54 protein-coding genes and 1 other RNA gene are annotated in these 57,051 nt (G+C 25.9%); 29 read left to right on the plus strand and 26 right to left on the minus strand.

Annotated features, from left to right (window positions below; translation table 4 throughout):
- Nucleotides 1–1,281: 1,281 nt before the first annotated feature.
- From QMA87_RS00015 to QMA87_RS00025, 3 genes are all read right to left on the minus strand, one after another.
- Entirely contained in the window at nucleotides 1,282–1,704 is a 423-nt protein-coding gene (locus QMA87_RS00015) for a hypothetical protein (RefSeq protein WP_283833609.1), read from the minus strand.
- A 21-nt stretch (nucleotides 1,705–1,725) separates the two neighbouring features.
- Nucleotides 1,726–2,193, minus strand: a complete 468-nt coding sequence (locus tag QMA87_RS00020) for a hypothetical protein (RefSeq protein ID WP_283833610.1) — start codon at nucleotides 2,191–2,193, stop codon at nucleotides 1,726–1,728.
- A 1,236-nt stretch (nucleotides 2,194–3,429) separates the two neighbouring features.
- Nucleotides 3,430–3,696: an HPr family phosphocarrier protein gene (locus tag QMA87_RS00025; RefSeq protein ID WP_283823374.1), complete on the minus strand. Its 267-nt coding sequence runs from the start codon at nucleotides 3,694–3,696 to the stop codon at nucleotides 3,430–3,432.
- 131 nt (nucleotides 3,697–3,827) lie between these two features.
- Between QMA87_RS00025 and QMA87_RS00030 the strand changes: the two genes are divergently transcribed.
- From QMA87_RS00030 to QMA87_RS00040, 3 genes are all read left to right on the plus strand, one after another.
- Nucleotides 3,828–4,112 (plus strand): putative quinol monooxygenase, encoded by a 285-nt coding sequence (locus QMA87_RS00030; RefSeq protein WP_283823375.1) that lies wholly within the window; start codon nucleotides 3,828–3,830, stop codon nucleotides 4,110–4,112.
- Between the two features lie 89 nt (nucleotides 4,113–4,201).
- The gene (gene deoD, locus QMA87_RS00035) at nucleotides 4,202–4,900 is read left to right on the plus strand and encodes a purine-nucleoside phosphorylase (protein WP_283823376.1); all 699 of its coding nucleotides are present in this window, start codon (nucleotides 4,202–4,204) and stop codon (nucleotides 4,898–4,900) included.
- On the plus strand, nucleotides 4,900–6,195 hold the full coding sequence (locus tag QMA87_RS00040) for a thymidine phosphorylase (protein WP_283827110.1): 1,296 nt from the start codon (nucleotides 4,900–4,902) through the stop codon (nucleotides 6,193–6,195). The genes deoD and QMA87_RS00040 overlap by 1 nt, the downstream gene beginning before the upstream one ends.
- Before the next feature lie 73 nt (nucleotides 6,196–6,268).
- Here the strand turns inward: QMA87_RS00040 and fusA are convergent, their stop codons facing one another.
- From fusA to rpsL, 3 genes are read right to left on the minus strand one after another with little or no spacing between them, the layout of a single operon-like run.
- The gene (gene fusA, locus QMA87_RS00045) at nucleotides 6,269–8,356 is read right to left on the minus strand and encodes an elongation factor G (protein WP_283833611.1); all 2,088 of its coding nucleotides are present in this window, start codon (nucleotides 8,354–8,356) and stop codon (nucleotides 6,269–6,271) included.
- Between the two features lie 6 nt (nucleotides 8,357–8,362).
- Nucleotides 8,363–8,833, minus strand: coding sequence for a 30S ribosomal protein S7 (gene rpsG / locus QMA87_RS00050; protein WP_283823379.1), 471 nt, complete (start codon nucleotides 8,831–8,833; stop codon nucleotides 8,363–8,365).
- A gap of 33 nt (nucleotides 8,834–8,866) precedes the next feature.
- Nucleotides 8,867–9,283, minus strand: coding sequence for a 30S ribosomal protein S12 (rpsL, locus tag QMA87_RS00055; protein WP_283823380.1), 417 nt, complete (start codon nucleotides 9,281–9,283; stop codon nucleotides 8,867–8,869).
- A 271-nt stretch (nucleotides 9,284–9,554) separates the two neighbouring features.
- Between rpsL and QMA87_RS00060 the strand changes: the two genes are divergently transcribed.
- Nucleotides 9,555–11,519 (plus strand): methyltransferase domain-containing protein, encoded by a 1,965-nt coding sequence (locus tag QMA87_RS00060; protein WP_283833462.1) that lies wholly within the window; start codon nucleotides 9,555–9,557, stop codon nucleotides 11,517–11,519.
- 43 nt (nucleotides 11,520–11,562) lie between these two features.
- On the opposite strand, the gene rpsO is transcribed toward QMA87_RS00060, so the two are convergent.
- The 4 genes from rpsO to QMA87_RS00080 all read right to left on the minus strand — a co-directional run bounded on the left by rpsO (nucleotide 11,563) and on the right by QMA87_RS00080 (nucleotide 14,804).
- Nucleotides 11,563–11,829 (minus strand): 30S ribosomal protein S15, encoded by a 267-nt coding sequence (gene rpsO, locus QMA87_RS00065; RefSeq protein ID WP_283823382.1) that lies wholly within the window; start codon nucleotides 11,827–11,829, stop codon nucleotides 11,563–11,565.
- A 111-nt stretch (nucleotides 11,830–11,940) separates the two neighbouring features.
- On the minus strand, nucleotides 11,941–13,536 hold the full coding sequence (locus QMA87_RS00070; protein ID WP_347276978.1) for an alpha-amylase family glycosyl hydrolase: 1,596 nt from the start codon (nucleotides 13,534–13,536) through the stop codon (nucleotides 11,941–11,943).
- Entirely contained in the window at nucleotides 13,524–13,712 is a 189-nt protein-coding gene (locus QMA87_RS00075) for a hypothetical protein (protein ID WP_283833460.1), read from the minus strand. The genes QMA87_RS00070 and QMA87_RS00075 overlap by 13 nt, the downstream gene beginning before the upstream one ends.
- 39 nt (nucleotides 13,713–13,751) lie before the next feature.
- Nucleotides 13,752–14,804, minus strand: a complete 1,053-nt coding sequence (locus tag QMA87_RS00080; RefSeq protein ID WP_283833612.1) for a DnaD domain-containing protein — start codon at nucleotides 14,802–14,804, stop codon at nucleotides 13,752–13,754.
- 1,721 nt (nucleotides 14,805–16,525) lie between these two features.
- Between QMA87_RS00080 and QMA87_RS00085 the strand changes: the two genes are divergently transcribed.
- The gene (locus tag QMA87_RS00085; protein WP_283833458.1) at nucleotides 16,526–17,440 is read left to right on the plus strand and encodes a hypothetical protein; all 915 of its coding nucleotides are present in this window, start codon (nucleotides 16,526–16,528) and stop codon (nucleotides 17,438–17,440) included.
- 132 nt (nucleotides 17,441–17,572) lie between these two features.
- Here QMA87_RS00085 and QMA87_RS00090 read toward each other — a convergent pair whose 3' ends face one another.
- From QMA87_RS00090 to QMA87_RS00100, 3 genes are read right to left on the minus strand one after another with little or no spacing between them, the layout of a single operon-like run.
- Entirely contained in the window at nucleotides 17,573–18,370 is a 798-nt protein-coding gene (locus QMA87_RS00090; protein WP_283823853.1) for an MAG0110 family membrane protein, read from the minus strand.
- A gap of 18 nt (nucleotides 18,371–18,388) precedes the next feature.
- Nucleotides 18,389–19,291, minus strand: a complete 903-nt coding sequence (gene whiA, locus QMA87_RS00095; RefSeq protein ID WP_283823852.1) for a DNA-binding protein WhiA — start codon at nucleotides 19,289–19,291, stop codon at nucleotides 18,389–18,391.
- Complete coding sequence (locus QMA87_RS00100) at nucleotides 19,242–23,684, minus strand: PolC-type DNA polymerase III (RefSeq protein WP_283830302.1); 4,443 nt, start codon at nucleotides 23,682–23,684, stop codon at nucleotides 19,242–19,244. The genes whiA and QMA87_RS00100 overlap by 50 nt, the downstream gene beginning before the upstream one ends.
- Nucleotides 23,685–23,816: 132 nt before the next feature.
- Between QMA87_RS00100 and tmk the strand changes: the two genes are divergently transcribed.
- The 13 genes from tmk to QMA87_RS00165 all read left to right on the plus strand — a co-directional run bounded on the left by tmk (nucleotide 23,817) and on the right by QMA87_RS00165 (nucleotide 35,758).
- On the plus strand, nucleotides 23,817–24,476 hold the full coding sequence (gene tmk, locus QMA87_RS00105; protein WP_283830303.1) for a dTMP kinase: 660 nt from the start codon (nucleotides 23,817–23,819) through the stop codon (nucleotides 24,474–24,476).
- A complete protein-coding gene (locus QMA87_RS00110) occupies nucleotides 24,463–25,383 on the plus strand; it encodes a hypothetical protein (RefSeq protein WP_283823849.1) in 921 nt (306 codons plus the stop codon). The genes tmk and QMA87_RS00110 overlap by 14 nt, the downstream gene beginning before the upstream one ends.
- Nucleotides 25,376–26,071, plus strand: coding sequence for a 16S rRNA (cytidine(1402)-2'-O)-methyltransferase (gene rsmI, locus QMA87_RS00115; RefSeq protein WP_283823848.1), 696 nt, complete (start codon nucleotides 25,376–25,378; stop codon nucleotides 26,069–26,071). The genes QMA87_RS00110 and rsmI overlap by 8 nt, the downstream gene beginning before the upstream one ends.
- Nucleotides 26,072–26,114: 43 nt before the next feature.
- Nucleotides 26,115–27,545 (plus strand): proline--tRNA ligase, encoded by a 1,431-nt coding sequence (gene proS, locus QMA87_RS00120; RefSeq protein ID WP_283823847.1) that lies wholly within the window; start codon nucleotides 26,115–26,117, stop codon nucleotides 27,543–27,545.
- Nucleotides 27,546–27,645: 100 nt separating this feature from the next.
- Nucleotides 27,646–27,993, plus strand: a complete 348-nt coding sequence (locus QMA87_RS00125) for an MG284/MPN403 family protein (protein ID WP_283823846.1) — start codon at nucleotides 27,646–27,648, stop codon at nucleotides 27,991–27,993.
- On the plus strand, nucleotides 27,994–29,193 hold the full coding sequence (locus QMA87_RS00130) for an MHO_1580 family protein (RefSeq protein ID WP_283827134.1): 1,200 nt from the start codon (nucleotides 27,994–27,996) through the stop codon (nucleotides 29,191–29,193). It begins immediately after the preceding gene.
- Nucleotides 29,180–29,569: an MHO_1590 family protein gene (locus tag QMA87_RS00135; protein ID WP_283823844.1), complete on the plus strand. Its 390-nt coding sequence runs from the start codon at nucleotides 29,180–29,182 to the stop codon at nucleotides 29,567–29,569. The genes QMA87_RS00130 and QMA87_RS00135 overlap by 14 nt, the downstream gene beginning before the upstream one ends.
- A 69-nt stretch (nucleotides 29,570–29,638) precedes the next feature.
- Nucleotides 29,639–30,094 (plus strand): MscL family protein, encoded by a 456-nt coding sequence (locus tag QMA87_RS00140; RefSeq protein WP_283823843.1) that lies wholly within the window; start codon nucleotides 29,639–29,641, stop codon nucleotides 30,092–30,094.
- Between the two features lie 207 nt (nucleotides 30,095–30,301).
- Nucleotides 30,302–31,486, plus strand: coding sequence for an elongation factor Tu (gene tuf, locus QMA87_RS00145; protein WP_283823842.1), 1,185 nt, complete (start codon nucleotides 30,302–30,304; stop codon nucleotides 31,484–31,486).
- 176 nt (nucleotides 31,487–31,662) lie between these two features.
- Nucleotides 31,663–32,757 carry a redox-regulated ATPase YchF gene (gene ychF, locus QMA87_RS00150; RefSeq protein ID WP_283833613.1) on the plus strand — a complete coding sequence of 365 codons (1,095 nt, stop codon included), beginning with the start codon at nucleotides 31,663–31,665 and terminating at the stop codon, nucleotides 32,755–32,757.
- Nucleotides 32,757–33,158 (plus strand): tRNA (adenosine(37)-N6)-threonylcarbamoyltransferase complex ATPase subunit type 1 TsaE, encoded by a 402-nt coding sequence (tsaE, locus tag QMA87_RS00155; protein ID WP_283823840.1) that lies wholly within the window; start codon nucleotides 32,757–32,759, stop codon nucleotides 33,156–33,158. Before ychF ends, tsaE begins: the two co-directional genes overlap by 1 nt.
- 457 nt (nucleotides 33,159–33,615) lie before the next feature.
- Entirely contained in the window at nucleotides 33,616–35,034 is a 1,419-nt protein-coding gene (locus tag QMA87_RS00160) for an MFS transporter (protein WP_283833614.1), read from the plus strand.
- The gene (locus tag QMA87_RS00165) at nucleotides 35,027–35,758 is read left to right on the plus strand and encodes a glycerophosphodiester phosphodiesterase family protein (RefSeq protein WP_283823838.1); all 732 of its coding nucleotides are present in this window, start codon (nucleotides 35,027–35,029) and stop codon (nucleotides 35,756–35,758) included. The genes QMA87_RS00160 and QMA87_RS00165 overlap by 8 nt, the downstream gene beginning before the upstream one ends.
- Before the next feature lie 333 nt (nucleotides 35,759–36,091).
- On the opposite strand, the gene QMA87_RS00170 is transcribed toward QMA87_RS00165, so the two are convergent.
- Nucleotides 36,092–37,006: a hypothetical protein gene (locus QMA87_RS00170; RefSeq protein ID WP_283833616.1), complete on the minus strand. Its 915-nt coding sequence runs from the start codon at nucleotides 37,004–37,006 to the stop codon at nucleotides 36,092–36,094.
- Nucleotides 37,007–37,602: 596 nt separating this feature from the next.
- On the opposite strand from QMA87_RS00170, the gene QMA87_RS00175 reads away from it, so the two are divergent.
- The 4 genes from QMA87_RS00175 to QMA87_RS00190 all read left to right on the plus strand — a co-directional run bounded on the left by QMA87_RS00175 (nucleotide 37,603) and on the right by QMA87_RS00190 (nucleotide 41,010).
- Nucleotides 37,603–37,782 carry a hypothetical protein gene (locus QMA87_RS00175; protein ID WP_283833618.1) on the plus strand — a complete coding sequence of 60 codons (180 nt, stop codon included), beginning with the start codon at nucleotides 37,603–37,605 and terminating at the stop codon, nucleotides 37,780–37,782.
- 55 nt (nucleotides 37,783–37,837) lie between these two features.
- Nucleotides 37,838–38,329, plus strand: coding sequence for a transposase (locus QMA87_RS00180; RefSeq protein WP_283833619.1), 492 nt, complete (start codon nucleotides 37,838–37,840; stop codon nucleotides 38,327–38,329).
- Nucleotides 38,330–38,341: 12 nt separating this feature from the next.
- Nucleotides 38,342–38,566 (plus strand): hypothetical protein, encoded by a 225-nt coding sequence (locus QMA87_RS00185; RefSeq protein WP_283833620.1) that lies wholly within the window; start codon nucleotides 38,342–38,344, stop codon nucleotides 38,564–38,566.
- A 305-nt stretch (nucleotides 38,567–38,871) separates the two neighbouring features.
- Nucleotides 38,872–41,010 carry an ATP-dependent Clp protease ATP-binding subunit gene (locus QMA87_RS00190; RefSeq protein ID WP_283833621.1) on the plus strand — a complete coding sequence of 713 codons (2,139 nt, stop codon included), beginning with the start codon at nucleotides 38,872–38,874 and terminating at the stop codon, nucleotides 41,008–41,010.
- Here QMA87_RS00190 and ffs read toward each other — a convergent pair.
- The 3 genes from ffs to thiI form a co-directional block, all read right to left on the minus strand.
- Nucleotides 41,002–41,100: signal recognition particle sRNA small type (gene ffs, locus QMA87_RS00195), an RNA gene on the minus strand. The two genes, QMA87_RS00190 and ffs, sit on opposite strands and share 9 nt — an antisense overlap.
- Nucleotides 41,101–41,159: 59 nt before the next feature.
- The gene (locus QMA87_RS00200; RefSeq protein WP_283833622.1) at nucleotides 41,160–42,512 is read right to left on the minus strand and encodes a M17 family metallopeptidase; all 1,353 of its coding nucleotides are present in this window, start codon (nucleotides 42,510–42,512) and stop codon (nucleotides 41,160–41,162) included.
- Between the two features lie 26 nt (nucleotides 42,513–42,538).
- Nucleotides 42,539–43,684: a tRNA uracil 4-sulfurtransferase ThiI gene (gene thiI / locus QMA87_RS00205; protein ID WP_283833623.1), complete on the minus strand. Its 1,146-nt coding sequence runs from the start codon at nucleotides 43,682–43,684 to the stop codon at nucleotides 42,539–42,541.
- Between the two features lie 196 nt (nucleotides 43,685–43,880).
- On the opposite strand from thiI, the gene rpsD reads away from it, so the two are divergent.
- The 4 genes from rpsD (at nucleotide 43,881) to eno (ending at nucleotide 47,439) form a co-directional block, all read left to right on the plus strand.
- On the plus strand, nucleotides 43,881–44,480 hold the full coding sequence (gene rpsD, locus QMA87_RS00210) for a 30S ribosomal protein S4 (protein ID WP_283823910.1): 600 nt from the start codon (nucleotides 43,881–43,883) through the stop codon (nucleotides 44,478–44,480).
- Between the two features lie 10 nt (nucleotides 44,481–44,490).
- Nucleotides 44,491–44,697, plus strand: a complete 207-nt coding sequence (gene rpmE / locus QMA87_RS00215; protein ID WP_283823909.1) for a 50S ribosomal protein L31 — start codon at nucleotides 44,491–44,493, stop codon at nucleotides 44,695–44,697.
- A 176-nt stretch (nucleotides 44,698–44,873) separates the two neighbouring features.
- Nucleotides 44,874–45,968 (plus strand): hypothetical protein, encoded by a 1,095-nt coding sequence (locus QMA87_RS00220; protein WP_283823908.1) that lies wholly within the window; start codon nucleotides 44,874–44,876, stop codon nucleotides 45,966–45,968.
- Nucleotides 45,969–46,062: 94 nt separating this feature from the next.
- The gene (gene eno, locus QMA87_RS00225; RefSeq protein ID WP_283823907.1) at nucleotides 46,063–47,439 is read left to right on the plus strand and encodes a phosphopyruvate hydratase; all 1,377 of its coding nucleotides are present in this window, start codon (nucleotides 46,063–46,065) and stop codon (nucleotides 47,437–47,439) included.
- Between the two features lie 85 nt (nucleotides 47,440–47,524).
- Here eno and pgsA read toward each other — a convergent pair whose 3' ends face one another.
- From pgsA to QMA87_RS00245, 4 genes are read right to left on the minus strand one after another with little or no spacing between them, the layout of a single operon-like run.
- Nucleotides 47,525–48,154: a CDP-diacylglycerol--glycerol-3-phosphate 3-phosphatidyltransferase gene (gene pgsA / locus QMA87_RS00230; protein ID WP_283830317.1), complete on the minus strand. Its 630-nt coding sequence runs from the start codon at nucleotides 48,152–48,154 to the stop codon at nucleotides 47,525–47,527.
- On the minus strand, nucleotides 48,154–48,696 hold the full coding sequence (locus tag QMA87_RS00235; RefSeq protein ID WP_283833624.1) for an MHJ_0274 family protein: 543 nt from the start codon (nucleotides 48,694–48,696) through the stop codon (nucleotides 48,154–48,156). The genes pgsA and QMA87_RS00235 overlap by 1 nt, the downstream gene beginning before the upstream one ends.
- Nucleotides 48,697–48,708: 12 nt before the next feature.
- Complete coding sequence (locus QMA87_RS00240) at nucleotides 48,709–49,530, minus strand: YcsE-related riboflavin metabolism phosphatase (RefSeq protein WP_283833441.1); 822 nt, start codon at nucleotides 49,528–49,530, stop codon at nucleotides 48,709–48,711.
- Nucleotides 49,523–50,431, minus strand: coding sequence for an MSC_0882 family membrane protein (locus QMA87_RS00245; protein WP_283827149.1), 909 nt, complete (start codon nucleotides 50,429–50,431; stop codon nucleotides 49,523–49,525). The genes QMA87_RS00240 and QMA87_RS00245 overlap by 8 nt, the downstream gene beginning before the upstream one ends.
- A 49-nt stretch (nucleotides 50,432–50,480) precedes the next feature.
- Between QMA87_RS00245 and pth the strand changes: the two genes are divergently transcribed.
- The 3 genes from pth to ftsH are packed head-to-tail and all read left to right on the plus strand — an operon-like array spanning nucleotide 50,481 to nucleotide 54,031.
- On the plus strand, nucleotides 50,481–51,044 hold the full coding sequence (gene pth, locus QMA87_RS00250) for an aminoacyl-tRNA hydrolase (RefSeq protein ID WP_283833625.1): 564 nt from the start codon (nucleotides 50,481–50,483) through the stop codon (nucleotides 51,042–51,044).
- Nucleotides 51,037–51,894, plus strand: a complete 858-nt coding sequence (gene tilS / locus QMA87_RS00255; RefSeq protein WP_283833438.1) for a tRNA lysidine(34) synthetase TilS — start codon at nucleotides 51,037–51,039, stop codon at nucleotides 51,892–51,894. The genes pth and tilS overlap by 8 nt, the downstream gene beginning before the upstream one ends.
- 22 nt (nucleotides 51,895–51,916) lie before the next feature.
- Complete coding sequence (gene ftsH, locus QMA87_RS00260; RefSeq protein WP_283833626.1) at nucleotides 51,917–54,031, plus strand: ATP-dependent zinc metalloprotease FtsH; 2,115 nt, start codon at nucleotides 51,917–51,919, stop codon at nucleotides 54,029–54,031.
- Between the two features lie 185 nt (nucleotides 54,032–54,216).
- Here the strand turns inward: ftsH and QMA87_RS00265 are convergent, their stop codons facing one another.
- From QMA87_RS00265 to QMA87_RS00285, 5 genes are all read right to left on the minus strand, one after another.
- Nucleotides 54,217–54,411 carry a hypothetical protein gene (locus QMA87_RS00265; protein WP_283833627.1) on the minus strand — a complete coding sequence of 65 codons (195 nt, stop codon included), beginning with the start codon at nucleotides 54,409–54,411 and terminating at the stop codon, nucleotides 54,217–54,219.
- A 38-nt stretch (nucleotides 54,412–54,449) separates the two neighbouring features.
- Nucleotides 54,450–54,878: an IS1634 family transposase gene (locus QMA87_RS00270; RefSeq protein ID WP_283833628.1), complete on the minus strand. Its 429-nt coding sequence runs from the start codon at nucleotides 54,876–54,878 to the stop codon at nucleotides 54,450–54,452.
- Nucleotides 54,785–55,252, minus strand: a complete 468-nt coding sequence (locus tag QMA87_RS00275) for an IS1634 family transposase (RefSeq protein ID WP_283833629.1) — start codon at nucleotides 55,250–55,252, stop codon at nucleotides 54,785–54,787. The genes QMA87_RS00270 and QMA87_RS00275 overlap by 94 nt, the downstream gene beginning before the upstream one ends.
- A gap of 334 nt (nucleotides 55,253–55,586) precedes the next feature.
- On the minus strand, nucleotides 55,587–55,862 hold the full coding sequence (locus QMA87_RS00280; RefSeq protein ID WP_283833630.1) for a hypothetical protein: 276 nt from the start codon (nucleotides 55,860–55,862) through the stop codon (nucleotides 55,587–55,589).
- Nucleotides 55,863–56,053: 191 nt separating this feature from the next.
- On the minus strand, nucleotides 56,054–57,051 hold a 998-nt coding region (locus tag QMA87_RS00285), incomplete at its 5' end, for a hypothetical protein (RefSeq protein ID WP_283833631.1).

The following is a 57,051-nucleotide window of genomic DNA, read 5'->3' on the forward strand; positions in this document are numbered from 1 at the left end:
GGACAAAAAAATGCCACCATTAAATCTAATTTTACATCACAGCTACTTGCCGTGGTGTTTTTCACTCCAAATTACTTTGAATTCTGTCATTGTTGTATCAATTTATGAAATTTCTTGTAATTTTTTTAAGTTCTTTTAATGTCATTTTGCTTATATTGATTCTGTTTAAATATTCTGACTTTAAAATTGATAATCAGTATTTAATCTTGTGATTTTCTAGTGAATTACCAACTCTTGAAAGCGATACCTAACTATTATTTCTTTTAATTATATTTATATATTCAGTGCTACTGTATCTACTGTCATAATTTTAATAAATTATAAACTTATTTCCTTTTCTCGCTTTTAATAAGTCATCTACATTTTTTAAAACTAAATTCAAATCATTGTATTTTAAAGGATTTTAACTGATGATTTTTTTAGTATTATGACATATTATTATAGAAAAAACATGATTCTATTTAAAATCATTTGCATCCCTTATATAAGTTATAGCGATGGCAAAAATATTTCTAATTAACATATCATTATAATCTTTATTAACAATATTTTTAATTTTAGCTGTTACATTTTTTTGATCTTTGTGTTTTATTCTAATTTCATATTTAAGACCTAAGCAGTTTATATGTCGCTCTAAAATGCAATAATTTGTAAAAATGCCATATTTTAGATCAATATATTAACTTAATCGCGCTTTTCCATAAATTTTTTTTCAAATATTTTAATAATTAAACTATATAGTTCGTTTTTTAAACTAATTAAATTTTTGGCATTTTTATTTGTTTGTTTTAAGTATTTAAAAATTGTCTGTTTAATTATATCTAGTATTTTCAATAACATTATTATTTTTATTTTGATTGATTTATTTTTCTTTATTTTATGTGGTTTATTCTTTACAATTTCGTAATAACGACTTGCTTTTTTCTAACTCTTTAATTTTAAATTCATCTAAATTGGGTTTAGAATAATCAACTTAGTTGACTTTCTATTAATGCTTTTTTACCTTATACTAATAAATCTTACATTTTTTCATCATAATATAAAAATATTCTATTCTTCTAATTTGCGATTTCAAATTATCGCTTGTCACATAATTTATATCCGGCAATAATATTTTAATAATTATATAATTGCTATTGAATAGCCGTTCCTTAAATATGCTTTAAAAATAATTTTATTTTTCTCTTTTGTAAAACATTTCGACATAATAAACTTTTTAATAAAATTACTAAAAAACATCCGTATTGACAGATGTTAAATTTTATTGTTATTTTTTATTTTTTAGGAGCTAGGGGGTTTAATTGGGGGGTTTATAGCTTCGCCAACAAATAGCATTAATATATAAGCAAAAGGTAAAAAAACAAATGTAGAACATATAGCAAGTCCCAATGATATTCAAGGATGATTTGATATTCATTTAGTATTTTTTTGATGCAAGCTTTCATTATTTTTACTTAAACTAACTTTTGCAAGCTGAACATTTTTATTTACATTATTTTCTAATTTTACATTTTCTATTGTTGTAGAAAAAACGTTTTTTAATTTAACTGAACGGTGCTGTACTGATAATTTTTTGATTTTATTATTAATTTCTTTTTTGCTTTCCTGTCGGTTATTTTTAATTTTTTGACAGGAAATTACAATTGTTGGTAGCACGCTTATGGAGCTAAAAAAACCAATTCATAATACTTTTTTTAATTTCATAAAACCACTATTTTGCACTATTTACCCCCCCTGATGTTGACCAGTTATTTTTGTACCAATTACTATTGCGGCCCCAAGAGCAAATTGTATTGCAAAACCTATCCCTATACCAACACCTATAGTTTTTCAAGGATTACTGCTCATTTTATCAGTAAGGCTTTTAGGCGTATTAGAAATTTTAACTGCATTTTTTTTATATCACCAGCCATTTCAAAATTGTTTTTCTGCCTCTAGTCTCACTTCTTCTTTTGCTTCACCAGCCTTTTTTAGCTCTTTTTGAGCATCTTGCTCTTTTTTATTTTCCACTTCTAATTTTTTAATTTTTGGCAATTCTTGTTGTTTCTTTTTTTCTTGTTCTTTAGGCTTTATGTTTTGTTTAAAATCACTTTTTGCTATAATATTTTTTGCATTTTCTCTATTACAAGAAATTACTATACCAGGAACAATTATTAATGAAAGACCTACTAAAAAATAATGTATTTTTTTCATATAACTCCTTAATACAAAATATAACTATTATTATAGTATTAAATATATATAAAAAATATTTATTATTTTATTTTAAAGTTAAATATGAAATGTAATATTAATAACTTTATATATTTAATAATTAGCGAGCTATGGTATTTATATATGATTTTGATCTTCTGATAAAAATAGCTCTTGTGATAGTTTTAGTAAAAAATCATCTCAAAAGCCACTCTCTTTAGAAAATCGAAAATAAGTTATTCAATTTTTTAAGAAAGTTTTCAAATGTATTTAAAATTTTGATTTATGGTAGTCTCGATTTGTTTTGAGACATTTTTTGTTATTCCTTATTCATGTTATAAGCAATTTTTTTTGAAGTTACAAATTATAAAGATAAAATAAAAAAATATTAAACGCGTATGTGTTGCATTTGATATTTCTCTTTAGGATTTAAATTTATTTAAATTTCTTTTTCTTCTTTAGAAATTGTTGAAAGGATTTTTTGATTTTTCTGGCAATTGAACAAATAAAGAAGTTATATTCAAGAGCTTTTTAAATAAAAAATCTTTTTTCTTTTATCAAGTGATAATATTTTTTGTTATATAATTTTTTAATTTATTTAAGTTTCAAATATGGGGACACTTTTTTTATGCCAAAACTATGAAAAAAGTTGAACGATCACATTTATTTTACATAAAAATAGATGTGTTGCGCTTCAGCTTGCAATTCAGCATATTATTATAAATAATATATATCTGCTATAAATTTAATCAAACTTGGAAACCCAGGGTCATAAGACTAGGCAAATTATCAGTTAAAACCTTTCAAAATGCAATGATTTAAATTTATTTTTAAAAAATGTAGATGACCTATTAAAAGTAAAAAAAGGAAATAAGTTTATAATTCATTAAGATTATGGCAGTAGATACAGTAGCACTGAATATATAAATATAATTAAAAGAAATAATGGTTAGTATTGCTTTCAAAAATTGCCAATTCTTTAGATAATAGAGAAACAGAATTCTAATTTTTTGATTTAAAATTAAAATCATTAAAACATTTAGACTATAAAAATTTAACTTACTATAAGTTAAAAAGTGTATAAACAATTATATAAATTAATATAACAGAGAAAAAATTTAAAAAATTTAAATTTAAAAACACCATAGCGGCTTGCTATGATGCAAAACAATATTATGTTAAATTTTGTTGTAACTAGTCTATATGCGCTTAGTGTTTTTATTTGCAAATTCTTAATTAATCAATAATTTTTTGTTCTTGCATTATTTTGATAAGTGCATCAATAGCTTGATCTTCATCCTTACCTTCTGCTTCAATCAATACAGTTTCACCCGTTTTAATCCCAAGAGACATAATATTCATAATTGATTTTAGATTAGCTGTTGTGGTATCTTTTTTTAAGAAGATGTCAGATTCGTATTTGCCAGCTTCTTGACATAAGAAAGATGCTGGTCTAGCATGTAGTCCAATAGGGTCTGTAATTTGAACTTCAATTCTTCTCATATTTACTCCTTATAAATTAATTTATACTAACAATTATATTATGATATAAATTATATTAATTGTAAAGTTTGATATTTATGAAATAATTATGAAACTAAAAATAACATTTGTTGTTATTTGAAAGGATAAAAATGAATTTTTTACTTGTAAAATACAAGATAAAACATGATAAAATTGAAAAATTTATGAAATTTGCCAATGCTTATATAGAAGAAACCAGAAAAGAATTATTAAATTTATCGCTTGAATATGGAAAAATTAAAGATAAAGATGAATTCTTTTTTAATTATAGATGGGCTGATAAAAATAGTTATTTTGAACACAAAAAAACAGCCCATTTTAAGAAATTTGCTACTGAAATTGCTGATTGTTTAAATGGTAATTTTGTACCCTATTTATTAAATTCAATTTATTAAATGCTTTGGCATTTTTTTTATCGCAATATATTAATTAATTGATATTAATAAAAGTATTATAATAATTAAGTTATGAAAAAGGAGATTAAATGACACCACATATAAACGCAAAAGAAGGTTCAATAGCAAAAACCGTTTTAATGCCAGGAGATCCTCTAAGAGCAAAATATATTGCTGAAACATACTTAGAAAATCCTAAATTAGTAAGCAATGTTAGAAATATGCTTATGTATACTGGTAAATACAATGGTAAAAAAATTACTGTTGCCGGAGGAGGAATGGGTTGTCCTTCTATGGGTATTTACAGTTATGAATTATTTAAGTTTTATGATGTAAAAAATATTATTAGAATTGGCAGTGCCGGATCATATCAAAAAGATTTAGGTCTATATCAAACTGTTTTAGCTACTGAAGCTTATTCAGACAGCACTGCTTTTGCTAAATTGGTTTTAGGCAAAAATACACATATTACAAAACCAAGCAAAAGTCTTAATAATAAAATTTTAAAATTAGCTGAGAAATTAAATATTCCTGTAACACAAGGGAGAGTTCACTCTTCTGATGTATTTTATAGCTCAAGAAGCACTGAAGATACAATTAATGCTACTAAAGCAATTTGTGTTGAAATGGAATCATTTGCATTATTTGCAAATGCTAAAAAATTAGGTAAAAAAGCTGCTTGTTTATTAACAATTTCAGATAATTTAATTACTCATGAAGTAACTACTGCCGAAGAAAGACAAAGCTCATTTAATGATATGATGAAAATTGCATTGGAGTTAGCATAATGAGAGCAGTTGATATAATTATAAAGAAAGTTCAAAATCAAGAACTTTCACAAAAAGAGCTTGAATTTCTTATTAACGGCTATGTGGAAGGTAGCGTTCCTGATTATCAAATGTCAGCATTTTTAATGGCGGTTGTGTTTAACGGAATGAATCCTGTTGAACTTGGACATTTAACAAAAGTAATGATTCAATCAGGTGACACTATTAATTTAGATATAATTCCTGGTATTAAAGTAGATAAGCACTCAACAGGGGGTGTAGGAGATAAAACAACTTTATCAGTAACACCGATTGTTGCCGCGCTTGGAGTGCCTGTTGCCAAAATGTCAGGAAGAGGGCTAGGTCATACTGGTGGAACTCTTGATAAACTTGAAACCATTCCTGGCTTCAAAATTGAACTAAATGAAAAAGAATTTATTGAAACAGTTCAAAAACATAAAATTGCTGTAATTGGTCAAACAGGACAACTTGTTCCTGCTGACAAAAAGATTTATGCATTACGTGATGTTACTGGAACAGTAAACTCAATACCTTTAATTGCAAGTTCAATTATGTCTAAAAAACTTTCAACTGGAGCAGATGCAATTCTTTTAGATGTTAAATGTGGAGAAGGCGCTTTTATGAAAGATCTTGATTCGGCAAGATTATTAGCCAAAACTATGATTAGTATAGGTAAAGAATTAAATGTTGATGTTCGTGCTGAAATTACTAATATGTCAAGACCAATTGGTAGACAAATTGGTAATAAAAATGAAGTTATTGAAGCAATTGAAACACTTAAAGGTAATGGGCCTGAAGATTTTAATGATTTAGTTTATTCTTCTGCAGCAACAATGTTAGTACAAGCCAAAGTTGCTAATGATTATTCTGCTGCTATTAAAATGGTAAAAGAAGTTATTGCTAACGGCAAAGCCTTAGATAAATTTTATGAATTTATTGAAGCTCAACACGGTGATGTTGAAGCCCTTAAAGATGCAGATTTTTGAAAACCTAAATATAAAAAAGAAATTACAGCTAAATCAGGCGGTTACATGAATATATTTAATTCATTAATTTTTGGTAATGTTGCAATGAAACTAGGGGCCGGCAGAATGGTAAAAGAAGATGTTATTGATCCTGAAGCTGGTATTACAATTAATAAAAAAACTAATGAAAAAGTTAATGCTGGAGATTTAATTTTTACATTATACTCTTCAAATCCAATCGATATTAAACTAGAGAATGAATTAGAAGCAGCATTTAAAATTGAAAAAGAACCCGTTGAAAATACTATTATTTTAGATAAAATGGAATAACAAAAACGAGGAAAACCCTCGTTTTTGTTTTATTTTTAAATTTTTAAGTTTAAGTATGTTTTTTGTTTAATTATTAATCATCGATATCTTTGATATTACGTTTTTTAATAATTTCATCAGCAATGTTTTTTGGACATCTTTCATAATGATCAAATTGCATTTGGTAATTTCCACGACCAGCTGTCATACTACGTAAATCAGTAGCATATCCAAACATTTCTGATAATGGAACGTCAGCTTTTAATACATGTGCTCCATCACTTCTTGTTTCATTTTCTTTAATTTGTCCACGACGACGAGACAAGTCGCCCATAACATCTCCAAAGTAATCTTCAGGAATAACTACGGCAACATCCATAATAGGTTCTAAAAGAATTGTACCAATGGCATCTTTAGCTTTTGTAAGAGCTTTAGAAGCAGCAATTTTATATGCCATTTCTGATGAATCGACATCATGGTATGATCCATCAAATAATGTAGCTTTAACATCGATCATTGGATAACCGGCTAGAATACCAGCTGCCATTTTTTCTTCAAGACCTTTTTGAATTGATTTGATGTATTGACTAGGAATTTTACCACCAACAATTTTATCAACAAATTCAAATCCACCATCTGGGTTTGGTTCAAAATTAATTCATACGTGACCATATTGTCCACGTCCACCAGATTGTTTAATATGTTTTCCTTCAACTTCAGCTTGTTTTGTAATAGTTTCACGGTAACTTACTTGTGGTGCCCCAACTTTAGCTTGAACACCGAATTCACGCTTAAGACGATCAACAATAATATCAAGGTGCAACTCACCCATTCCAGCAATAATTGTTTGTCCTGTTTCTTCATCTGTATATGTTTTAAAAGTAGGATCTTCAGCAGCTAATTTTTGTAATCCAATTGAAAGTTTTTCTGTAGCAGCTTTTGATTCTGGTTCAAGAGCTTGTGAAATAACTGGTTCTGGGAATGCCATTTTTTCTAGAACTAATTTTCTACCTTTTTCAGACACTAATGTATCACCTGTTGTTGTATTTTTAAGTCCAACAGCAGCAGCGATATCTCCGGCTCTAACTTCATCAATTTCATTTCTTGAGTTTGCATGCATTTGTAAAACACGACCAATACGTTCTTTTACATCTTTAGTTGTATTGTAAATATATGTTCCTTTATTTAAAACACCTGAGTAAACTCTAAAAAATGTTAATGAACCTACGAATGGATCGTTAGCCACTTTAAATGCTAAAGCAGTGAATTCTCCTTCATCACTAGGAGTAATTTCAACTTCTTCTTCACCTAAGTGAGCTGTCATAGCGGGAACATCTAATGGTGAAGGCATATAATCTACAACACCATCAAGCATAGCTTTAACACCTTTGTTCTTAAAAGCTGTTCCACAAAATGCTGGGAAAAATTGAGCTGTTAATGTAGCTTTTCTTATAGCAGCTTTTAGTTCTTCAACAGAAACTTCTTCGCCTTCAAGAACTTTCATCATTAATTCATCATCAAATGAAGCAACTGCTTCAATTAATTCTTGTCTTTTAATTTCAACTGTTTCTTTTAAATCTTCAGGAATTGCAATTTCTTTAAATTCTTCATTTGCTTGTCCGTCAAATTCATATGCTTTTAGTTCAACTAGGTCAATGTGCCCTATGTAACTACTTTCAGCACCAATTGGTCATGCAACCGCAACCGCATTTCCATTTAATCTATCATGTACTGATTTAACAGCAGCTTCAAAGTTAGCCCCTGCTTTATCCATTTTATTTACAAAAATAATACGAGGAACTTTATAGTTCGTGGCTTGCCTTCAAACAGTTTCTGTTTGAGGCTCAACACCTGATTGAGCATCAAGCACAGCTACAGCGCCATCTAATACACGAAGTGAACGTTCAACTTCAACAGTAAAGTCAACGTGACCTGGAGTATCGATAATATTAATTCTTTTCCCTTTTCAAAAAGCTGTTGTAGCAGCTGATGTAATTGTAATTCCACGTTCTTGTTCTTGAACCATTCAGTCCATTTGTGAAGCACCTTCATGTGTTTCACCAATTTTGTGAATTTTACCAGTGTGGTATAAAATACGTTCTGTAGTTGTAGTTTTTCCGGCATCAATGTGAGCCATAATACCGATATTACGGTAATCTTTTAACTGATATTCTCTAGCCATATTTTATTATCATCTAAAGTGAGCGAATGCACGGTTAGCTTCAGCCATTTTGTGTGTATCCTCACGTTTTTTGATTGATCCTCCCATTTTATTTGAAGCGTCAACGATTTCGTTAGCAAGACGAACATCCATTGTTTTTTCGTTTCTTAATCTAGCATATTGAACTAATCATCTTAGTGAAAGAGTTTGTTTTCTACGAGCACTTACTTCTGTTGGCACTTGGTAGTTTGTTCCACCAATTCTTCTTGTTCTAATTTCTAATTGAGGTGTAATGTTTTCAATAGCTTGTTTGAAAACTTCCATTGGATCTTTGTTTGTTTTTTCTTTTACTATTTCAAAAGCTGAATATAGAATTTTTTGTGCAGTTGATTTTTTACCATCTAACATAATTGTGTTAATTAATTTTGTAATTAATACTGAGTTAAATACTGGGTCTGCAAGCACCGATCTTATAGGCGCACTTCTTTTTCTTGACATTTTTTTCTCCTTATATATTAATAATTATTGATATTATTTAGATTTTTCTCTTTTTGCACCATATAAACTACGAGATTGTTTACGTTTGTTAACACCTGCAGCGTCTTGTGTTCCACGAACAATGTGGTATCTAACCCCAGGCAAGTCTTTAACACGACCACCACGAATTAAAACTACTGAGTGTTCTTGTAAATTGTGTCCTTCTCCTGGAATGTATGCTGTTACTTCCATACCATTTGATAATTTAACACGGGCATATCTACGTAAAGCAGAGTTAGGTTTTTTAGGTGTCATTGTAGCAACACGAGTACACACTCCACGTTTGAATGGAGAATTCATTTTTTTAGGTCTTTTAATTAGAGAGTTGTAAGTAAATGACAATGCAGGAGCATTAGGTTTTTTACTTTTAAAACTACGACCTCTATTTACTAATTGGTTTATTGTTGGCATTTTTTTCCTTTCATTATAATTATAACTGTTTAAGTATACACTATATTACTCCCGGGTGTATCAAAAAAATATTTTTTTTAAAATAGCTAATTTTTAATTAAATGCACATAAAAAAGTTTTGCAAAAAATAACAAATTATTTTTATTAAAATTTTTTAATATTTATTTTAAATTTTCAGAAATAAATTTGCGTTCAAGCGCAATAGATAAAAAGTTATATAAACTAATATATAATAATATTAATTATTATTATTTTATAAAAAGGAAACTTTATGATTAAATCGCAATTTAAAGAAAACTTAATCAAGTATATTTCAGCTATTTCAATTTCATCAATTGGCTCAGAAGCATTTAAGCTTGCAAGTTCATTATATATTTATCGTTTTACTGGTGATTTTTGACTAGTTACCATAATGTATTTATTATTACAATTGCCTACATTATTTGTTTATGGATTTGCTCACAAACTTTCAAGCCTATTAAAAGATAAAAAGGCATTATTATTAGCGGATATCATTAGCGCAATTTTTCTGCTTATTCCAATAGGAATGTATTTTGCATATGCTCCAAACTTACAAGTTCCAATATTTTCTTATATATTAGTTGCAATTAATACTATTATTGGATTTATTCATTCATATCGATTTATTCACTTAAAAAATGTCACTTATTATATTGCTAATAACTCTAATGAAATGAAAAACTATAATATAGGTTTTTCTCTTTCAATTGGGATTGGTTTATTTTTATCACCTATCTTATCTTTATTTTTATTTAACTATTTAGAATTTTATATTTTAGTTTTCTTTAATATTGCTACATTTATTATTTCTGGATTTTTATATTTTTCATTAAAAACAAAAGAAATGCCTTATGAATTTAAACAGGATGTTACTAAAAAAACAGAAACAAAACCGGCAATTAGTAGCTGAATGTATGTTATTTTTGTTTCAATATTTATTGGAATATTCTTATATCCAAAAAACTCAGGATTAATTCCATTTTTTGAATATAGTAAATTTGATTATAAAAGTTGAACATTCTACTTAACAATAATCATGAGTGGAATAGGATTGCTAGCCAGCATAATCATAATTACTTTAAATAATGCTAAAAAGACTAAAAATTGATTGAATAAAGTTGAAAATCATTGATTAATTTTAGCAATGGTATTGCTAAATTTAACATGAGTTATTATTGATTTATTTGTAAATAAAACACAAACAGTAATTTATTATATTGTAGTTAATACAATTCAACAAATGCTTTTTAGTTTAATGCTACCTAGTTATTACAGTGAAACTTATCATTTATTTTCTAAAAAATATTATCAAAAACAAAATGGCTTGTCAATGATTGCTAGAATTATTGTTCCTAGTATAATTACCTTATTAATAACATTAGTTTTAAAATTGCAAAATTATTACTATGCATATCTTGTTTATTCTATTTTTATTATTATTTTAGCTATTATCATTATCCTTTCACATATATTTATAAAACGTTACAATGTTTCAAAATATTATGATTCTGCTCAAGCTACAAAAAGTTATGCTACGACTTCTAAAAAAGGTTTATGAGTTTCAGAAGCAAAAGTTTTAAAAAAACAATTTCCTGATAAAGAAAAAGAAATTAAGATTTTAGATCTTGGTTGTGGAATGGGCAGAACCACTTTTGCTTTGCAAAAACTTTATCCTAATGCCGAAATTGATGCAATTGATATTAATAAAAATTACATTAAATTTTTACAAAAAAATAATACCTTTACTAATATCAATTTTCTTGAATTTGATATTAGTAAAAAACTAAATAAATGTCAAGAAATAAGAGATAAAAAATATGATTTAATCTTGTTTTCATTTAATGGTTTATCAAATATTATTAAAGCTAAAGATGTAAAAAGAACAATAAAAAACATTGAATTTTTATTAAAAAAACAAGGCAAATTTATATTTACATTACATAATATGTTTTCTTCAGAACAATATACAAAATTCTGAAAAGAGGAAATTAAAGTAGATGAAATTGATTTATTAAGTAACAAAAAAGTTTTAATAAAACAAGAATATGGCGAAGAAATCAAAAATAGATTTTATTCACAGCAAAATGTTAAAACATTGTTAGAAAATTATAATCTTACTCTTAATGAATCGTTCATTAGAAATGATGAACTTGAACCTGATTGAGTTAAAGAAATTTCATATAATTGTATTTTTTATGTAGCTCAAAAAAAGTAAAAAAGTAAATAAAAAAAACAGCATGAGCTGTTTTTTTAACCAATTATTTTCTGATTTTTAAGTCAGCGATAAGGTTCAAGTAACCTTGAAAATCTTTAGCTTTTAAATATGATAATAATGTTTTACGCTTGCTAATTTTAGCCATAAAACCTCTTTTTGAGTGGTTATCTTTTGGATTATTTTTGAAGTGTGATTTTAATGATTCAATATCATGTGTTAAAAGTGCGATTTGTACTTTTGTTGATCCTGAATCTTTTTCATTTTTACCATATTTTTTAACAAGTTCACTAGTTAATTCTTTAGAAATCATTTTTTTCTCCTTGTGTTACATTCAAATCCTAGCATTAATTTTTTAAATTAAAACCAAGAAATGAAAACTTTTTCTTATTAATTTTATATTAATTTTTTATTTTTAAATAAATTATCTTGGTACAACTTCAAAAATTATTCTTGATCCATTTGAATTAGCACTAAAGATTTTTGATCTATTTGTCACTTTATATTTATGAATAATTTTATATTTAAATCATTCTTCTTTAAATTTGAATTTTAAACTAGGATTTGCTGCAGAAGTATAAGCTGCAACAATAAATTTTGTTTTTTGTTCATTACATCTAACAATAATATTTCTAAGATCTCAATATGACGGCTTAATTAAATCGATTATTAGTTCTGGATTTTCAACAGTTTTTCATGAACTAGAACCAATAAATGTGAATTTTTTTCTTAAATTATTAAGAAAAACCAAATGATTAAAAATTGATTTTTCATCATTAATTTGTTGTTCAACAGTTCCCATATCTTTAGAAACATTTAAATATACATATGATTCACGCTTCTTATCTTTTATCTCAATTAAAACACAATTTTCTTCTTCATTTTCTCAATTAATTGGCTCTCTAAAACCAGGATCTTGAAAAAATTCTTGAGAAGAATGATATCCTAATTCATCACCGTGATATATTATTGATTTTCCTGGAGAAAACATTAAATAAGTAAGAGCGTTCTTAAAATTTTCTATCATTTTTTTATCTATTTTTCATTGAAAATTAAAATTCTTTTTATTATTTTCGAGATACTTTTTATAAACTTGCAATCATCTTTCAGTATCATGATTATTAAGAAGATTCATATATTCAAATATTGAACTACTTTGATTGTGAATTTGAAGCATATCTCTAATTTCAACTCAATTAAATTCAAAAATTGGATTTTTATAAAAAGCTCTCATACCATCATAAATAGTAGAAATAGCATATTTATCTTCAAATTTATGATATTTTAGCCCTCGATAATAGCTTTGTAATCATTCGCCAACCATAAAAATATCATTATTTCAACCCATTTCTTTTCTAACTTCTTCGCTAGCTTGTCTAAGTAAATAAAAAAACTCAGCTTCTTTCACATTTTTACAGGTTTCACCAACAGAAATATAATATTCACTAATAGCATCATATCTAAATCCATCAACTCCTATTTTAGTTCAATATTTTTGAACTTCAATAAGTTGTTCAATCACTTGAAAATTATCTAAATTAAGATCAGGCATCCCTTCTCAAAATCTACCTATGTATTTATCATTATTCATAATTTTATTAGGTATATTTTTATATAAATTAGAAATAACTTTACTATTACTTTTTAAATCTCCATAATTTTGATTATCATCGTTAAATCTATAAAATTGTCGATATTTTTCTTCGCCTGCTAAAGCCTTTTGAAATCATGGATGTTCATAAGAAGTATGATTAAAAATCATATCTAAATAAACTTTAATTCCGTTTTTATGTGCTTCATTTAAAAAAGCAATAAAATCTTCTAATGTACCATATTGTGGCGCAATATCGCAATAGTTAATTACATCATAAGAATGATAAGAGCTTGAAGAATGAATTGGTGAAAGTAAAATTTGATCAATACCAAGCTTTTTAAAATAATTAATTTTAGATTTAAGTCCGATAAAATCACCTATGCCATCACTATTACCGTCAGCAAATGCATAAATTAAACTTGATAAACACTATTAGTTGGATTATTATTTTGAGATAACTTTATAGAACTTGGAGCTTTTTTATAAAAATCTTTATAATCTAAAATATTGTCATATTTTAAAAATTTGTCGTTATTTCAATTTCCAATTTTTTTAATTTTGTTTTTATTTATATAGTATTCAAATAATTTTTTACTATTCATATTTCCCTCTTTGTTAAAGAAAAAAGAGACGTATCTCTTTTAAAAATTATATAGTTTATTTTCTTGTTTTTTTACTTGCTGTTTTTTTGGAATAGGCATTTCAGCAATTTTAATATCTTTATTTGTTATATTTGAAGTAATTTGAATATATTGTGCTTTTGAAGTTTCTTGCTCAAATCCATATTCACTTCGATGTTTTGATTTAAATGCATCTTTTAAATGCTCTTCGACTGACTCAAAATCTATAATGTTTTTTTCTACTAAATTATTAGCAATCTTTTTAATATATACATCATAAATTTTTTTATTTGATGAAAAAGCATAATTAAATAAAAGATTAATAACTTTATTTTCTAAACCAATTTTATTTAAATAAACCACCAAGTTTGTAATTCTTTTTTGCACAGCCTCATTATACACAATATTACCAGCTGATTTAATAAGATAAGAATAAAAAGAAATTGCATCATCATTAAGAATTTTGTAATATAAATTATCTACTAATCTAGGGTCAGTAATTTTAGATTGAATATTAGTAAACTTAGTATTGTTAAGAGGAATAATTCTATTTCTTAAATTAATATTTGCGTCCGTTTTTATAACTTCTTTTTGATTTTGATTATTTAATAATAAATTACCAAATATATCATCAAAAGAAACTGTAATTTCACTAAATTTAGCACTTATATCAGCTGTTTTATTATTTAAAAATTCTTCTTTAATTTTTTGCACATATTCAGCAGAGGTTTTTTTAAGTAAAACATTCATTAATAATTTATTTTTAAAAAATCTTTCATTATTAAGAGGAATATTAATTATAAATATTAATTGATTATTTTCTTTATTTAAATGAGTTTCAATTAGGTTTACGGCTTCAAGGAGTTTTCTTTGTTCATCAAATTGAGTTTGATTAATATTTAAAAAACCAAATATTTCTTCAATATTAAAATAATTCAATTTAATACCATTTGTTAAATATTTATAAAGATAAAAACTATCACCTAAAATGGGTTTATATAGTTTTTCAATATGTTTCAAGTTAAAATTATAGTCTTGATCATAACCTGAAACTATCTTAATTTCCGTCCCCATAACTCTCCTAATTTAAATTAATGTATAAGTATTATAGCAGTCGAAAACAAGAGACAAAAGACTTTTTGAAAATTATTTTAAGATGATTTTCAATTTTCTAAGTTATCAACATTTAAAATATGAAAAAACTAAAAAATGATAAATATAAGCATGAAAATTTAGCTTTTTTCTAAATTTTTAAAGTTATTAACATTTTTTATTAACACTGTTTTGTTAATAATTTATGAGAAAAATATGAGAAAAACAATATACAAATTTTTGGCAAATGTTTTTAATAATTTAAATAAAAAAAACTAATGTATACAAAAATGTCACCGTAAAATTTATTTTGCATTGAAGCAACTGGCTGTTGTGTTTTTCATTTTAAATTACTTTGAATTCTCTCATCGTTGTATCAATTTGCGAAATTTCTTATAACTTTTTTTAGTTTTTTAATGTCATCTTGCTTATTTCAATTCTGTTTAAATATTATAATTTTGAATTGAGAATCAATATTCAATCTTGCGATTATCAAATGAATTACTTGCTCTTGAAAACAATATTTCACCATTTGTATATTGAAACCTATGATCAAAATGGATGATAAATTTTTTTTATTTTTTGTTATTTTTAACAAGTATTATTTCTTATTTTATTAATATGCACTTTGTCCGTTAACATTATCTAAAATAAAATTTAAATCATTATTAGTTAAGCGTTTCCAACTAATAATTTGTTTAGTTTTATGGCTCATAATTGTAAATAAGAAAACATGATTTTGTTTAGAATCTTTTGTTCCTTCAATACAAGTAACATCAGTTGCATAAATGTTTCGATTTCGATTATCATTGTAATCTCTGTTTACAATGTTTGGAATTTTAACAATTGTATCTTTTAATTCATGTTGTTTTTTCTTTGTTCTTATCTTACATTTAAGATCAAGCCAGTTTAAAATGCGCTTTAAAGTGCAATAATTGATAAAAATATTTTACTTTTTAGCAATAAATGCACTTAAACACACTTTACCATAAAGACTTTTATTTTTAAAAATGCTTCTTTATAATATTATTTAACTTATTTTTGGGATAATTTGTCGTAATTTTTGTTGTTCTTTTTCTCAATTTCCTAATTGTCTAGCGAGTTACACAAAATAGTTTTAATGCAGCAAATTGACTAATTTCTATTTTAACTGCTTTCTTTTTTTAGAGGTTTCCCATTTCTTTTATTAACTCAGAATACATCTTAACAAATTTTCTTCTTTCTTTTTCATTTGGGCATTTCATAATTAATATGGAACACTAGTATCAATTTCTTTATTAACTGGTTTTAATTTTCTTTTGCTATTTAAAATAAAGTTATTTTTCATTAATAAAAATTATATTATAAAATAATTTGTTTTGCTATAGCTATTGCTAACATAAAATTATAACGTAAAACTCAGGCCTATAACTGTAAAAAATTTTTAAATCTGCTTTCAGCCATTTGTTGTTGACTTATAAAAAATTTTGCCATATTTACTTTTGTTATATTTTTAAGCATTATTTTTTCCAAATAAAAAACATCCATAAATTACGGATGTTAATTTTTTTATTTTATTCTATAAAATATTAAAATTGTAAAAAATTTATTTTAAGCGCGATAATTTTATAAGAAAAATGTAATTTTATTTTGTTACTATAAATAATACGAATAATACTGTTTTTTATGTTTAGATATATAATTATTAAATTAAGGAAATTAAAATGAACAATACAATAAGTAAGAATTCTTTTAAAATTTTTACTACTTTGCTATTAACTTTTACATCATTAAGCCCATTTTTATTAAGTGTTAAATATCAAAATAGTCAAAATTTTAAAGCAAAACAAAAAAATATAAAAATTAAAGAAAAATTTTTAGTTAAAAATAAAGTTGAAGATATTTATATAGAAAATAATAAATTGAAATTATTTGATGAAAAAATACAAGAAAATCAAGAACATATAACACATAAAATTGATGCTCTATTACGGGTTCCTGACGTTATGGCTCATGTGACAACAAAAGCCAGCAACCCATTATTTAGTAGTTTATTTGGCTTCTTTTCAAGAAATTGCACAGCTATTTTTACTATTTTATATGGTGTTGTTGGACTAGCAACATTTTCGGGTTTGGGATATACAGCTTATAAAGCTATTAAAGATGATAAAGACAGAAAAAATGCAGCTAAAGAGCTTGAAGAAGATTTAAAAGTTGGAACAACTTATACATTTAAATTTTATCCAGATAATCCATATAAAACTGACGGAAATTGAAAAATTTATAAATGATCTAAAACGAATGGTACACTAGAAAACTTAAATGATTTTTTTTGTGTAGATGACTATGGTCCATATTATCAATTTAAATATAATGGAAATGGACAAAATAATAATAATAGATTTAAAATATTATTTGAAAAAAAAGATAGATGTTATATTCAGGAATCAAAAGAAAATGCAATAGTATATGATGGTTACTCATACGATATTTACTTATGAAATTTTTATGGCAAAAATAATAAAGGCATAAACCTTTATGATTGATTAAAAAACAAACATAAATTTGGTAGACTTGTTTTAAAGGATAAAACAAAAAATAATATTAAAGAAATATCTATTAAAATTTCCTCAAAATAATTAATATGAGTTATATTAAAGCAAACTAAAAGACGCTCTATAAAAAAAGCGCCATGTCATATCACAAGTTTTAGGCAATACATTTGTGTTTGATATTCCATTTTAGAAACGAGCGTAACTCGTTTTTTTGTTTTAGTTTTTTAATATTGAAAGTAATAAGAAAAAATATCTAAATAATTCAAATATTGAAATTAATAATGATGTTCCTAAAATTAATGTAATTTTGAAATATTCTGCAGAACTAAGAAATTGTAAAGCAAAATAATTTTCTTGCATAGTTTTAATTCTATAAATTTGTAATCCTATTATTAAAGAATAAAATAAATATCCCGCTCCACCTAAAATTGTAAATAATCAACTACTTGTTAAAAAATAAGCAGTAAGAGATGTAATTAAAATAGTAATTAATAATAAAGTTATTACTGGTCATAATTTTTCAAAATTAAATATCTTAAAATATCCTATTATGCCCATTAATAACACTGTTCCCGCTGGAATTAAAAGTAATAAAATAAATTCTGAATATCCATTTAATCATTCTTGTGCATAAAGGGCGGCCATTCACCCTATAGATGTACCAAATACTAATGTAGTTACTATATAGTATATAAATACTAATCATACAGGCATTGAATACACAAATCATGATCCTATAAAGATAAATATAATGCTAGCAATAAGTGAGCCTATTAAAATCATTCTTCCTGTCGGCCCGGCAGCAATTACAATATTTGAAACAATATCAAGTTTAAATTGTAAATATGAAAATATAATTGCAAATACAAGACCTAATGTAACTCAAATTAAACTGCCAAATAAAATATTTCTTGATTTAAGTATTCCGCCTTGTTCACCTCTCATTTTTTCATACTCTTCGTTTTTTTCAACAATAGTTTCAATATTTGAAAATTTGTTATTATTTAATTTCATAAAATCTCCTTTCTGGGATTATTTTTGATTTGTTGATAACTGTTCAAAAACAGTTTTTAGTTTTTTATTTCAGTGATTAATTCCACCCTTTGTAATATCAATACCTTTTTCTAAAAGCAAAATTGAAAGTTCACTTAATGAATATTCAGGGTGTTTCATTCTTTCTTTAAAATAAACGCGTTGTGATTGGGAAAATTGCTTTAATTGTTTTTTTTCTTTAACTAACAAAAACATATTTTTAAAATCCTCAAAAGCTTTTATTGTTTTATTTAAATTTGTAACATCAAAATTACCTAATCTATTTAAATTATTATTATAATCTCTATTAATTCTAACATTTTCAAGCAATAAATAAGAATTTATGGCTTGAATTGCTCTTAAAAAGTCACAAATTGATTCAATTTTTTTAATATAAATAATATATCAATCTTTTTGTTTAATAAATTTAAACTTAAAATTTTCATAAGAATTTAATGTTTTTTGTATTATGTCTATAAATTTTTCTTCTCTTGCGCCAATTTGGAGATGATAGGCACTAGTTTCTAACTTGTTAACAGATCCAGAAGAAAGGAAAATGCCCGCAAAAAATTGTGAATTATCTTCATAATTTATTGAAAAGTCATAATTCTTTGTATTTATAATAATGCTTTTTGTATTAGCAACTTTAGCAAAATCAATATTTCTGTCGCTAAAAATTTTAAGAATAAATTTTCTTATGTCTGAATTATTAAATTTTAAAATAATATTTTTGTCCTGTAAAATTCCATTTGAAATTATAAAACCATTCAAAAGAGAGTCAAGCTGCGTTTTAGAATAGGATGTTGTCATTATTTCATTTTTTATACTGTGTGCAAATGTCATAATTTCCTTTCTAGAAAAAGTTAAATAATTTTCTTTGGTTTGTGGCTGGTAAATCTTCAAATCCTCCTAATTCTAGGATTCTTTCCTTAACATCTTTACCCATGGAACTACGATCTAAAACATCTTGAATTGATATAAATGGTGCTTTATCTCTTGCTTCTACAATTGAAACGGCCACTTTTTCACCACATCCTTCTACTGCTGAAAATGGTGGAATAATTGATTTATTTTCTCTGTCAATTTTTCATTCTGTTGCATTAGATTTTTTAATCGAAACTTTTTCAACTTTATAACCACGACAATATAATTCATATCCTATTTCTAAACCTGTTTTACTTTTTTTATCTTTAGAATCCCATCTTCCAGGTTTATTTTCATAAAGTGCTTCAAGAGAAGCAATAGCTTTTTTAATACCGACCTTTCCAAGAGCAAGAGCGTTAATATCAAGTTTGTCACCCTTAAATCTTGAAGTATAATAAGTTGCATAATGAACTAATGGATCATATAACTTAGTATAAGCAATTCAGTATGCCATCATTGAATATGCTGCTGCATGTGCTTTAGGAAACATATATTCAATTTTATTCATACTATCAATATAATCCTGATTTATACCGTGTTTTTTTAAAAGAATTTCATCATCGCTTGAAAGACCTTTACCTTTTCTTACATTTTCCATAATTCTAAATGCTTGTAATTTATCAACATTTTTAGTAACTAAAAAGTCCATTATATCATCACGACAGGCAATAGTTTGGCTAAGTTTATAACCTTTTTTTTGCATAAGATCTTGAGCATTATTTTGATAGACATTGGTTCCATGACTAAGCCCTGAAACACGAATTAAATCAGCAAATGAACGTGGTTGCGTTTCCCTTAACATGCTTCTAACAAGTTCTGTACCATATTCAGGCAGACCCATAGCACCAGTTGTTTCGCCAAGAATTGTTGCTTCATTAATATTTAATTTTTCAGCTGATCTAAATAAAGAAATTACATCAGGATCATTAAATGGAATTTCCTTAACACTTTTTTGTGTTAGTTCTTCAATCATTTTTATAGCAGTAGGATCATCGTGTCCTAGTAAATCTAATTTAAGGATAGAGTCATGCAACGCCTTATATTCAAAATGAGTTGTTTTTCATTCGTTTTTTTCAGAAGCAGGATAATTAACAGGCGTAAAATCAGTTATATCTTTATCCTTAGGAATAATAATAATTCCTCCAGCATGTTGACCAGTTGTTTGTTTTACACCAGAAATATTTTTGGCAAAATATTCAATTCATTCTCTCGAAACATCTTTTCCAAAAATTTTAAAAACTTTATTTATTGCCGTTTTATCTTGAATTTTTGAAATAGTTCCCGCTCTAAATGTATGATACTCGCCAAATATTTCCTTCACTTTTAAATGAACTTGTTTTTGGAAATCGGGTGGAAAATTAAGGTCAATATCTGGCACTTTCTCAGCATTGAACCCTAAAAATGTTTCAAAAGCAATATTATGACCATCTGCAACCATTTTTATATTGCATTTAGGGCAATTTTTGTTTGGAAGATCAAAACCATTTTCATATCTATTGTCTGTATTAAATTCAAAATGCTTACATTTTACACATCTATAATGTGGTTTAAGAGGATTTATATCTGTAATTCCGCAAAGCGTAGCCACTATTGAAGAACCAACACTCCCTCTACTTCCAACAATATAACCTGCTTCATTTGTAGATTTTACTAATGATCTAGAAATTCAATAAATAACAGAAAATCCATGCTCAATAATTGGTTCAATTTCTTGTTTAATTCTTTTTTCTATTTCTTCAGGTAATATATCGCCATAAAGTTCGTGCGCTCTTTTATAAACATATTCTTTAAGTTTTATGTCTGAATCATCAAACTTAGGAGCAAGTAATTCTGTTTTAACAATTTCAAGATACTCTATTTCCTTTGCAAGTAAAAAAGTATTATCTACAACAATTTCTTGTATCAATTGACTATTATCTAAAAATTTAAATGCATTTTTCATTTGTTCTGTTGTCATCAAAAACTGTTGAGGCATTGCTTCTAAATTAAAATAGTCACTTGATGATCTTAATTTTCTAAAATCAAATAAATAATGAGTATTTCCGCCAATACCTTGTGAATGAATTATTACTTTATGAAACTTGTGTTCAAATGAATGTGAATATCGCGCATCAGAAACAGCAACTACAATTTTATTAAGTTTTTTGGCTTCTTTTATTAAAATATTTAAAGCAAAGTGAATTGTTTTTTCATCAATATCTAAATGAACCAAATCATGAGGAGGAACGATTTCTATATAATCGCACTTTTTAATTTCTTCTATTACATCTTGGTATGTACCATGAAATAATGCTTCATATAATGGACTTTTTAATGTGCCGCTTCCTCTTAAAAGTCCTTCATATTTAATTTCATCTTCAAATATAATTGGTGTATTGAAATTTTTTTCATCAATCATATCAATATTAACTTTTGAAATATATTCATAAAGATGTTTAAGGCCAACTTGATTTTTTGCTACTAATGATATTTGTTTAATTGATCTCGCATCATGCTTTACTCTTAATTCTTTTTCAATATTTAAAAAATCACTAAGCTTTTTCATATTTTTTTCTCTTGCAATTTGCATTGCTCTTTCTCAAACATGAGTTAATACTTCAGCATCATAATCAGCTCTATGAGCTACTGTAGAATCATACTCAACCCCATATTTTTTTGCAACTGCTTCAAGTGAAAATTTATTAAGAGTTTTATCTAAATATTTAACAACTTCAATAGAGTCAAAACAATCATATGGTTCGTAAGGTATATCAAATTGAGCAAATTTTTCTTTTAAATATGAAGAGTCAAATTTGGCATTATGGGCTACCAAGATTCTTCCTTTTATTATTGAAGCAATCTTAGTTAGTCCTTCTTTTTGTGAGGCTGCATTAGCTAACATTTGTGGAGTTATATTAGTTAATTCTTGTGTAAAACTACTTAAGGGAGAAGAGTTTTTTAAGAAAAATTGGTGTCTTTCTTTAATAATTCCATTCTTTACAACAGTCGCACCAAATTCAATAATTTCACCTAAAATTGGTGCTAACATTGTTGTTTCCAAGTCAAATACAACAAATTCATAATCAATTAAATTTTTATCATTACCAGTATAATCTACTAAAAAATCAATGTTTCTTGAAGATATTGAAAGTGAAGTACCATAAATTTTTTTATATTCTGGATTCTTTGTTTTTTGAAGAAAAAAGGCTGGAAACCCTTGCACGCTATCAGAATCAAGTAATGCCATTCCAACAATTCCTTTTCTTTCAGATTCTTTACAAAGAATATCTGCATCCCGTATTCCATCCATAGTAGACATTGTTGATTGTGTGTGCCATTCTATTCTTTTTTCTTGTCCTGATACTAACGGATAAAGATCGGGTGCATCATAAACTTCCTTCACATTGATTTTTCAAAAATCAGATCCGTATCTATTTAATACTAATTGACCAATAAAAGTATACGTTCCACCTTCAATAATGTTTTCAACTGGTGTGGGAAATTTATTATTTTGTGAAGCTCAAAAATCAAGAATAGCTGCTTCTTCATAATCTGCAACTTTAACTATTTTTCTAGCTGATAGTCTTCCAGAGGCCGGCTTTTCTTCAACAGAAAAAACTACTGCATTAAATTTAACTCTTATTGGGGGACGAGAGGGATCATATTCACGAATATCTTTCAAACTCATTTCTTCAACTTTATTAGTTAAATTTGAAAATGTATATTTTTTTTGCCATTCATTACGATTGTTACTTTGTTGTGTATTTTCTACTAATTCAGCAACAACACCATTTTTAATTGCTAATGCTCTTTCTTTAATTCTTTCTTTTTCTAATTCAAATGAATCTTTAAGTTTGTAATAATCAAAACTTAAGTTTGCAAATCCTAAATTTGCAAACTTTTTACAAATTATATTTTCAACATTATGAAGCGATTCAAACTCATTAGGATTTAAATCAAACATTACTTTTCCTTCAAAAGTAATGTTGAGATTAGAATTTAACTTTTTAATTATTGAAAGGTGGTAATCAATTCTTAAATCAATTAAAAACGCTTTTAATATTGTTATAAAAATATATTTAAAATTTTCTGTTGTATAGTTTAATTCATCCATTTCAAATTTAGTATAATTTCCAAACTCATCATCAAAAAGAGTTTTATCTTTTTTAATAAATAAGCTAAAAAGCTTAATATAGTCATTGGCTTTCATCATTTGTTTCATTTTTACTTTACAATAAAGAGTATTTGTTTCACGATTAGAGTAATAAAAAAATTTAGTAAAATCATAATTACTAAAATTAATATTTAAATGTTCACCAAGATTATAAATCTTTTGTAATACTGCCCTAGGATTTGCCTTTTCTTTTAATTCAATATCAAATATATTTTTCATAATTACAATTATATAAAAGACTAGTTTTTAAAACATTTTAATTATTAATATTTAATAATAAATATATATAATATAAAAATTAACATTATACAAAGTTGGATACTAATAAATTCAATTAGATTTGGAGGAAAAATGTTTGTAACTCTAGAAGGAATAGATGGAAGCGGGAAATCTACTGTTGGTAGATTATTGTTTAAAAAAATACTATCCGAATATCCTAAATTGCGTCCTATTTTTACTAGAGAACCTGGAGGTTTTTCTTCGCCGTCTGCTGAAAAAATTCGGGAAATTATTCTTGATGGTAATACTGATATGTCTGACTGAACTGAAGCTATATTATACTCAGCAGCAAGAAGAATTCATCTTGATGGGACTATTTGGCCTGCTTTAAAAAATAATAGATTGATTATTTGTGATCGTTATATAGATTCTTTTTATGTTTATCAAGGTTTTGGAAGAGGGCTTGGATATGATAGGGTTAAAAAATTAACTGATTTAACTATTGAAAATACAATTCCTGATCTTACACTATATTTTAATTTATCATTTGAGCTTTCTCGCGAAAGAAAATTTAAGGTAGATAAAAAAGAATTAAATAGAATGGACTATGAAAAAGAAGAATTTTATAAACGTTTAATTCATGGATATAATATTGTAATTAAAGATAACCCCGAACGTATTCAAGTAATAGATGCTTCGGCTTCACTTAAAGATGTTGTTGATTCTTGTTTTAAAGCTATTGTAAAACATCCTAAATTCCAACAATTATTGGAGTTACATGAACAATGTTAAAAATACACTTGATAAAATAATTGCTAGTGGTCAAGTAAGTCACTGCTATATTTTTTATTCTACAAAACAAGTCGATATTGAAAAATGAATGTTATATTTTTACAATCAATTAAGTAATGATAATATTAAAAAATTGAGTTATGATCAGGTTTTTAATAATTCGGTTTCACTTATAAATTTTCCTAATGAATATTCTGAAATTAATACGGGAGATAAGGCATACTTAACTGAGTCATTTCAAAAACTATATTTAATGGAAAAAGAAGGAAGCTATAAATACATTTTTATAAAAGACTTTGATTTAATGAGTAAAGAGGCTATTGGTTATACTTTAAAATTAATTGAAGAGCCGCCTGCTTTTTCGCGTATTTTAATCAGCACTAGAAATCTTGAGTTATTACCAAAAACAATCCAATCAAGAGGAATAAAGATTAAAATACCTGATTTTATTTCTAAAGAAGAAGAACAGCTTTTAATTAAGGATATTGATTCTAATATTGCTTTAATAGTTTTAGAAATATATCAAAATAAAGAACAAATTGCTGCTTTTTTAAAAAAATTTAATGAAGAAAAAATAAAAGAGCTGATTAAAATTTTTATTGAATCAACTAAAAATAAATATAAATTAGGGTTGTATTTGGAGCAAAACTTAGACTATAAAAGTTGAAAAATTGTTATTGATTTATTGCTTTTATTATTAAGAAATGTGATGCTAAAAAATGGAGTGCTTTGAAAAAAATATAAAAACAAATTAAGTAAAGTTAAAAACTTTAATATTGATTTTTTAAATGTATTTGAAAAAATCAATAAACTAGTTTTTGATTATAAAAAAACAAGGTATTCATCAAATTTTTTTGTATGAAAAGAAGTATTAATAATGGAAATTATGGAGAGTTATTATGAATAAATTATATATTGTTCCCACACCAATAGGCAATCTAAAAGATATAACAATTAGGGCTCTTGAAGTTCTTGAAATGGTTGATTATATTGCTTGCGAAGATACTAGAACTAGCATTAAACTTTTAAATCATTACAATATTAAAAAACCTTTAATTGCTCATCATATTTTTAATGAAAAAAATAGTTCAAGCGGAATAATTAATCTTCTTTCTGAGGGAAAAAATGTTGCATTAATATCAGATGCCGGAATGCCTATTATTGCTGATCCTGGTTTTAAATTATTATCTGAAGTAAAAAAATATAATTATGAATTTGAAATTTTGCCAGGTGCATCAGCATCAATTTTAACTTTTGTATATTCTTCTTTTGGAAATACATATTCATTTTTAGGATTTTTAGAGGCAAAAACAGGAAAAAGAAAAAATCAATTAAGTTTATTATCTAAAGGAATTTATGTTGCTTTCATTTCTCCATATAAACTAATGGCTACAATTGAAGATTTTGAAGAAGTTTTTCATGACGATGTTGAAATTTATCTTGTTAAAGAATTAACAAAACTTAATGAAAAGCATTTTTTTGGTACCCCTAAGAAAATATTAGAACAATTAAAAAACTCTTCTTTAAAAGGTGAATTTTCTATTTGTTTTAAAATTAAAGAAAATAAAAAACTTAATAACAACTTAAAAATCTAAGATAATTAAAGTTTTTTGAATTGTTTTTTAATAAAATAATATTATGAAAAAATTAGATAAAATTACTCCACAAAATCAAGATTTTGCTAAATGATATGTGGATGTTGTAAAAAATGGTAATTTAATAGATTACGGACTTGTTAAAGGAACAATAATGTTTAAGCCAAATGGATATGGGATTTGGGAAAATATTCAATCTATTTTAGATAATATATTTAAAAAAAACGGCGTAAGCAATGTTTACCTTCCTATGTTAATACCTCAAAGCCAATTTGCTAAAGAAAAGAATCATATTCAAGGCTTCAATCCTGAATTGGCTACTATTACAAAAGTTGGAAATAAGCCATTATATGAAGATATATACATTAGACCGACTTCAGAAGTTATTTTTGCTGAGTTATTTAAAAGAGATATTGATAAAAATAACGAATTACCTTTAATTTTTAATCAATGAACAAATGTTATTAGATGAGAAAAAACTACTACACCATTTTTAAGAAATTCAGAATTTTTATGACAAGAAGGGCATACGGTTCATGCCGATCCTCTTGAAGCAAGAAAATTAACAAGGAAAATGTTATTCATTTATGAAAAATTTCTTAAAGATTACTTAGCCATTCCTTCTATTGCTGGTAAAAAAACTCCTAGAGAAAAGTTTGCTGGAGCATGTTCAACATATACAATTGAGGTTATGACAAAAAATGGTCGCGCATTACAATGTGCTACAAGTCATTATTTAGCACAAAATTTTTCAAAACCATATGATATAAAATTTAAAAATAAAGAAAATCAATTTGAATATGTATATCAAACTTCATGAGGAACTTCAACAAGACTTATTGGAGCAATAATTATGAATCATGGTGATGATCGCGGCATTGTTATTCCGCCTTATGTAGCAAAAAATCAAATTGATATTTTAACAATTTTTGGCAACAAAAATCCTCAAGTAATTCAAAAGGCTAAACAATTATATAATCAACTTTCTTCAAAGTTTAGGGTAAGATTAGATGATAGCGATAAACAACCTGGCTTTAAAAGTTCGCAAAGCGAAATTGAGGGGACGCCAATAAGAATTGAAATTGGTCCTAAAGATCTTGAAAATGAAACTATTACAGTAGTAAGAAGAGATACTCTTGAAAAAAGTATTGTAAATTTTAATGAAATAAATGTCGCTTTTTTTAACAAACTAATGGAAAAAATTAATAAAAATTTATACAATAAAGCCGCTGAAAGATTAAATAAAAAAATTGTTTGTGTTAATACATATAATGAATTTAAAGAAAAAATTGCGCAAGGATATTTTGTTTCTGCTCCTTTTGATGGTGATGAAATAATCGAAGAACAGATTCAAAATGAAACTGGTGCTTCAGCAAGATGTGTTAAAATTAAACAAAAAATTCATAATCTTAAGCCTTGCATTATAACTGGAAACTACACTAAAAAAAGAGTAATTTTTGCAAAAAGTTACTAAAACTGCTACTTGATTGAGAAAAACTCAATAAAAGTAGTAATTTTTTTTATTTTTATAATTTTTTCAGTTTTCTTTAGCTATTTGCTTATGGAGGTATAAAATGAATGTAACTGGCAAACTAACATTTGCAGAAAAACAAAAGCTAATAAAAGATGCATGCCAAATGTATCGACGTTATGGCACAATGATCATTAAAAAGAATTCTGATCGTTTTTCAGTAATTGAACTTAAAAAGCATTTATCTGAAATAAAAAATGTCAAATTCTTATCAATATTTGATCAAGTGTTAAACTTGTTAAGCCCTACATCTTATTTAATCATCTATAATGATTACATTAATCAAAATAGTAAAAAAGATTGAAAAGATATGTATTTTTCTAAAACAACTTATTATAAAAGAAAACATCAGGCAGTTGATGAATTTATTAACTGTATGTTTGGATTTTAAATGATTGCAAACTATGCAGTAGTTGAAAAAGTTGAAAAATCGCCTGAGTTGGTAGAAGAGTTTACAGGTAGAATTGATAGTAAAGGAATGGATAAAAATGAGTATTTCAATATAGAAATTAATCCTAAAACAAGAGAATTTTATATTGATATGCTTATTATAGATCGCTATAAAAAAATAGTAGATCACAACTTTGGTATAAAAGTTTTTATTAATAGAACAAAAACGTTTGAAGAGCAGAATATTAAATTAAAACAACATGATTCGCTAGAAGGATGAGGCACATATAGAATAACTCAAGATAAGCTTGATTTTAATAAATGAGATAAAGTGTCTGAATTAGTTGTACAAATATATGATCTAGAATCTAATAATAAAAAAGAGCGCAGTAGTTTTAGCGTTATAAATGAATCTAGAATGAACAACTATAAAAAGGATTTTCAAATTGATACTACTCATGAATTAAAAGTAAAAGTTATTAAAACTATTAAAATTTATTTATATTATTTTATGGATTATTATTCATATCCAACTAAAGATTTTGGATATAGTGTAGTAAATATCGCGCCTTCTTTTTCAATTGAAAATGCTTTAACAAATAATACAGAATGATTTTCTATATATACAAATAATGAAAATTCAAATAGCTTTTTAAAATATAAATTATTAACTAAACCAAATATGTTAACAAATTTTTTAATTAATAGTGAACTAGCAAATTTAAAGGATATGACGCAGCGAATTAGTGCTGAAAATTGAATTGAAATTGGTAGTTACAAAAGCACAAAATATGATTATAATTTAAAAACTACAGTTGAAACATTAGATGGTAAAAATGGTTATATTATTCCATATAGTTTTTCAGGTGCATTAACACCTACACTTAATTTTGATGTCGATATTTTTAAAAATATTAATGTTTATTACAAAATAAAAATTGATAAACCTTTATTAGATAAATATAATGGTATTATCAAATTAAAAACTACAGAAAATAATGATATTAAAAATCCAAATTTTTTAAATAATTTATATGAAATTCAAAAAAAAGAAATTGATGCAATAACTAATAATAGAATTACTATGAATTGCCTTAAACAGAAATCAATTTTTATTGAAAAAAGTTTAATAAGTTTTGAAAGCTCAATGAAAAATGATTCAAAAATTATATTAGAGGAAAAGAAAAATGATAAAGAATAAATGCTTAAAAATATTGTTTTCGTCTTTGCTTTTTTCCTTTCCTTTTATTGCTGTAAGTTGTGTTATTTCTAAAGAAAAAAATATTGAAACTAATATTGAGCTGGAACAAAGAGTTTATACTCACGAGAATTTATTTCCAAGAATAGAATTGTCGGATTATTATAATGAAATTCGTTATGATTCTATTAATGAAACTCCTTATTTTGATAAAGATTTTTCAAGTAATTTTATTAAAGATTTAATAACTAGATTAAACGTCAGTGATGCCAAAGTTAGATGACAAGTTGAAAATATATCAGCAAGAAAAATAAACATTTATATTTCATTATTAATTAATGAAAAAACTTTTAATAAAACATATACTTTTGAATGTTAAAAAAATAATTTAACTATTTAATGATTTTTAACTATTTAAATAATTGTTGTTTTTATATATAATAAATTTATGAATAATAAAGAAAAAGATAAAGTTAAAATAAAGCCATTATTAAAAAAATCATTTAGGGAAGCTAAGGCGATTATATCAAAAGGAAATATGCTAATATTAGCTGTTGGTTTGTTAATTGGTTCTGTATTTGGAGCAGTTATTAAATCACTTTCAAATGATGTTTTAATGGAGTATATTTTAAAAATAATTGGTAATACAAAGGGATTGGAAGAGTGAACACTTAATGGGGTGCATTGGGGAAAATTCTTTTCGGCGCTTTTAACATTTGTTATTGTTTTTCTATTTCTTTTTTTGCTTTTAACTAGTTATATATTTATAAAAACAATAATTTTTAAAATAAAACAAAAAATTATTAAAGAAAAAAATGTAACTGTTGAACCAGCAAAGCCTACCACAAATGAACTAATTTTAGATGAATTGAAAAAGCTTAACAGTAATTTAGAAAAGAAATAAAGAAGTAAATTTCAAGTTTCTTTTCTTTTTTTATTGTTCTGAGATTTGGTCGTTCTTCAATTATTTTTTCGTAAAATGTTTTTTTTGTTAAAATATATAAAGACAAATAAAATAAAAGCAATGGACAGGATATAGTTGAAAGGCTATACTTTGGATGGTTTAACGCGTTAAAACATACAAACATTATTTTTAATGAAAGGAAATAAAATGGCAAAAATAGATTTTGACCGTAGTAAAGAGCACGTTAATATTGGGACAATTGGTCACGTTGACCACGGAAAAACAACATTAACAGCTGCTATTGCTACAGTATTAGCAAAAAAAGGATTATCAGAAGCCAAAGACTATGCTTCAATTGATAATGCCCCTGAAGAAAAAGCACGTGGAATTACAATTAATACATCACACATCGAATATGAAACAGAAAAAAGACACTACGCACACGTAGACTGTCCTGGTCACGCTGACTATGTTAAAAACATGATTACAGGTGCTGCACAAATGGATGGTGGTATCTTAGTTGTTGCTGCAACAGATGGGCCAATGCCTCAAACAAGAGAACACATCTTGCTTTCAAAACAAGTTGGAGTTCCTAAAATGGTTGTTTTCTTAAACAAAGTAGACATGCTTCAAGATGAAGAAATGATTTTATTAGTTGAAGAAGAAATTAGAGACTTATTGACAGAATATGGATTTGATGGTAAAAATACACCTATTATTCAAGGTTCAGCTCTTAAAGCTCTTAACGGAGACCCTGCATATGAAGAAAAAGTTATGGAACTTATGGATGCAGTTGACTCATGAATTGATACACCAGTTAAAGAAATGGACAAACCATTCTTACTAGCTGTTGAAGACGTTTTCACAATTACAGGACGTGGAACTGTTGCTACAGGTAGAGTTGAACGTGGCGTTTTAAACTTAAATGAAGAAGTTGAAATTGTTGGTTTAAAACCAACTAAAAAAACTGTTGTTACAGGAATTGAAATGTTCCGTAAAAACCTTAAACAAGCTATCGCTGGAGATAACGCTGGATTATTATTAAGAGGTGTTAACCGTGATGATATTGAACGTGGACAAGTTTTAGCAAAACCTAAATCAATTATTCCTCACACAACATTTGAAGCTGCTATTTATGCACTTAAAAAAGAAGAAGGGGGACGTCACACACCTTTCTTCCAAAACTACAAACCACAATTCTATTTCAGAACAACTGATGTAACAGGTGGAGTTAAATTTCAAGGGGGACGTGAAATGGTTATGCCTGGTGACAACGTAGACTTAACTGTTGAATTGATTGCTCCTATTGCTGTTGAAGAAGGTACAAAGTTCTCAATCCGTGAAGGTGGTAGAACTGTTGGTGCTGGTACAGTAACAAAAATTCTTAAATAAGAATACTATAAATAGAAAATTGCCTTTGGGTGATTTTTTATTTATACTTTTATTATTTAAATTAATAAAATATTTTATAAAAGATAAAATAAATAATTTAAAACGGTGTTACAAATCAATTAAGTTTTTAACTTTTTTTATATAATTAAAAAATAATAAAATTATAAGGAGAAATTATGGCATTAAAAGCAGGAATTGTAGGTCTTCCTAATGTAGGCAAAAGTTGTTTATTTACGGCATTAACAAAAAAAATGGTTGAATCGAGAAATTACGCATTCACTACTATTGAACCAAATATTAGCACAGTAAAACTAGAAGATGAAAGAATTCAAAAATTGGCTGAAATTGTTAAGCCTGATAAAATTCAATATGCCACATTTGATTTTGTTGATATTGCCGGATTAGTAAAAGGGGCTTCAAAAGGCGAAGGGCTTGGCAATAAATTTTTGGGAAATATTAGGGAAGTTAATGCCATTGTTCATGTTGTTCGCTGCTTTGAAAATAAAGATATTATGCATGTTAATAATAAAATTGACCCCGTTTTTGATGTTCAAGTTATAAATGAAGAATTGATTTTAGCTGATTTAAATTCAATTGAAAGTATGATAGCAAAAATTAATAAAAAGGCAAAAAGTGGTGATAAGGAAGCCGTATTAGAATTAAATTTATTTTATAAAATACAAAAAATACTTGAAAATGGTCAATTAATTTATAATCATCCTGATGTTATTAATGAAGAAAATATTTTAAAAAAATATCAATTTTTAACTTCAAAACCTATGATTTATGTAGCAAATATTGATTCTGATTCAATAAATGATTTTGAAAATAATAAATATTATAAACAGCTAAAAATATTTTTAAAAGAAGCGCCTTTATTACCTATTTCTATTTTAGCTGAAAATGAAATATCTCAAGTTGATGATGAAAGCAGAGAAGAATTTCTTGAAATGTATAATCTTCAAGATACTAGTTTAAACAAACTTGCTAAAATGACTTTTGATATTTTAGGTTTAAAAACTTATTTTACAGCAGGAAAAATTGAGGTGCGCGCTTGAGTATATAAAGATGGCATGAATGCTCCAGAATGCGCAGGTATTATTCATACAGATTTTCAAAATAAATTTATTAAAGCAGAAGTTATTTCATATCAAGATTTTATCGAAAATAATGGTGAAATTGGTGCTAAAAATGCCGGAAAAATGCGCCTTGAAGGCAAAACATATATTATGCAAGATGGTGATATTTGTCATTTTAGATTTGGTAAATAATGAAACTAAAAATTATTTCATCTTTAGATTTCTCCAATAATGCTCAAATTAAAAAAATTGTAGATAAAATTATTAATAATGATTTTAAATTTATTTTGTTAGATGGTGAGTTGGGGGCGGGGAAAACAACTTTTATTAAATATATAGCAAAATTATTGGATGAAAAAAAAGTTGTTAATTCGCCTAGTTTTAATTATATAAAGGTATATGATAAATTTATTCATATTGATTTATATAACTTTAAAGGTTCTCTTGAAGAATTCGAAGATTTTTTTGGTGATAAAATCATAATTATTGAATGATCAAATTTATTAAAAGAAAAATTAGAAGGAAATATTCTTAAAATCCAAATAAATTACAATATAGATACTAATTTGAGAGAATATACTTTTACCTATTAAGTACGGCTACCAAATTATGGTAGTTTTTCTTTTAAATATTTTTAATTTAATGTGTTTTAATATCACAATTTAATTTACTTGTATCTTTGTATATAACAAAAATTTCCAAATTTTTCACAATATAAAATTCTTATCATTGAAAGTTTAAGCTTTATACAATAATTAAAATGTAGACGTTTAAAAAACTTAATAGCAAAATTAATTAATAACTAAATATACTTTATTATCAATTCAGTAAATTTGCAACTAATTTAGAATAAATTGTCTACAAATAATAATATTTGTTAAGTGTAAAATAATTATTTCAATTGAAAATATGAACTTTTTTTATGATAATAATAGTTAATTTTGCTTATATTATGTTGTTATTAAAATTAATTAATAAAAAGTAAAAATAATTAAAAGTATTTTACATTTTGATTGTTAATTTTGTTTTTGTATTATAAAAAGGAAAAAAATGAAGAAATTGTCATTGCATGGATTAACTATTAGACAAATTATTGCTCTAATTATATTAGCTGCTGCTGATGTTTTTGTTATTGCGGCTCCATATTATATTAAAAATATAATTCCAAACTTGCATTTATATTTAAATATCACTGAAGATCAAGTAGCAACTTTAACTTCTATTATTGGTTATATTACTTTAATTACTCAATTGCCCGGTGGCTTTCTTGCTAATAAATTTAGCTCTAAATGGCTTTTATGGTCTGCCGTTTTTACTACCGGATTGTTAACAATTTGATTTGGTATTATTATTTTAGAATCACACAATCCTAAACTTACGCAACAAGCATTGTTTGTACAATATGCAATTATATGATCGCTGTGGGGTATAAGCACAACCTTAGTGTTTTGAACGCCACTTTGAAAGTTGGTTTCACAACAAACAACTAAAGAAAATCAAGGATTAGCATATGGTATTCAGGGTACAGCTAATGGCGTAGTGGGATTGATATTTGTATTTTTAACTGGTATATTAATTACAACATTGTGATCACCTGCTGTAGCAAATACAGAACTAAAAGCATTACCTTTTGCTGTGTATGCCTTCTTAATTGCTGCATTCTTAATTCTTACCTCATTTTTAGTTCTTTTTTTAGTTCCAGAAAAACCTTTGGAAAAATCTAAAGAGAAATTATCAAAACTTAAAGTTAAAAAAAATATTATTGAAATTTTTAAAGCAATGAAAAACTGAAAACTTTGAGCTCTTTCAATATTTTTAATGGGTATGTATACATTTCAAAGCGTGTTTGCATATTATTTAGTTCAATTAATGCAAAATGCTTTTCTTGCTCCTATGATTTTAGTTACGATTTTAGGCGGAATTAGAACATATGCTTTGAGAACATTAGTGTCTACATTTGTTGGCAAGTGGGCTGATAAATTTAAATCATATATTTTATTTTTAATTATTACAACCGCAATTGGCATTTTTGTTGTTGGTGCTTTAATTTTATTAGGATTTGCCGCTCCAACAAATAAAATTTCAAAAATTTGAGTAGTGGTATTGTGTGCTATTTTATTTATTATGACTGGTGTTCTTTCATGAATAATGGTTACATTAAGATATACACAAATTGGCGAAATTCATCTTGAAAAAAATACGTATGCATCAAGTATTGGGGTGCTTTCATTTATTGGTTTTTCAACCGATGCTTGACTATATCAGATTACTGCAGCTGTAGGAAAACACTATACAGAAATTAATGAAAAAAACACATCTGTTTTAGGTTATCAAATTATTTTATTAATTTGTTTAGGTATTGCACTAATAGGTTTGTTGGCAGCTCTTATTGTTTATATTTCAAATGTAAAAGAATTAAAAAAATTAGGTAAAATAAATCATAGATGGAGAACATTAGAAAATGCATAATAAACAATTAATATTAGCACATAGAGGATATTCTGGGATAGCTCCCGAAAATACTGATTTAGCATTTCAAACTGCTTATAATTTTGCTTTTGATGGTGTAGAACTTGATGTTCACTTAACAAAAGATAAAAAGTTAGTTATTATTCATGATGAAACCACAAATAGAACTGCTTTAACTAATAAAGAAATTGAATTTTCTACATTAGCAGATCTTAAAAAAGATGATCACTCTAAATTTTTCAAATTAAATACTAGAAAACAAGAAATTATGACTCTAGAAGAATTTTTAGATAAATATTTAGATCTTTATACAGTAATTAATGTTGAAATTAAAACTGATCAAAAAAAATATCTAGGTATTGAAGAAAAACTTCATGCTTTATCAAAAAAGTATGGTCAAAAATATTTTGAAAAAATTATTTTTTCTTCATTTAATTTTCAATCACTAAGAAATATGAGAAAGCTAAGCAATAAATATTTATTGGCTTACTTATTTTGAACCGAAACACAATTTAAAAAAGTACCGTTAATTGAAATTAAAGAAATTTGCCATTATATAAATCCTTGAATAGTTTTATATGATAAAAATAAAGAAAAATATAAAAATGTTGGACTGCCAATTATTTTATGAACAATAAAAAATAAAAATAAATACATGGAATATGTGAATGACAAATCAGTTTACGCTCAAATAAGCAATTATAAATTTGAGCAAGATAAATAATAAAAAAGTGCAAGTTATGTTAAACTAAAATGACAAAATTTATTACCTTTTTTAATTTGAGGGTAAATTATATTTTTACTTTAATCCTAAGACGTTTATTCTTATTAAATTTTTTATAATTAATAAAATTTTAGGTTGCTTTGTTTTTAATAAATAAAACCATTTAAATAAGAAACTATAAGACACATTTTTTAAATTAAAAATTTATAATTTAATAATTTTAATATTTTTTTATTTTTAAAACAAATTTTAATTATGACTTCATAAAAATAAAAAATAACATCTATGAGATTTAAATAGATGTTATTTTATGTTTTAATTTGCATTTTATAATTACTTAATATTTTTATAATTCAAAATGTCTTCTTTGTGAAATGATTTTAGCATTTCAACATCGGCTTCAATTTTGTCTAATCTGTTAGTAATCTCAACATGATTATTTTTAATCAAACTAGTTAATGAATCGAATTTTTGATCTCATTTTTGTTCCATTTTATTAAGTTTTTCTTCAAATTCTAACTTATCAGCTAAACGTTGTCTTTCGGCTTCTGCTTTATCTTTTTGACGCTGTTTTTCAACTTTTTCAAACATTTGGGCAGTTTCTTCGCGGTATGCTTTTAACATGTTTGTAAATTGATTTTGAAGTTCGATTTTGTCTGCTTGGCGCTGTTTTTCAGCTTTTTCAAACATTTGGGCAGTTTCTTCGCGGTATGCTTTTAACATGTTTGTAAATTGATTTTGAAGTTCGATTTTGTCTGCTTGGCGCTGTTTTTCAGCTTTTTCAAACATTTTGGCAGTTTCTTCGCGGTATGCTTTTAACATGTTTGTAAATTGATTTTGAAGTTCGATTTTGTCTGCTTGGCGCTGTTTTTCAGCTTTTTCAAACATTTTGGCAGTTTCTTCACGGTATACTTTTAACATGTTTGTAAATTGATTTTGAAGTTCAATTTTGTCTGCTTGGCGCTGTTTTTCAACTTTTTCAAACATTTTGACAGTTTCTATTTGATTTGCTTTTATTGTATTTATAAGCTGATTTTGATATTTCATAAATTCTTCTCTAGTCATTTCATCTCCTTTTTCGGGCTTTATTTGTTTTTGCTTTTCTTTATTATAAATAGTGCATATAGCTTGACCAAGAAGAACAAAATTTACTTTATATTTATCGCCTTTAATATACTTTTTAATAATTTCTTTATATTCTTTTTCTGTTATTTTAATTATATTATTTAATTTAATATTGTTTGACATTTTTACTCCTTATAAAATAATTAATACTTTAATAAAAGGGCTATTAAAATTAATCAAAAATTTTAAAAATAAAAAGTGGTTATTTTTAAAATGCTGCTTTTTGATATATAAATGTAATTTTAAGTATTAAATGTTTGTGAATAAATAATAAAAAACTTAAATCTATAATTAAAATTACATTCAATTTTAATTATTGTTATTTTTATATTTTTTGCTTTGTGCTTTTTTTTAATTAAATTAAAAAAACTATAAAATATAAAATAAATAATATGGTTGCATATTTGTGTTTTTGGATATTAAAATTTTTTATCCATTAATAAATATGAAAAGAAAAAGAAAATTTTGAAAAGAAAAAAATTTAAGAATTTTGGTTATTTTTTCTTAAATTAATTATTAAAAATAAAAATGCATTTAGTAATGTTTATTTAGCATATGAAGTTTACATTAAAATTAAAATAAAAAGAAAGGGCATTTAATATTTCTGTTTTTAGGCTTTTAAATTAAATTAAAAAAAGCACAAGTTAGACTAGGACAAAAAATGGCACTCTTGTATAGAGTGTCTTTTTTGTGTTACCTGTATGTTATAGGAGAGCAAAATGTCTAGACACTTTATTAAAGAAGAGAATGAAATTATTTTTAAAGAGTATGAGCAATTGGGAATGAAAAGAGCTATAAAGGTAGCTATTAATATCTTGCACAAATTAGCTTTTATCAAAAACGCCACCTTACCAAAATGATTATTTCATATTATAGTAAAGGAATGTAAGATTTATTAGTTGAAGGTAAGCGGGTCATAAATAGAAGACCAGGTAGTAGAGCACCTGGAAAGAAATGAACTCTACTAAAGTTGATAAGTTACTTTCAATTCTTGAAGAAAATGTCACTTTTACTAAAGAACAAAAGAAGTTAATAGTAAAAGAATATAAAGGAAAACTATCAATAAATGAATTAGCAAAGCTATTTAATGTTTCTAAAAGAACACTATTTAGATGAAAAAAGTTAGAAAATGTTGTGAAAACTAAAGAATATTACAACATTCTCATAAATGCATTTGCTTCACATAAAAAAGTTTATAAAAGAGTGCGTTTAAGTCAATTTATTGCTAAAAAGCACAATATTTATATAAATTTACGTACTTTAGGTCGCGATATGAGCCGTTTATGTTTAAAATGCGAGATTAAACGAAAACGCAAAAAACGCGAAAATAAAGATACAACTGCTAAATTTGAGAACATTGTAAACAGAGATTACAACGATAATCAAAATCGAAACATTTATGCAACTGATGTCACTTATATTGAAGGAACAAGGGATTCTAAATAAAATCATGTTTTCTTGTCTGCAATTATAAGTTATAAAACTAATAATGATTTAAATTTTGTTTTAGATAATGTTAATGATTTGTTAAAAATAACAAAAAATGAAAAATTCATCATCCATTCTAATCATAGGTTTCAATATACAAACAAAGTGTATATTGATAAAATAAGAAATAATAATGGTGAAATATCACTTTCAAGAGTGAGTAATTCACTTGATAATCATAAGATTAAATATTAATTTTCGATTCTAAAATCAGAATATTTAAATAGAATTAAAATAAGCAAGATGACATTAAAAGAACTTAAAAAAGTTATAAGAAATTTCGTAAATTAATACAACAATGAGAGAATTTAAAGTAATTTGTGGCGAAAAACACTACAGCAAGTTGCTGTGGTGTAAAATAAATTTTATAGTGACATTTTTTTTGTTCGTGTTTAACACTTTGTTTGTATCTTTATTTAATGCAATATTCCCTAAAAGATTTTTAGATAAATTTAGCACTTTAATCATTAGAGTGCTAAAATATAATTAAGGAGGTGGTTATGGACTACAACTTTGATAATATTTTAAATAATAAAAATAAAAAAGAGCAAAAATCTGTTTTAGATAAATTTGGAAGAAACTTAACTCAACTTGCTATTGAAAATAAGCTTGAGCCTGTAATAAATAGAGATGATGAAATCCGAAGAATGATTCGTATTTTATCAAGAAAAACAAAAAATAACCCTGTTCTTGTTGGAGAGCCAGGTGTTGGTAAAACAGCGATTGTTGAGGGTTTGGCACAAAAAATTACTACGGGAAATGTTCCTGAAAACTTAAAAAATAAAATTGTTTATGAACTTGAAATAGCTTCGCTTATTGCTGGAGCTAGTTATCAAGGCCAATTTGAAGAAAGATTAAAGCAAGTGCTTAAAGAAATTGAAAGTTCTAATGGAAATATAATAATATTTATTGATGAAATACATACTTTAGTTGGTGCTGGTAGATCTTCAGATGGTGGTTTAGATGCTGCTAATATATTAAAACCACTAATGGCTAGAGGGCAACTTCACTTAATAGGGGCTACAACATATAATGAATATAGAAAATATATTGAAAAAGATTCAGCACTAGAAAGAAGAATGCAACCAATCACTGTAAATGAACCTTCTGTTGAAGGTGCGATAACAATTTTAAGAGGTATAAAAAAACGTTTTGAAGCTTTTCATAAAGTAAAAATTGATGATAATGCATTGGTAGCAGCAGTTAAATTGAGCAATAGATATATTACTGATCGCTATTTACCAGATAAAGCTATAGATTTAATTGATGAGGCTGCCGCGACACTTAAAACTGAAATGAATTATCAGCCAGAAGAACTTGATAAAGCAAAACTTGAAAGCGTTCATTTAAAAATGGAACATCATGCTATTAAAAATGATAAAACTAAAAGCGATAGATTAAAAGAACTGGAAGAAAAAATAGCATTACAAAATAAAAAAATAGAAGAAATTACTTCAAAATGAGAAAAAGAAAAATCAATACTTGAAGAAAATGCTAAATTAGTAAAACAATTAGAAAATTACAAATATTATAAAGATTTATATATTAATAATGGCGAATATGAACAAGCGGGTAAAATACAAAACTTTTTAATTCCTGAAACTGAGCGAAAAATAGAAAAATTATCTTTAGAACAAAAAAAATATGAAAATTTAGTTAAAATAAATGTTACTGAAGAAGAAATAGCTCAAATTGTTGCTAAGTGAACAAATATTCCTGTTGCAAAACTTTTAAAAGAAGAAAAAGAAAAATATTTAGAACTTAAAGAAAGTTTAAACAAAATGGTTATAGGCCAAAAAGAAGCTATTAATAAGGTTTCAGATGCTGTAATGCGGGCAAAAGCCAACATAAATGATCCAAATCGCCCATTTGCTTCGTTTATGTTTATGGGTTCAACTGGCGTTGGTAAAACTGAACTTGCTAAAAATTTGGCAAATATGCTATTTGATTCAGAAAAACATATTATAAGAATTGATATGTCTGAATTTATGGAAAAACATAGTGTTTCTAAATTTATAGGAAGTCCTCCAGGGTATGTTGGTTTTGATGAAGGTGGACAGGTTGCTGAAAAAATAAGAAAAAGACCATATACTGTTTTGTTGCTTGATGAAATTGAAAAGGCACATCCTGATGTTCTTAATATATTACTTCAAGTTTTAGATAATGGTCAATTTACAGATGCAAAGGGTAGAGTTATTAATTGTCGTAATTTAATTGTAATTATGACTACAAATATAGGTAGTTATGAAATTCTTAATTCAAAATTAACTGTTTTAGAATTGAGAAAAATTCTTTCAAAATTTTTTAGACCTGAATTTTTAAATCGTATTGATGAAATTATTCCATTCAATAAATTAAATCATGCTGAAATAGAAAAAATTGTTGAACTAGAATTAAAAAAACTTTCTACAAGAATAAAAGAAAATAATAATATAGTAATTAATTTTGCGCCTAAAGTAATAATGCATGTAGCACAAGAAGGGTTTGATTCTGAATTTGGTGCAAGACCAATAAAAAGATATATTCAAAATAATATTGAAAGCTTTATTGCTTTAAATATTATTGAAGGAAAAATTATTTCAGAAAATGAATACTTAATTGAATATGCTGAAAATAAATTAAAAATAAAAAAATTATAAAAAAGACCACAGAACATAGTTAACAACAATATGGCTGCTATGTTTCCATCCTGACCAGGTTATGCCTTAACTATTTCTGTGGCTTTATAATTATATATATAAACACAAATAAATAAAACAAAAATCAGCAATTTGGCTGATTTTCTGTTTTATTTAACAAACATTTTTGTAAGTGTTTTAATTAAAACTCCGGTGGGTACTCCATTTTGTTCTGCTGTACCTGCAATATCACAATGGGTGAAATTAACATCTTGTGCAAACTCTTTAAGAAACATTGCTGCAGAACATGATCCGCCCATGCCGCTTAAATCAGTATTAATTAAATCGGCAACTTGAGAATTTTTAATATTTTTTGCAAATGCATCATTAAAGGGCATTCTTCAAATTAATTCGTTTGCGCTTTTTGCTGCTTCTTTAATTTCAATTCATGTTTGATCGCTTGTACTTCAAATTCCTGTATATGTATGACCAAAAGCTGATAAAATTGCTCCTGTTAATGTGGCAACATCAAGAACTTTTGTGGCATTTAAGCGTCTTATAGCATATGTAATGCCATCTGCCATAACAAGTCTTCCTTCAGCATCAGTATTATTAATTTCTACAGTTTTTCCATTCATTGATGTTCATACTGAATCAGGAAGAGATGCATCACCATTAACTCTATTATCTGTAATACATAAAACGGCTGAAACGTTAGCTTTAGGTTGTAATTGAGATATTGCCATAACTGCGGAAGCAACTATTGCCGCTCCAGACATATCAAACTTCATGCCTAACATACTTCTGCTAGGTTTTAAAGAATAACCGCCTGAATCAAATGTTATACCTTTGCCTACGAAAACCATTTTTTCATTAGAATCTGGATTCCCTTTATACTCTAATACAACTACTCTAGGCTCATACATACTTCCTTTATTAACAGAAAGAAGCAGCCCCATTTTTTCTTTTTCTATTTCTTTTTTATTTAATACTTTAACAGTTAAATTTTTTACTTTTAAATCAGTTACTTGCTTAACGATTTCATCAGCCATAACTTCTGAATTCAAAATATTAGGGGTCATAATTTGTAAATTTCTTGCAAACTTAACTTGTTTTGCAATAATTTTAACTTCATTAATTTTTTCTTCATCTAAATCTGTATTAATAAGTAATGAATGATTTGATGCATCTTGTTTTTTTGTTTTTAAGTTTCAAATTTCTTCATTATATGCATTAGCTTCAATAAAAATTGCTGCTACAGTTGTAGGACAAATTTCTTTTGTTGTAAAACTTTTAACATCAATTTGAAAGTTTCTAATTTTGTTTTTCACAATAATATTTACTATGTTTGTTAATGATTCTATTGTAAATTTTTGTTTATCACCTAAAAAAATATATGCTTCATTTTCTGAAATATATTCAGTAATACTTCCAAACTTGTCAATTAATTTTTCTTTTTCTTGTGAATCAAATGTTCCTTTAAGTAACATTTTATCTTTTATTATTTCTTTTGTAATAACCATGTTATCTCCTTAGTATTAATTTTATTCTATTTATCTGTTATTTTTAAAATTTCAATGTCATTTTCTAATAATGATTTTTCAAGATCATTGAGCATTGAAAGTTCTTCTTCTAGTTTTTGAGCTTCAAATAGCGTTGGTTTGATTATTGGTTTTTCAGGTGCAAAAAGCTCACATGTTTCATTGGCTTTTTCAATGGAAATATCATATGTTCCTATTTCCTTTGCAATATTAATTGTCTCTATTTTATCATTAGTTAATAAAGGACTAAATATTGGAAATGAACATACATTTCTAATTACATTAATTGATTCAAGGGTTTGACTTGCTACTTGACCAATATTATCACCATTAGCAATTGCTAAATATTTATCTTTTTTACAAATTTGTTCGGCGATTCTGTAAAAGCTTCTTCTCATTAAATTAATTTTATAAGCTTGATTTGAAACTAAGCCTATATAGTTCATTAATGCAGAATAGTTTGCTAAGTAATATTTAGCTTGAGGTTGATATCTATTTAATAATTTAATAACTCTCATCATTTTGTCAACAGTTTTTTCATCAGTTTGAGGTGGAGTAATAAAACTTAAAAAATCAACTTTTAACCCTCTTTTTATAAGCTTGAAAGCGGCCACAGGAGAGTCTATACCTCCGGATAAAAGACACAAAACTTTTCCTGAAACTCCAACTGGTAGACCTCCTAATGCTTGAATAGAATTTTCAAATACAGCAATGCTTTCTCTTCTTACTTCAATATTAATTTGAATATCTGGATTATGAACATCGACTTTTCAATTTGAATTTGTAAGAACAAATTTACCAAGCATATTATTGATTTGCATTGAATTATATTCAAATGATTTATTATTTCTTTTTGATGAAATTTTAAAAGTTTGAACATTGCTTTTTTCCTGAATAATTTTTAAAATATGATTCTTGACTAAATCTATATTCATTTCCAATAATGTCACTACTGAATAAGAACTAATTCCAAAAATATATTTTAGGCCATCTAAATTTTTTTTAGAATAGTCAATGTACATTCTGTCAAATTGAGCATTTACCTTTGTTTTTAACTGATTTTCAATATTTTCTTTTAGTATTTTTATAAAATGTTTACGATTTTTTCTTTTTAGAACTAATTCGCCATATCTAATTAATATTGTTTTATTCATTAATACCTCTTTATATAATAAAATAAAAAATTTTTATTACCATTTGGTAAAATTATAAAGCATATACAGCAGATTAATATTTAAAAGTGATTTAAAGTTTGTAAAGAGTTGAAAGTAGAGAAGCTGATAATTGAAATCATTAAACTTTAAATATGTTTAAAGAATTAATCCCTTTTATGCATAGAAAGGAAACAATATGTCAAGATATAGAGGTCCTGTATTTAAAAAATCAAGACGTTATGGTTTTTCAATCCTTGAAAGCGGAAAAGAATTTGCTAAAGGTAGAAAAAGAGAATACGCTCCTGGTCAACATGGACAAAAAAGAACAAAACTTTCAGACTACGGTCTACATATGTATGAAAAACAAAAACTTAAATTTACATATGGATTAACAGAAAAACAATTTAGAAAAACATTTGATAAAAGTAGTAAATTATCAGGTATTGCTGGTACAAACTTCTTACAAATGTTAGAAGCAAGATTTGATAACATTATTTATCGTGCTGGTTTAGCACAAACAAGAAGACAAGCAAGACAACTTGTAACACATGGTCATTTCTTATTAAATGGTAAAAAAGCAAACATCCCTTCAATTAATGTTCAACTAGGCGATGTTATTGAATTGAAAGAAGCTTCAAGAAAAAATGTACAAATTTTAGAATCAATTGAACAAAGAAAAGCTTCAGACTGATTGACAGTAAAAGAATTTAAAATTACATTTGATCGTCTACCAGAACGTAAAGAACTACATAAAGATATTAATGAAGCATTAATTGTTGAGTACTACAACAAATAGGAAATAAGTTATGAAAAAAGATATTCACCCAAAATATTTCTCAGTTGAAACAAAATGTTCAACATGTGGAAAAGAATTTACATTTGGTAGTTCAAAATCAAAAATTACAATTGACGTTTGTTCAGGATGTCATCCAGTTTATACAGGAGATAGAACTAAAAATAAAGCAACAGGTAGAGTTGAAAGATTCAAACGTATGTACGAAGGTAAAAAATAATTTACTAAAAAGCGGGTCCAGGCCTGTTTTTTTATTTAATTTTAAATAAAAATTATTAAAGTCAATTGACTTTAATAAATCATTTAAATTTTCTTGCTTAAAGATTTTGCTCTTATTTGTATCGGCATATTGTATTTTTTTATTGCATTTATAATCAACTAAATATAATTTGAAATATGAATAAAAATAATAAATTAATCCCTATATTGATTGATTTTGAAGGTATTTCATCTTTTTATGTAAATGTGCCATATATGTTTTCACTAGCATATAAAAATGGAGATAATGAATGAACTATTGTATCTAAAATGATACCTTATGATAAAATGAACTCTAATAATTGAGCAGAATCAATGTTATTTGAATTAGAACAAATTATATTTAATCAGTTAAAAGTTACAAATTGGAAAGAATTTAATAAGAAATTTTGTTTTTATGCATGATCTAATGAATATGAGAATTCTGTATTTAGAAAAATATTTGATAAAGAGGATGTTGTTATTAGTGCAGAGAATATGATTCCTGATAAAATTCAAATAGCATTAGATAATTTTAAGGATATAGAGAAGGATAATTATTTCGTTAAATTTAAGCATTCATTTTTATCGCAAAACAATTCAATAAAATCAATTTTGCCATCTTTTATTAATAGAGAGCTTAGAGATAAAGCATTACAACATGATGGAAGATTAGCAAGCATTTTAGGGTTTGTTAATCGTGAAATTAATGTTAATAAAAAATGAAAACATTTAAAAGGAGATGCTGTTCTTTGCACTTTAGAAGAAGAACTTTTTAAATATTCAATAAGTGATATTAGAAGTATGATTTTATTATTTAATAAAGCTAATGAAATTCAGCATTATTATTATGAAATTAACAAAAACAAATTAATTATTTCATCAAATAAACAAAAAATTAATATTTATGATAACTATATAGAACTTTTAAATGGTTTAGAAAAATATAATTTGCTTGGAGCTTATGGAGACTTGTCTCAAATGTTAACTTTGTTTTTTACTAAAAATAATATTGAAGAAAATGAAGAATCAAATATGATAATTCGTCTTTATAAGAAAATACTTAATACATCGAAATATAAAATTGTTGGTAGGGGCAAACATTTTGAAAAAAATAATGACTATGATACTTTGATTAAAGAATGTCAAGCTTTATGTAGAAAATGCCTTGATGCTAATGATGTTATTTATGAAAAAATTAGGCAAAAAATTAGAAACAATAATTTAAAAATTAATTTGAATAGAGGATTTTAAATAGACATCGCGGTGTTTATTTTTTATTTTCTCACATTAATTTTTAATAAAATTAATATAATATAAAGATATAAATTATATAAAAGGAGAAAATATGTCACAAATTATTGAAATTAAAGCTAGAGAAGTTTTAGATTCAAGAGGTAATCCTACAGTTGCTGTTAAAGTTGTTACTGACTTAGGTTTTGTTGGTAAAGCCATGGTTCCTTCAGGGGCAAGTACTGGTTCAAGAGAAGCTTGTGAATTAAGAGATGAAAAATTTCCACAATACAAAGATAATTGATTTGGTGGAAAAGGTGTAATGCAAGCTGTTGTTAATGTTAATGAAGTTATTGCACCAGAATTAATCGGATATGAAGTTTCAGATCAAAGAGCTATTGATGAAGCTATGATCAAACTTGATGGTACAAAAAATAAAACAAACTTAGGTGCTAACGCTATTCTTGGTGTTTCATTAGCTGTTGCTCATGCTGCTGCTGCTGAAAGTGGATTACCACTTTACAAATACTTAGGTGGTGCAAATGCTAGAACACTTCCTGTCCCTATGTTAAATGTTATGAATGGTGGAGCGCACTCATCAAATACTGTTGATATGCAAGAATTTATGATTATGCCAGTTGGTGCAAAATCATTAAGGGAATCTTTACAAATGGCTAACAAAGTATTTCACAATTTAGGTAAATTACTTAAAAAAGCTGGTCATGGCACAACTGTTGGTGATGAAGGTGGATATGCACCTAATTTAAAATCACATGAAGAAGTTTTAGACTTTATGGTTGAGGCTATTAAAATGTCAGGTTTAGTTCCTGCTACAAAAGGTGAAAATGCAGTTGCTATTGCTATGGACCCTGCTTCAAGTGAATTTTATGATAAAGAAGCTAAAAAATACGTATTTAAAAAACTAAAAGCTGCTATTGAAGAAAAACGTGTGGGATTTGAACACTTAGAAGGTGTTAAATTAGAATACACTACAGAAGAAATGGTAGATTACTATGAAAAATTAGTAAATAAATATCCAATTATTTCTATTGAAGATGGTTTAGATGAATCAGATTGAGATGGATTTAAATTAATGAAACAAAGATTAGGAGATAGATTACAAATTGTTGGCGACGACTTAACTGTTACAAATAAAGCTATTTTAGCAGAGGCTATTAAAAAAGATGTAATTAACTCAATTTTAATTAAATTAAACCAAATTGGTTCTTTATCTGAAACATTAGATACAATGGAATTAGCTCATAAAGCAGGATTTACGTGTGTTGTTTCACACCGTTCAGGAGAAACAGAAGATACAACAATCGCTGATTTAGCTGTAGCTTTAAACACAGGACAAATTAAAACAGGTTCTATGTCAAGAACAGACCGTATTGCTAAATACAACCGTCTATTAGAAATTGAAGAAGAATTAGGTGAAACATCAAAATTTGATGGCGAAAAAACTTACTTCAATTTAAAAAGACATGTTTAATAATTAAATTTTAAAACACTTCGTAAGGGGTGTTTTTTTGATAATTGTTAAAAATAAAAGATAACACACTGTATGTGTTATCTAATTAGTTTTTATATAAGTATTTTCAGCCTGTTTTTGCATAAATTGCGCCAGATATAATACTTAGAATTACACCGATTATTAATGGAGTATTAAAAATATTAATAAATAAAAACTTATAATCAATATTAATTATCTCTGTATCAATAATTTTTCAACTATTAGAATTAATTGCTGTAAATGCGCTCATTACAAATATTATTCCTATTGAAACAACAACTGTTTTTATTTTTCCTCATTTGTTTGCTGCAACGCTAACATTATTTTTTGCTAAAACAACTCTAAATCCATCAACTATCATATCTCTTAAAATTAATATTACAGTAATTCAAACAGGAACTATGTTAGCAGTACTTAGTAAAATTAGTGCCGCATTCGTAATTATTTTGTCAGCAAGTGGATCTCATAATTTACCAAACTCACTTACTGCATTATATTTTCTTGCAATATAACCATCTAAAAAATCTGTTAGCATTGCAAAAATAAAAATTCCTAATGAAGCCGCTAGTAATGATCTAGATAAAATTGGATACTCTTTAAAATCATTAATTTGATTAAATCAAAGCATTAAAGCTAAAAATGGTATAACAAGTATAATTCTAAAAACAGTTAAAATGTTAGGTAATTTTTTCATTATTTAATTTCCTTAATAGTTTTTACTTTTTTTAACTTTTTAGATTTGGGTGCTTTCATTTCTACTTCTAAAAGTTGTTTGGCTTTTTCCTCAACAACAACATATTCTTTCTTAAATCATTTTACTGATTCATCGCATCTTTTTTCTCACATATTGCTTTTTTCTTCATATAAAGCCATAAAGTGGATTGCAAAATCATGATACATTTCATCTTTAGAAAAAACATTTCTATACATTTCACTTCTATCTATTAATTTTAACGTGTCCTTTGCTATGTTAGTAATTTCACCCATTTTATAATCACCAATAGAAACAATAAATTCTTGTAATAATTTATCATTACTCAATATTAACTCATAAATTTCATTAATAAATTTTCTATAAGTATCTGAACACAACTTTTCAAATTCTGCTTTTTCTTTCAATATTTTCTTTTTTCTTAGTTTTTCTGTAACAAATTGATATGCTACAAATCCTATTAATCCTAATATTGCTATTGAAACAATAATTAGCATTGTTTTATTTTCTGCTAAAAATTTCATTATTTCTCAATTCTAAATGAATTTGTTTTCTTTTAAAAATCTATATGGGCCATCTTCTTTAGGAGAATCGCAAATGTAATCAGCAACCTTATTGATTGTATCTATAGCATAATCCTTACCTTGTACTGCAATACCAATTCCAGAGTGTTGAATCATTTTAATATCATTTGAACCATCACCAAAAGCCATTACATTTTCAAGAGTAAGTCCTAAATGTTTAGCTAATCAATCTAATCCAGTTCATTTATCAACATTTTTATTAGAAATAAATGTTCCTCTTGTTCATGTTGATGTTATTGAAAGAGGTAAATGTGTTTCCTTAATAACTTGTTCTACCTTGTTATATTGTAAAGGATCTGAATGTGTTAATGCGATAATAGAAATTGTATCTGGATTTATGATATTATAATCAAGTGGTTTTAAAAAATCAACTCATTGCTTCATAAATCAGTTTGTTGTATCTAAAGTTTTTGAAATATATAAATGTTTATCATCACATAAATAACCGGAATCAACTACATCTAATAATTTAGGCATAATTATTTTTACATGCTCTAAATTAATATAATCATTGTAAATTTCTTTTTTTTGTTTTACATCATAAACAAATATTCCATTTGCACCAATAAAATAATCTACTTCTTCAAATAAATCTAATTTATCGCCTATAGTTATATAGTTTCTACCTGTTACAAGTGCAACTTTATATTCTTTTTCCTTTAATGTATCTAACATTTGTAAAACATTTTCTTTTACAGAATGTTGACCATATTCTATTAATGTTCCATCAATATCGAAAGCTATTAACTTTATCTTTTTAAATTTATTATCCATTACGTTTCCTTTTCTTTCATAATATAAATAGTGGTATCACTATTAAAGAAATGAATATTGCAAGCACAACTAGCGAAATTATTAAACACGCTTTATGTAATTGTTTAGTATTTGATTTTTCTTGATATGAACTTATGTTATTTGGAACATAAGATTCTACTAATTTCATTTTTTTGTAATTATAAATATATTTGATAATTGCTAAAACTGTTATCACTGCTAAAAAAACCGAAAATCCTACTATTAAAACTACTGTGCTACCAAAAGTATTATTTAGAATATTATGTCAGTCTATTTTTGTATAAAAATTAGAGCCTATTTCTCCAATTTCTCATATTCCTTCATTTTTATAGTAAAGCAATGAAACAATTCCAATAAAAATTAGAATATAAACATTTAATCAGGTGGTAAGTCAAATATTTATTATGTTTGACCTTGATGATTTTATATATACTTCTCCAACAAATGTTGGTGTAACTGTAGAATCTATTTTTCCATCTTTAAAGCTGCTTATTTGATTATTAACTGAATTTTTATATATTGCACTTAAAGCTATTTTTGCACTTGAAATAATAGTCATAGCGCTTGAAGGCATATATCAGCCTCAAGTTGTATTTTTAATATTAAATGAAGTAAAAAATACACCTATTGCTTGAAGAATAATATAACTTATAGAAATCAATAAAATTATAACATTAAATATAATTTTAATATTACTGGTTCATACTTCTGAATTATGTAATTTATATAATGCTGCTGGCATTTTATATTCTTTAGCTCTTAATTCATCTCTTTTTGAAATGTCAAAATCATAATTATTAGTATCTTGTGAAGCTGTAATCGTTACGACTTTAACATCATCTTTTTTTTCGCCTTTTTCCTCGTCTTTATATATATTCATATAAATATTTTAATAAAAAATATCGATAATTAATATATATAATTTTAATATGAAATTAATAATTGGTTTAGGTAATCCCGGAAATGAATATGAAAATACAAGACATAATATTGGGTTTTCTGTTGTTGATGCTTTTTTAAAGCAACATAAAATTGAACTTGATAAAGAGAAATTTAATGGAGTCTTTTATAAGGGGTCTGATTTTGTTGTAGCCAAACCATTAACATATATGAATAAATCTGGTAAATTTGTTAAAGACATAGCTAAGTTTTTTAATATTGATATTGCTGATATTTTAATAATTCATGATGAAATTAATTTACCGGTAGCAAAAGCTGGTTTGCTTGTTAATGGAAGTAGTGGTAATCATAATGGCATTAAAGATATTATGAATGAATTTAAAATATCAACATTAAACAGATTAAAAATTGGTGTTGGCTTTAATAATAAATTTAGACTAAAAGATTGGGTTTTATCAAAATTTAAACTTGATGAACTTGAATTATTAGATAAAAATATGTTTAAGTATATTGATGCTATTAATTGCTTTTTATATAATGATATTTATTTTGCTATGAATCTTTATAATCATAAACTAAAAGAAAATGAATAAAAAATTGCTTGCTGTAAGTGGTGGGCCTGACTCAATGTTTTTGCTTAACAAATATAAAAATGAAGATATTGTTGTTGCTCACGTTAACTATAATAAAAGAGATGATAGTTGAGTTGATGAACAAATTGTTCGTAATTTTTGTTTAAAACATAATATAAATTTAGAAGTTTTAAATATTGAAAAAAATCATAATTATAAAGGTAATTTTCAAGAAGAAGCTAGAAATATTCGCTATCAATTTTTTTATAAAATTTATAATAAATATCAATGTAGTGAACTTCTTGTGGCACACCATTTAGATGACTTTTTAGAAACGTGTTTAATGCAAGAAGAAAAGCATGTTGAGCCGTTGTATTTCGGTATTTCTGAAAGAATTTTTAATTTTAATATGAATATTTTTAGGCCGTTGCTTTTTAGTTTTAGGAAAGCTGACATAATAAGATTTTTAAATACTGAAAATATTAAATTTGCAATTGATACTTCTAATGAAAAGCCTATTTATAAACGTAATGAAATCAGAATAAAAATTAAACAAATGTCTGATGAAGAATTTAGACAAAAAATTATGTATTTTATTAATAAAAACACTCAAAATAAATTAATTCTTGAAAATATTAATAGAGAATTTAATATTTGAAAATCTTCAAATTTTGATTGTGCAATATTTAAAAACTTTAAATACCAAAATCAATTAATTTTTAAATTAATTCATATAAAGTTCAAAAATATTGAATTAAGTAAAAATAAAATAAATTCAATAAAACAATTTATTTGTTCTGCAAAACATACTTCAAGTTTTTTACTAAAAAATTACATATATTTAAAAAAGCAAAAAAACTATATAATTTAATTTATTAAATTAAGGAGAATTTATGAATAATAATAAGCGTAATATTATTAAGTGAGTAATTATCATCTTATTAATATTGACTGTTGTTGGTATTTTTGTGCAAAGAAATTTCTTTTATAATACTGCTTTTGCAATCAAGGATACAAATCAGTTTCAAACAGCATTAGTTGAAAATGCTAAAAAAGAAGATGATGAATATTTTATTAAAAATATTTATATAGATAATGATAGAACAGTTACATTGACTTTTAATAAAGAATTGCCTGTAGAAGGAGCTTTAAAAGGTCATTCAAAAGTTAAGTTTGAAAACTGAACAAGATTTGAAACCTTCTTTTCAGGTAAAAGAGGATCAAATTACGAGATTGGTAGTGAATTAGCTAAAATTATTAATAATCCCAAAATTACTGCTAAAAGCACATGAAATGATCTTATTGAATCTGCTTTAACAAATACTAAATTAGGTCAAAAAGGAATCTGACAAGAATCTCCTGCATTTGATAAGGTACCATGATGAAGAAGTGTATTATTTTCATTATTGCCTGTTATATTATTAGGCCTATTAATGTACTGATTATATAGAAAACAAATGAACATTGTGAGTGGTCCAGGTACTCCTTCAAGCAATAAAGCTGTTAGAGTTAAATCAGATAAAAAATTTTCTGATGTTGCTGGAAATGATGAGGCTAAAGTTGAAGTGGAAGAATTAGTTGATTATTTAAAAAATCCTAAAAAATATGCTGCTGCTGGGGCAAGAATTCCTAAAGGTATTTTACTTGGTGGTCCTCCTGGTACAGGAAAAACTCTTCTTGCTAAAGCTACGGCTGGTGAAGCTAGTGTTCCTTTCTTCTTTATTGCTGCTTCAAACTTTGTTGAAATGTTTGTTGGGTTAGGGGCTAAAAGGGTTAGAGATATGTTTGCTGTCGCTAGAAAAGAATCTCCTGCAATTATATTTATTGATGAGCTTGATGCTATTGGTAGAAGAAGAGGATCTGGACTTGGTGGAGGAAATGATGAAAGAGAGCAAACTCTTAACCAAATCCTTGTAGAAATGGATGGTATTCAAGAAAATTCTGGAATTTTAATTATGGCTGCAACTAATAGAACTGACATTCTTGATCCCGCGCTATTAAGACCTGGTCGTTTTGATAGAACTATTAATTTTACGCTTCCTGATATTAAAGCTAGAGAAGAAATTCTTAGATTACATGCAAAAGGTAAAAGAATTTCTCCGGAAATTAAATTTGATAATGTTGCTAAAAGAACGCCTGGCTATTCAGGAGCCCAATTAGAAAATGTTATTAATGAGGCTGCTATTTTGTCAGTTAGAGAAAAAACTAATGTTATCACATCAAGTCAAATTGATGAGGCTATTGATAGAGTAATGTCTGGTCCTGCTAAGAAAAATAGAGTTATAACTAAAGAAGAGTTAGAAATGGTTGCATATCATGAAGCTGGTCATGCTGTTGTAGGTATTAAAGTTCCCGGAGCTAATAAAGTTCAAAAAATTACTATTATTCCTCGTGGAAATGCTGGTGGTTACAACTTAATGCTTCCTGATAAAGAAAAATACAATGCTACTAAATCAGAGTTATTAGCAATGATAGCTTCGTTTATGGGTGGTAGAGCTGCTGAAGAAATTATTTATGGTAAAGAAAATATTTCTACTGGTGCTGGAAATGATATTGAAAAAGCTACATCTATTGCCAGAAAAATGGTTACCCAATATGGTATGTCTTCTTTAGGTCCTATTAAATATGAAGAAGATTCAGAAAATCCTTTTTTAGGAAGGGATTATGCTAAAAGCAATTCATTAAGCTCAAAAATAGCTATTGAAATTGATGAAGAAGTAAGAAAAATTATTTTAGAAGCTCAAGAATTAGCTATTAAAACTATTAATGAAAATAGAGAATTGCATGAATTAATTAAAGTTGCTTTATTAGAAAAAGAAACAATTGTTAAAGAAGAAATTGACTATATTGCTACACATTTAAAACTTCCTCCTAAGGTAGATAAAAAAGCAGAAACTGCTAAAGAGTATTCATTTGAAGAATTAGTTTCTGAAATTGAAGCTGAATCTAAAGAATCATACAATCAAAATGTAGTTATTAAGCAACCTGATATAACAAAAGAAAATTAATAATTGTATTCAAATTAATATTAAACAATAACTTAATTTCTGTTAATACAGATAATAAGTTATTGTTTTTTTGTTAAAAGAGATTTTATACTTTTAAAGTTAAAGTCAAAAACTTGGAAAATTATCTTAGATTTCATATATTTTTCCGGGTTTCCAAGTTAAGTAATAAAAACTCAAATACAGGCTTAAAATTTCCTGAATTTGAGTTTTTTCTTTATTTTGTATGCTATAAATGAATTAGATTTATTTATATCGTTGTATATTTTTACTTTTTCATTTGAAGAGGAGTTTATGCTGAATGTTCTTATTATTTTTCCATCTAAAACTTCATTACAGCTTAGTTTTGAATTAATTGCATCACTAAATTTATTATTTGTCATGAAATTAACTTCTCCATTTTGTTTATAGTATTTATTAACTAAATATATAGAATAAAGTGCCCTTTAATATGTTTATCTGTTCAAACATAAACTGGTCTAACTCTTAGAGCGCTTTTTAGTGTTCTGAGGTTTTCTTCAATTTGCCATTGCTTGTAATAAATTTCGATGATATCAGCAGCTTTTAAATCCATTCTTGATGTTTCATAAACATAATATCCATCAAATTTTTCATCTTCTAAAATTTTGCTGTAGTCTAAAGTGAATTCCATTTTTCTAACTTTTTTATAAAATTTATACTTTTTTATTCCAATAATATTATCAGCAGTAACAACACCTTGTAAGTTTTGTTTTTTAGTAAAATTATTAATTAAATTTATACGATCCTCTTTATCTTTTTTAGCTCGAAAAGTGCTGTGTGTAATGATTCTTCTTCGAATATTTTCTCATTGGCTCTTTTTCCATTTCAATGAGAGTTATATTTATACTCTTTATATCTTGTGCTTGAGTTAATTTGTTTATAACCTTTCTCATCAAGTGCAAATTTTCTAAATTCTTTAGAAGAGGTTTTTAGACGGTAAGAAATAATAAAATTTATTCCGTTTGACTCTAAAAATCTTATATTTCTATTAATTGACATATCTTTATCAGCAATTATTGTCACTTTTTTAAGATTATAAGTATTTTTCATTTCGATAATAAAAGGAATAAATGTGTCGCAATCAGCAGTATTTCCGCGAAATAATTTTAAGAAAATAGGTATTCCATTTTCATCAGTAGCCATCCCAATTACAACTTGATCTTCTTTGAATTTTCCATCTTTTAAATAGCCCGGAACCCTCAATCCTTCTCTAATAAAACTTTAAAAATAAACAGTTAAAGAGTCATAAAAAATCAATTCAATATTTCTTTCAGTTTCTTGTGTAATTTTGTTATTAATTCCTTTGAAAATTGCGTCTTGATTATCAGATGAAATGTCTAGGAAATTGTAAAAAGTTGTTCTCAGACATTCTATATTATTTTGATATTCATCTTTTTGTTCAAAACATTTTAAGATGCTATTTTCGCTTAATATTTTTAAAGCTATCTGATATTCTAAAAGTGCTTCTAAATCTTTATGTTTAGTTTTAGATAAGAGATTATAAATTCCAAGCTTTTTTATAACTTTGTAAATTACTTTAACCCCATCATTTACTCAAACAGTCTTTACTAAACCACTTTTTTAAAAAATTACTCAATAAATATTCTTTAATTTCTTGTGAATCATTTGTTCAGTTAATATTTTTTATTAAATTTCTCAAAACTACAAGATAATCTTTATTCTGCTCTTCTAATTTTTCATAATTACCAAGTAAAACAATTTTTTTATAACCATTTTTACCTTTATTTCTTTGAATTACAAAAGTATATTTACCTTGTGTGTTAGTGCAGTTTAATATGTTAAATTTAGACATTTTTAAATTATAGTATACAATGTATATTTAAAAAATAAAAAAGGATATATTTATATATCCTTACTAAAAATATATGGCTTTAACTTGGAAACTCAGGAAAAAAGGATTTAAAAAATTGAATTTAAAAACACCACAGCAAGTCGCTATAGTGTAATATAATTTTATGTTAATTTTTGTTATATTATTTCCCGTTAATTGGTTTTTTTAAGGCTTTTCACTATTTTTGCTATTGCTGCAGTTACTCCCACTGTTATATTTACTAACTCTTGTGCTCTTGAATCAGGACTTTTATTATCTCAACTGCTGATTAATTTTATTGTTTTTATTACCGAATCAAAAAGTCCATTTTTTGCTGCTATACTTTTTAGCACTCCAAACTTTCTTTGTTTTGTTTTATCTTTAGAATTATTTTCATTTCAAATAAAATCCTCAAATTTCCATTTTACTAATTGTCATTTTTTATCTTTAAATTTTTCTTTTTCTTCTTCTTCTTCTCCTTTTTTAGAATTAAATTTTTTTATTTTGCTATTTGGGGACATTATATTATAATATCATGACCATAATTTATAATTATTATTTACCCCTTTTTTTCCTTCTTCTCCATTTTCTTTGATATACTTTTGTATTCCTGATTCATCTTTATCATTATGATAAAACATTGCAAACAATCACGCTGTTAGCTGCTTAAAGTTTCTTTGTGCGAATTCTTCTTTCTTTTGCGCTTCATACTGCTCAATTTTTCATAATTTATCTCTTGTGCTTCAACTTGCATTAAAAGCTGATTCTTTGTGAGCATCCCTGCTTTTTTGCATTATAAATTCTTGCATGTCCAGCATAATATCCGCCAAAATTTCCGCTCCTTTTATAAAATGTCAGTGGTTTTCTGCATAATCATACGCTATCGAAGCCGCCTCATCTTTAATATCTCTTAAAATGTTACTATCAATTGTCCCGCCTAAAACTATCTGAAACAATTTATTAGCTATACCCACCGCTTTTCATGCCGTTTTATAATGTTTTTCTTCTCCATTATTTGCCGCCGCTTCAGCTATTGTTAGCCCAGCCTGTGCCACAGTTGCCGCCCAGTCTATTGCCGTTCTCGCCTTCTCTTTTTCAGCCCATCCATCACTTTTAAGTATTGGATATAACTGCTCCGCATTTATTGCTTCTTGCGATTCACCATTCTCAA

The sequence above is a fragment of the Mycoplasma phocimorsus genome (assembly GCF_030077875.1).
Lineage (GTDB): Bacteria > Bacillota_I > Bacilli_A > Mycoplasmatales > Metamycoplasmataceae > Mycoplasma_H > Mycoplasma_H phocimorsus.